63 protein-coding genes and 1 tRNA gene (1 of these 64 running past the window's edge) are annotated in these 55346 nt (G+C 63.6%); 42 read left to right on the top strand and 22 right to left on the bottom strand.

Annotated features, from left to right (window positions below; translation table 11 throughout):
- The 6 genes from Q0O95_RS02365 to Q0O95_RS02390 form a co-directional block, all read left to right on the top strand.
- Positions 1–281 (top strand): dihydroxy-acid dehydratase (locus Q0O95_RS02365; protein WP_293694936.1); only part of this gene is annotated, 281 nt, incomplete at its 5' end.
- Positions 282–302: 21 nt separating this feature from the next.
- Positions 303–2084, top strand: coding sequence for an acetolactate synthase large subunit (locus tag Q0O95_RS02370; protein WP_293694938.1), 1782 nt, complete (start codon positions 303–305; stop codon positions 2082–2084).
- Complete coding sequence (gene ilvN / locus Q0O95_RS02375; RefSeq protein WP_293694940.1) at positions 2084–2590, top strand: acetolactate synthase small subunit; 507 nt, start codon at positions 2084–2086, stop codon at positions 2588–2590. Before Q0O95_RS02370 ends, ilvN begins: the two co-directional genes overlap by 1 nt.
- A gap of 30 nt (positions 2591–2620) precedes the next feature.
- Positions 2621–3646, top strand: coding sequence for a ketol-acid reductoisomerase (ilvC, locus tag Q0O95_RS02380; RefSeq protein WP_293694942.1), 1026 nt, complete (start codon positions 2621–2623; stop codon positions 3644–3646).
- Between the two features lie 274 nt (positions 3647–3920).
- A complete protein-coding gene (locus Q0O95_RS02385; RefSeq protein WP_293694943.1) occupies positions 3921–5159 on the top strand; it encodes a Na/Pi symporter in 1239 nt (412 codons plus the stop codon).
- Positions 5156–5467, top strand: coding sequence for a hypothetical protein (locus tag Q0O95_RS02390; protein WP_293694944.1), 312 nt, complete (start codon positions 5156–5158; stop codon positions 5465–5467). The genes Q0O95_RS02385 and Q0O95_RS02390 overlap by 4 nt, the downstream gene beginning before the upstream one ends.
- A gap of 282 nt (positions 5468–5749) precedes the next feature.
- Here Q0O95_RS02390 and Q0O95_RS02395 read toward each other — a convergent pair.
- Positions 5750–5823, bottom strand: a tRNA-Gly gene (locus Q0O95_RS02395).
- A gap of 149 nt (positions 5824–5972) precedes the next feature.
- On the opposite strand from Q0O95_RS02395, the gene pgi reads away from it, so the two are divergent.
- Entirely contained in the window at positions 5973–7655 is a 1683-nt protein-coding gene (pgi, locus tag Q0O95_RS02400; RefSeq protein ID WP_293695044.1) for a glucose-6-phosphate isomerase, read from the top strand.
- A gap of 209 nt (positions 7656–7864) precedes the next feature.
- On the opposite strand, the gene Q0O95_RS02405 is transcribed toward pgi, so the two are convergent.
- Both Q0O95_RS02405 and Q0O95_RS02410 read right to left on the bottom strand, forming a co-directional pair.
- The gene (locus tag Q0O95_RS02405; RefSeq protein ID WP_293694945.1) at positions 7865–8644 is read right to left on the bottom strand and encodes an ABC transporter permease; all 780 of its coding nucleotides are present in this window, start codon (positions 8642–8644) and stop codon (positions 7865–7867) included.
- Positions 8641–9507, bottom strand: a complete 867-nt coding sequence (locus Q0O95_RS02410) for an ATP-binding cassette domain-containing protein (protein WP_293694946.1) — start codon at positions 9505–9507, stop codon at positions 8641–8643. Before Q0O95_RS02410 ends, Q0O95_RS02405 begins: the two co-directional genes overlap by 4 nt.
- A gap of 124 nt (positions 9508–9631) precedes the next feature.
- Between Q0O95_RS02410 and Q0O95_RS02415 the strand changes: the two genes are divergently transcribed.
- The 4 genes from Q0O95_RS02415 to Q0O95_RS02430 all read left to right on the top strand — a co-directional run bounded on the left by Q0O95_RS02415 (position 9632) and on the right by Q0O95_RS02430 (position 12667).
- Positions 9632–10576 carry a TetR/AcrR family transcriptional regulator gene (locus Q0O95_RS02415; protein ID WP_293694947.1) on the top strand — a complete coding sequence of 315 codons (945 nt, stop codon included), beginning with the start codon at positions 9632–9634 and terminating at the stop codon, positions 10574–10576.
- 310 nt (positions 10577–10886) lie between these two features.
- A complete protein-coding gene (locus Q0O95_RS02420) occupies positions 10887–11879 on the top strand; it encodes a DUF2332 domain-containing protein (RefSeq protein WP_293694949.1) in 993 nt (330 codons plus the stop codon).
- 18 nt (positions 11880–11897) lie between these two features.
- A complete protein-coding gene (locus tag Q0O95_RS02425) occupies positions 11898–12329 on the top strand; it encodes a hypothetical protein (protein WP_293694951.1) in 432 nt (143 codons plus the stop codon).
- The gene (locus tag Q0O95_RS02430) at positions 12326–12667 is read left to right on the top strand and encodes a hypothetical protein (RefSeq protein WP_293694953.1); all 342 of its coding nucleotides are present in this window, start codon (positions 12326–12328) and stop codon (positions 12665–12667) included. Before Q0O95_RS02425 ends, Q0O95_RS02430 begins: the two co-directional genes overlap by 4 nt.
- 2 nt (positions 12668–12669) lie before the next feature.
- Here Q0O95_RS02430 and Q0O95_RS02435 read toward each other — a convergent pair whose 3' ends face one another.
- Positions 12670–14520, bottom strand: a complete 1851-nt coding sequence (locus tag Q0O95_RS02435) for a BCCT family transporter (RefSeq protein ID WP_293694954.1) — start codon at positions 14518–14520, stop codon at positions 12670–12672.
- Positions 14521–14758: 238 nt separating this feature from the next.
- Here Q0O95_RS02435 and Q0O95_RS02440 point away from each other — a divergent pair, with 238 nt between their 5' ends.
- The 3 genes from Q0O95_RS02440 (at position 14759) to Q0O95_RS02450 (ending at position 17588) form a co-directional block, all read left to right on the top strand.
- Complete coding sequence (locus Q0O95_RS02440) at positions 14759–15862, top strand: bifunctional 2-methylcitrate synthase/citrate synthase (RefSeq protein WP_293694955.1); 1104 nt, start codon at positions 14759–14761, stop codon at positions 15860–15862.
- A gap of 10 nt (positions 15863–15872) precedes the next feature.
- The gene (locus tag Q0O95_RS02445; RefSeq protein ID WP_293694956.1) at positions 15873–16700 is read left to right on the top strand and encodes an aldo/keto reductase; all 828 of its coding nucleotides are present in this window, start codon (positions 15873–15875) and stop codon (positions 16698–16700) included.
- Between the two features lie 84 nt (positions 16701–16784).
- Positions 16785–17588, top strand: coding sequence for a siderophore-interacting protein (locus Q0O95_RS02450; RefSeq protein ID WP_293694958.1), 804 nt, complete (start codon positions 16785–16787; stop codon positions 17586–17588).
- Here Q0O95_RS02450 and Q0O95_RS02455 read toward each other — a convergent pair.
- Complete coding sequence (locus tag Q0O95_RS02455; RefSeq protein WP_293694959.1) at positions 17585–18631, bottom strand: zinc-dependent alcohol dehydrogenase family protein; 1047 nt, start codon at positions 18629–18631, stop codon at positions 17585–17587. The genes Q0O95_RS02450 and Q0O95_RS02455 overlap by 4 nt on opposite strands.
- Positions 18632–18709: 78 nt before the next feature.
- Complete coding sequence (locus Q0O95_RS02460) at positions 18710–20272, bottom strand: phospholipid carrier-dependent glycosyltransferase (protein ID WP_293694961.1); 1563 nt, start codon at positions 20270–20272, stop codon at positions 18710–18712.
- Positions 20273–20311: 39 nt separating this feature from the next.
- Between Q0O95_RS02460 and rsmI the strand changes: the two genes are divergently transcribed.
- Both rsmI and metG read left to right on the top strand, forming a co-directional pair.
- Complete coding sequence (gene rsmI, locus Q0O95_RS02465) at positions 20312–21118, top strand: 16S rRNA (cytidine(1402)-2'-O)-methyltransferase (protein ID WP_293694963.1); 807 nt, start codon at positions 20312–20314, stop codon at positions 21116–21118.
- 10 nt (positions 21119–21128) lie between these two features.
- On the top strand, positions 21129–22661 hold the full coding sequence (gene metG, locus Q0O95_RS02470; RefSeq protein ID WP_293694965.1) for a methionine--tRNA ligase: 1533 nt from the start codon (positions 21129–21131) through the stop codon (positions 22659–22661).
- A 159-nt stretch (positions 22662–22820) separates the two neighbouring features.
- On the opposite strand, the gene Q0O95_RS02475 is transcribed toward metG, so the two are convergent.
- Positions 22821–23156, bottom strand: a complete 336-nt coding sequence (locus Q0O95_RS02475; RefSeq protein ID WP_293694967.1) for a helix-turn-helix domain-containing protein — start codon at positions 23154–23156, stop codon at positions 22821–22823.
- A 65-nt stretch (positions 23157–23221) separates the two neighbouring features.
- On the opposite strand from Q0O95_RS02475, the gene Q0O95_RS02480 reads away from it, so the two are divergent.
- On the top strand, positions 23222–24037 hold the full coding sequence (locus tag Q0O95_RS02480) for an NAD(P)H-dependent oxidoreductase (RefSeq protein ID WP_293694969.1): 816 nt from the start codon (positions 23222–23224) through the stop codon (positions 24035–24037).
- A gap of 128 nt (positions 24038–24165) precedes the next feature.
- Positions 24166–24651 carry an aminotransferase class IV gene (locus Q0O95_RS02485; RefSeq protein WP_293694971.1) on the top strand — a complete coding sequence of 162 codons (486 nt, stop codon included), beginning with the start codon at positions 24166–24168 and terminating at the stop codon, positions 24649–24651.
- 66 nt (positions 24652–24717) lie between these two features.
- Here the strand turns inward: Q0O95_RS02485 and Q0O95_RS02490 are convergent, their stop codons facing one another.
- From Q0O95_RS02490 to Q0O95_RS02500, 3 genes are all read right to left on the bottom strand, one after another.
- Entirely contained in the window at positions 24718–25056 is a 339-nt protein-coding gene (locus Q0O95_RS02490) for a type II toxin-antitoxin system PemK/MazF family toxin (protein WP_293694972.1), read from the bottom strand.
- On the bottom strand, positions 25040–25237 hold the full coding sequence (locus tag Q0O95_RS02495) for a hypothetical protein (protein WP_293694973.1): 198 nt from the start codon (positions 25235–25237) through the stop codon (positions 25040–25042). Before Q0O95_RS02495 ends, Q0O95_RS02490 begins: the two co-directional genes overlap by 17 nt.
- A 122-nt stretch (positions 25238–25359) precedes the next feature.
- Positions 25360–25878 (bottom strand): hypothetical protein, encoded by a 519-nt coding sequence (locus Q0O95_RS02500; protein WP_293694974.1) that lies wholly within the window; start codon positions 25876–25878, stop codon positions 25360–25362.
- Between the two features lie 197 nt (positions 25879–26075).
- Here Q0O95_RS02500 and Q0O95_RS02505 point away from each other — a divergent pair, with 197 nt between their 5' ends.
- The 11 genes from Q0O95_RS02505 (at position 26076) to Q0O95_RS02555 (ending at position 33797) form a co-directional block, all read left to right on the top strand.
- Positions 26076–26963, top strand: a complete 888-nt coding sequence (locus Q0O95_RS02505) for a TatD family hydrolase (RefSeq protein ID WP_293695046.1) — start codon at positions 26076–26078, stop codon at positions 26961–26963.
- Positions 26956–27801, top strand: coding sequence for a 16S rRNA (adenine(1518)-N(6)/adenine(1519)-N(6))-dimethyltransferase RsmA (rsmA, locus tag Q0O95_RS02510; protein ID WP_293694975.1), 846 nt, complete (start codon positions 26956–26958; stop codon positions 27799–27801). Before Q0O95_RS02505 ends, rsmA begins: the two co-directional genes overlap by 8 nt.
- Positions 27802–27804: 3 nt before the next feature.
- Positions 27805–28332, top strand: coding sequence for a hypothetical protein (locus Q0O95_RS02515; RefSeq protein WP_293694977.1), 528 nt, complete (start codon positions 27805–27807; stop codon positions 28330–28332).
- 58 nt (positions 28333–28390) lie between these two features.
- Positions 28391–29311 (top strand): 4-(cytidine 5'-diphospho)-2-C-methyl-D-erythritol kinase, encoded by a 921-nt coding sequence (locus tag Q0O95_RS02520; protein ID WP_293694979.1) that lies wholly within the window; start codon positions 28391–28393, stop codon positions 29309–29311.
- Between the two features lie 8 nt (positions 29312–29319).
- Positions 29320–29829, top strand: coding sequence for a hypothetical protein (locus tag Q0O95_RS02525; protein WP_293694981.1), 510 nt, complete (start codon positions 29320–29322; stop codon positions 29827–29829).
- 3 nt (positions 29830–29832) lie between these two features.
- Complete coding sequence (locus tag Q0O95_RS02530; protein WP_293694983.1) at positions 29833–30327, top strand: hypothetical protein; 495 nt, start codon at positions 29833–29835, stop codon at positions 30325–30327.
- Between the two features lie 67 nt (positions 30328–30394).
- Positions 30395–31033, top strand: coding sequence for a hypothetical protein (locus Q0O95_RS02535; protein WP_293694985.1), 639 nt, complete (start codon positions 30395–30397; stop codon positions 31031–31033).
- A gap of 141 nt (positions 31034–31174) precedes the next feature.
- Positions 31175–31747 carry a dihydrofolate reductase family protein gene (locus Q0O95_RS02540; protein WP_293694987.1) on the top strand — a complete coding sequence of 191 codons (573 nt, stop codon included), beginning with the start codon at positions 31175–31177 and terminating at the stop codon, positions 31745–31747.
- 55 nt (positions 31748–31802) lie between these two features.
- A complete protein-coding gene (locus tag Q0O95_RS02545) occupies positions 31803–32573 on the top strand; it encodes a MerR family transcriptional regulator (protein ID WP_293694989.1) in 771 nt (256 codons plus the stop codon).
- A gap of 156 nt (positions 32574–32729) precedes the next feature.
- Complete coding sequence (locus Q0O95_RS02550; protein ID WP_293694991.1) at positions 32730–33506, top strand: class I SAM-dependent methyltransferase; 777 nt, start codon at positions 32730–32732, stop codon at positions 33504–33506.
- Positions 33507–33512: 6 nt separating this feature from the next.
- Positions 33513–33797 carry an antibiotic biosynthesis monooxygenase gene (locus Q0O95_RS02555; protein ID WP_293694993.1) on the top strand — a complete coding sequence of 95 codons (285 nt, stop codon included), beginning with the start codon at positions 33513–33515 and terminating at the stop codon, positions 33795–33797.
- Between the two features lie 99 nt (positions 33798–33896).
- On the opposite strand, the gene Q0O95_RS02560 is transcribed toward Q0O95_RS02555, so the two are convergent.
- Positions 33897–34391 carry a helix-turn-helix domain-containing protein gene (locus Q0O95_RS02560; RefSeq protein ID WP_293694995.1) on the bottom strand — a complete coding sequence of 165 codons (495 nt, stop codon included), beginning with the start codon at positions 34389–34391 and terminating at the stop codon, positions 33897–33899.
- Positions 34392–34506: 115 nt separating this feature from the next.
- Here Q0O95_RS02560 and Q0O95_RS02565 point away from each other — a divergent pair, with 115 nt between their 5' ends.
- Both Q0O95_RS02565 and Q0O95_RS02570 read left to right on the top strand, forming a co-directional pair.
- The gene (locus Q0O95_RS02565) at positions 34507–35061 is read left to right on the top strand and encodes a dihydrofolate reductase family protein (protein ID WP_293694997.1); all 555 of its coding nucleotides are present in this window, start codon (positions 34507–34509) and stop codon (positions 35059–35061) included.
- On the top strand, positions 35058–35390 hold the full coding sequence (locus Q0O95_RS02570) for a YciI family protein (RefSeq protein ID WP_293694999.1): 333 nt from the start codon (positions 35058–35060) through the stop codon (positions 35388–35390). Before Q0O95_RS02565 ends, Q0O95_RS02570 begins: the two co-directional genes overlap by 4 nt.
- A gap of 13 nt (positions 35391–35403) precedes the next feature.
- On the opposite strand, the gene Q0O95_RS02575 is transcribed toward Q0O95_RS02570, so the two are convergent.
- Positions 35404–36414, bottom strand: a complete 1011-nt coding sequence (locus tag Q0O95_RS02575; protein WP_293695001.1) for an alpha/beta hydrolase — start codon at positions 36412–36414, stop codon at positions 35404–35406.
- A 30-nt stretch (positions 36415–36444) separates the two neighbouring features.
- Positions 36445–37419 carry an alpha/beta hydrolase gene (locus Q0O95_RS02580; protein ID WP_293695003.1) on the bottom strand — a complete coding sequence of 325 codons (975 nt, stop codon included), beginning with the start codon at positions 37417–37419 and terminating at the stop codon, positions 36445–36447.
- Positions 37420–37488: 69 nt separating this feature from the next.
- Here Q0O95_RS02580 and Q0O95_RS02585 point away from each other — a divergent pair, with 69 nt between their 5' ends.
- Positions 37489–38079, top strand: a complete 591-nt coding sequence (locus tag Q0O95_RS02585) for a TetR/AcrR family transcriptional regulator (RefSeq protein ID WP_293695005.1) — start codon at positions 37489–37491, stop codon at positions 38077–38079.
- A 39-nt stretch (positions 38080–38118) separates the two neighbouring features.
- A complete protein-coding gene (locus Q0O95_RS02590) occupies positions 38119–39909 on the top strand; it encodes an ABC-F family ATP-binding cassette domain-containing protein (protein WP_293695007.1) in 1791 nt (596 codons plus the stop codon).
- Positions 39910–39941: 32 nt separating this feature from the next.
- Here Q0O95_RS02590 and Q0O95_RS02595 read toward each other — a convergent pair whose 3' ends face one another.
- A complete protein-coding gene (locus Q0O95_RS02595) occupies positions 39942–40352 on the bottom strand; it encodes a hypothetical protein (protein ID WP_293695008.1) in 411 nt (136 codons plus the stop codon).
- A gap of 159 nt (positions 40353–40511) precedes the next feature.
- Here Q0O95_RS02595 and Q0O95_RS02600 point away from each other — a divergent pair, with 159 nt between their 5' ends.
- Positions 40512–40940: a hypothetical protein gene (locus Q0O95_RS02600; protein WP_293695009.1), complete on the top strand. Its 429-nt coding sequence runs from the start codon at positions 40512–40514 to the stop codon at positions 40938–40940.
- Here Q0O95_RS02600 and Q0O95_RS02605 read toward each other — a convergent pair.
- From Q0O95_RS02605 to Q0O95_RS02615, 3 genes are read right to left on the bottom strand one after another with little or no spacing between them, the layout of a single operon-like run.
- On the bottom strand, positions 40937–41668 hold the full coding sequence (locus Q0O95_RS02605) for an HAD-IA family hydrolase (protein WP_293695011.1): 732 nt from the start codon (positions 41666–41668) through the stop codon (positions 40937–40939). The two genes, Q0O95_RS02600 and Q0O95_RS02605, sit on opposite strands and share 4 nt — an antisense overlap.
- Before the next feature lie 23 nt (positions 41669–41691).
- Positions 41692–42741, bottom strand: a complete 1050-nt coding sequence (locus Q0O95_RS02610) for a tartrate dehydrogenase (protein ID WP_293695048.1) — start codon at positions 42739–42741, stop codon at positions 41692–41694.
- A complete protein-coding gene (locus tag Q0O95_RS02615; RefSeq protein WP_293695013.1) occupies positions 42732–43430 on the bottom strand; it encodes a GntR family transcriptional regulator in 699 nt (232 codons plus the stop codon). Before Q0O95_RS02615 ends, Q0O95_RS02610 begins: the two co-directional genes overlap by 10 nt.
- Before the next feature lie 51 nt (positions 43431–43481).
- Here Q0O95_RS02615 and Q0O95_RS02620 point away from each other — a divergent pair, with 51 nt between their 5' ends.
- Together Q0O95_RS02620 and Q0O95_RS02625 are read left to right on the top strand one after the other, a co-directional pair.
- Complete coding sequence (locus Q0O95_RS02620) at positions 43482–44708, top strand: amidohydrolase family protein (RefSeq protein ID WP_293695015.1); 1227 nt, start codon at positions 43482–43484, stop codon at positions 44706–44708.
- A 130-nt stretch (positions 44709–44838) separates the two neighbouring features.
- The gene (locus Q0O95_RS02625) at positions 44839–45507 is read left to right on the top strand and encodes a GPP34 family phosphoprotein (RefSeq protein ID WP_293695017.1); all 669 of its coding nucleotides are present in this window, start codon (positions 44839–44841) and stop codon (positions 45505–45507) included.
- Positions 45508–45528: 21 nt separating this feature from the next.
- On the opposite strand, the gene Q0O95_RS02630 is transcribed toward Q0O95_RS02625, so the two are convergent.
- Genes Q0O95_RS02630 through Q0O95_RS02640 form a run of 3 tightly spaced genes read right to left on the bottom strand, consistent with a single transcriptional unit; the run spans position 45529 to position 47494 of the window.
- Entirely contained in the window at positions 45529–46515 is a 987-nt protein-coding gene (locus Q0O95_RS02630) for a M56 family metallopeptidase (RefSeq protein WP_293695019.1), read from the bottom strand.
- 2 nt (positions 46516–46517) lie between these two features.
- Positions 46518–46910, bottom strand: coding sequence for a BlaI/MecI/CopY family transcriptional regulator (locus Q0O95_RS02635; RefSeq protein ID WP_293695021.1), 393 nt, complete (start codon positions 46908–46910; stop codon positions 46518–46520).
- Positions 46907–47494 carry a hypothetical protein gene (locus Q0O95_RS02640; protein ID WP_293695023.1) on the bottom strand — a complete coding sequence of 196 codons (588 nt, stop codon included), beginning with the start codon at positions 47492–47494 and terminating at the stop codon, positions 46907–46909. Before Q0O95_RS02640 ends, Q0O95_RS02635 begins: the two co-directional genes overlap by 4 nt.
- Positions 47495–47600: 106 nt before the next feature.
- Here Q0O95_RS02640 and trxA point away from each other — a divergent pair, with 106 nt between their 5' ends.
- The 5 genes from trxA (at position 47601) to Q0O95_RS02665 (ending at position 52231) form a co-directional block, all read left to right on the top strand.
- Positions 47601–47978 (top strand): thioredoxin, encoded by a 378-nt coding sequence (gene trxA, locus Q0O95_RS02645; RefSeq protein ID WP_293695050.1) that lies wholly within the window; start codon positions 47601–47603, stop codon positions 47976–47978.
- The gene (locus Q0O95_RS02650; protein WP_293695025.1) at positions 47975–48727 is read left to right on the top strand and encodes a thioredoxin domain-containing protein; all 753 of its coding nucleotides are present in this window, start codon (positions 47975–47977) and stop codon (positions 48725–48727) included. Before trxA ends, Q0O95_RS02650 begins: the two co-directional genes overlap by 4 nt.
- A gap of 4 nt (positions 48728–48731) precedes the next feature.
- Positions 48732–49559, top strand: a complete 828-nt coding sequence (locus tag Q0O95_RS02655; RefSeq protein WP_293695026.1) for a cytochrome c biogenesis CcdA family protein — start codon at positions 48732–48734, stop codon at positions 49557–49559.
- On the top strand, positions 49556–50704 hold the full coding sequence (locus tag Q0O95_RS02660; RefSeq protein ID WP_293695027.1) for a PQQ-binding-like beta-propeller repeat protein: 1149 nt from the start codon (positions 49556–49558) through the stop codon (positions 50702–50704). The genes Q0O95_RS02655 and Q0O95_RS02660 overlap by 4 nt, the downstream gene beginning before the upstream one ends.
- 192 nt (positions 50705–50896) lie before the next feature.
- Positions 50897–52231, top strand: a complete 1335-nt coding sequence (locus tag Q0O95_RS02665) for an MFS transporter (RefSeq protein WP_293695028.1) — start codon at positions 50897–50899, stop codon at positions 52229–52231.
- Between the two features lie 577 nt (positions 52232–52808).
- Here the strand turns inward: Q0O95_RS02665 and Q0O95_RS02670 are convergent.
- Both Q0O95_RS02670 and Q0O95_RS02675 read right to left on the bottom strand, forming a co-directional pair.
- Positions 52809–53570 (bottom strand): SDR family oxidoreductase, encoded by a 762-nt coding sequence (locus Q0O95_RS02670; RefSeq protein WP_293695030.1) that lies wholly within the window; start codon positions 53568–53570, stop codon positions 52809–52811.
- Positions 53567–55207, bottom strand: a complete 1641-nt coding sequence (locus tag Q0O95_RS02675) for an amidohydrolase (RefSeq protein WP_293695031.1) — start codon at positions 55205–55207, stop codon at positions 53567–53569. Before Q0O95_RS02675 ends, Q0O95_RS02670 begins: the two co-directional genes overlap by 4 nt.
- A 116-nt stretch (positions 55208–55323) precedes the next feature.
- On the opposite strand from Q0O95_RS02675, the gene Q0O95_RS02680 reads away from it, so the two are divergent.
- A protein-coding gene (locus tag Q0O95_RS02680) for a helix-turn-helix domain-containing protein (RefSeq protein WP_293695033.1) crosses the window boundary here: on the top strand, positions 55324–55346 show its beginning. It continues 1099 nt past the right edge of the window; 23 of the gene's 1122 nt are visible here — the first part of the coding sequence; it begins with the start codon at positions 55324–55326; its stop codon lies off the right edge, out of view.

Raw genomic sequence — 55346 nt, forward strand, 5'->3', positions numbered from 1 at the left:
TACTGTTGACGGACGGACGATTCTCAGGCGGCACAACCGGCCTGTGCATCGGCCATATTGCACCGGAAGCGGTCGACGCAGGCCCGATCGCATTCCTGCGCGATGGAGACATTATTCGTGTCGACATCGCCGCTCGCACACTCGACCTACTCGTCGACGACGCAGAGCTCGCCTCCCGGCGTGATGGCTGGGAGCCGCTGCCGCCGCGCTACTCGCGCGGAGTCCTCGCCAAGTATTCAAAGCTGGTGAAGAGCGCCGCTCAGGGCGCTATCACCGGATAAACGCGAACGAACGATATCGACATGACTCATCCACGCCCCGCGCCGCCCAAGTCGGCGCCGAAAGTGCTGACCGGTTCCGGCGCGATCCTGAAATCACTCGAACTCCTCGGGGTGAAAGACGTCTTCGGCCTGCCCGGCGGCGCGATCATTCCGTTCTACGACGAACTCATGCAGCAGGATGAGATTCGACACATCCTCGTTCGGCACGAACAGGGCGCCGGCCACGCTGCGGAAGGCTACGCATCATCGACCGGGAAGGTCGGCGTTGCGCTTGCGACGAGCGGCCCCGGCGCGACGAACCTCGTCACCGCAATCGCCGATGCCTTCATGGACTCCGTGCCGATGGTCGCGATCACGGGTCAGGTGTTCAGCCACCTCATGGGGACCGATGCGTTTCAGGAAGCGGACATCTCGGGCATCACGATGCCGATCACGAAGCACTCCTTCCTCGTTACGCGTCCGGAGGACGTACCGCGAGTGCTGCAGGAGGCCTTCCACATCGCCTCCACGGGACGCCCGGGGCCCGTGCTCGTCGACGTCACGAAGGATGCCCAGCAGAACTCGGCGCCGTTCATCTGGCCCGAGCGCATCGAACTCCCCGGCTACCGTCCGGTGACGAAAGCGCACGGCAAGCAGATCGTCGCGGCCGCCGAGCTGCTGATCGCCGCCGAGCGACCGATTCTGTACGTGGGCGGCGGCACGATCCGATCGCGCGCATCCGAAGAGGTACTTCGGCTCGCGGAACTCAGCGGAGCGCCCGTCGTGACGACGCTCATGGCACGCGGAGCCTTCCCCGACTCCCACAAGCAGCATCTCGGCATGCCCGGAATGCACGGCACGGTTCCTGCCGTCCTCGGCTTGCAGGAGAGCGACCTCATCATCTCGCTCGGTGCTCGGTTCGACGACCGCGTGACCGGCAAAGTCAGTGAGTTTGCACCTGCTGCGAAGATCGTGCACATCGACATCGACCCCGCCGAGATCTCGAAGATCCGTACGGCGGATGTGCCCATCGTCGGCGACGTGGGGGCGGTCGTCAACGACCTGATCGAGGCGTACGCGGAGCGGTCGGAGGCCGGAACAGCGAGCCAGGAGGCATGGTGGCAGCGCCTCGACGAGCTGCGCGAACGCTTCCCGCTCGGGTTCACGCCTCCCAGCGACGGGCTGCTCTCGCCTGAACACGTGATCGAACGCATCGGCGCTCTGACGGGACCGGAAGCGATCTACGCGGCCGGCGTCGGTCAGCACCAGATGTGGGCGGCGCAGTTCATCAAGTACGAGCGACCGAACTCGTTCCTGAACTCCGGCGGTGCCGGAACGATGGGATACGCGGTTCCCGCCGCGATGGGTGCGAAAGTCGCCGAGCCCGAGCGCACCGTGTGGGCGATCGACGGCGACGGCTGCTTCCAGATGACGAATCAGGAACTCGCGACCGCGACACTCAACAACATCCCGATCAAGGTCGCGATCATCAACAACTCGTCGCTCGGCATGGTGCGGCAGTGGCAGAACCTGTTCTACGACGGACGCTACTCGTTCACCGACCTCGAGACCGGCCACGGCCAGAAGATGGTCCCGGATTTCGTGAAGCTGGGCGAAGCCTACGGAGCGCTTTCGATTCGCGTCACGAAGGAAGAGGAGGTCGATGACGCGATCGAACTCGCGCTGAAGACGAACGACCGGCCGGTTGTCATCGACTTCATCGTCTCCGCTGATTCGATGGTGTGGCCGATGGTGCCGCAGGGCGTCTCGAACTCCTTCGTGCAGTACGCCAAAGATCACAGCCCCGAGTGGGAGGAGGAGTAATGTCCCACGTTCTCTCGCTTCTCGTCGAAGACAAGCCGGGTCTGCTGACTCGTGTCGCAGGGCTCTTCGCCCGCAGAGGCTTCAACATCGAATCACTTGCGGTCGGAAAGACCGAAGTTCCCGGCCTCAGCCGCATTACCGTTGTCGTCGATGTGGAAGATCTACCGCTCGAACAGGTGACGAAGCAGCTGAACAAGCTCGTCAACGTCGTCAAGATCGTCGAGCTCGACCCGGGCGCATCCGTGCAACGGGAGCACCTGCTCATCAAGGTGCGAGTGGATGCCGGCACCCGTGCGCAGGTGCTGGAGATCATCAACCTGTTCCGTGCGCGTGCCGTTGACGTCACGACGGACGCGCTCGTGATCGAGGTGACCGGCGACACTGCGAAGTGCCAGGCGCTCGTCAAGCTGCTCGAGCCGTTCGGGATCAAGGAAATCGCACAGTCCGGCCTGCTCGCGATCGGTCGGGGGTCCAAGTCGATCTCCGAGCGCGCGCTCAGGCACTAACTACGTACAAATTACGAGAGAGGAATCACCATGACAGACGTCGTGTACGACGCGGATGCAGATCTCAGCATCATCCAGCAGAAGAAGGTAGCGGTCATCGGCTACGGCTCGCAGGGGCACGCGCAGGCGCTGAACCTGCGCGACTCGGGAGTCGACGTTCGCATCGGTCTGCAGCCGAACTCGAAGTCTCGCCAGAAAGCCGAGGAGGCCGGATTCACGGTCGGCACGCCGCGCGAGGTCTCCGACTGGGCGGATGTCATCGTCATCCTGGCGCCGGATCAGCACCAGCGCGGTCTGTACGCAGACGAAGTCGCCCCCGCGCTCAACGAGGGCAAAACCATCCTGTTCAGCCACGGTTTCAACATCCGCTTCGGTTATATCGAGGCACCGGAAGGCGTCGACGTCGTACTTGTCGCCCCGAAGGGCCCCGGCCACACCGTTCGTCGCGAGTACGAAGCCGGCCGCGGTGTTCCCGTCATCGCTGCGGTCGAGGTCGATGCGACCGGTAGGGCCTGGGATCTCGCATGGTCGTACGCCAGCGCGATCGGCGGCCTGCGCTCCGGTGGTATCAAGACAACCTTCACGGAAGAGACCGAGAGCGACCTGTTCGGTGAGCAGGCCGTGCTCTGCGGTGGCGTATCCGCGCTCGTGCAGAACGGTTTCGAGGTACTGACCGAGGCCGGTTACCAGCCCGAGATCGCCTACTTCGAGGTGCTGCACGAGCTCAAGCTCATCGTCGACCTCATGTGGGAGGGCGGCATCGCCAAGCAGCGCTGGTCGGTCTCCGACACGGCAGAATACGGTGACTATGTCTCGGGCCCGCGCGTTGTCGACGAGCGCGTCAAGGAGAACATGCAGGCCGTTCTCGCCGACATCCAGTCGGGCGCCTTCGCGAAGCGCTTCATCGAGGACCAGGATGCAGGTGCACCCGAGTTCAAGGCGCTGCGAGAGAAGGCCGAGGGTCACTCGATCGAGGCGACGGGGCGCAAGCTCCGCGGCATGTTCGCATGGACCCAGCCCGACGAGGACTACACGGACGGAAGCGCTGCTCGCTGACGCTCGGAGCGCATCCGTCGGTGAGAGCTGTGCGTGTTGGTTGCGACGCCGAGCGCGCCGCAACGTGACGGCTCGGCAGCACGCTAGAGCTCTGTAATCGGCGCCGAGGGTGCGAAAAACTTCGAAACGTGACCGTCACGTTTCGAAGTTTTTCGCACCCTCGCGGTAGCTAGCGCGGTGCGGCTCCGGCGCACGGGTCGCGTTACCTCCTGTTAACTTCCAAGAGGCACTATGTGCATATGCATTCCACCCTTGTGCGTCGTTTGCTCCCCGCATGAGCGAAGTCGACACCGTCAAGAGCGCGTCACAGCCAACTGAGACGCCAGCCGTAACAGCTGAGAAGACGCTGCGCAGCCCCCTCGCCGGGTTGCCCGTCAGTGCTCGCACGAGGAGCATCGTCGAATGGTTCGTCGTTGTCGCGGCCGTCTACGTGCTCATCACGGCCGTCTCCGGCATCGGTTCCGGATTCAAGATGGCGGTGGGCGATCAGGCCGGTGAACTGTTCCAGTTCGCGGCCAATCCGTTCGTCGGGCTCGTCATCGGCATCCTGGCAACCGTCCTGACGCAGTCGTCCTCGACGACGACCGCCATAACGGTAGGGATGGTCGCCGGCGGTCTGCCTATCGAGATCGCGATCCCGATCCTGCTGGGCGCAAATATCGGAACCACCGTCACATCGACGCTCGTCAGCTTGGGTATGGCCCGGGACAAAGACGTGTTCCGCAGAGCGTTCGGCGCAGCCAGTGTGCACGATATGTACAACCTGCTGTCGGTGCTGATCTTCCTCCCGCTGGAGTTGATGTTCGGCATTCTCCAGCACGCCTCCGACTGGCTTGCAGCCCAGACGGGCGGGTCCGACGGCGGCCCCGTCGCTGCCGTCTTCGGCGCTATCGGTGCCGGTGTTAAAGCCTTCACCGAACCCGGCGTGAACGTGCTGCAGTGGGCAGTGAGTCCGCTCCCGGGCGTCTGGGCAGGAATCGTGCTGATCCTGCTCGGCGTCGTGCTCATCCTGGCGGTCATCAACCTCATCGGCAAGCTGCTCAAGGTGCTGCTGGTCGGGCGCGCCGAACGGGTATTCCACACGGCGATCGGCCGCGGCCCCATGAGCGGGATCCTCTCCGGCACGCTCATCACGGTCATGGTGCAGTCGTCCTCGACGACGACGAGCCTAGCGGTGCCGCTCGTGGGTTCCGGCAAGTTCTCCGTGAAGCAGATCTTCCCCTTCACCGTCGGCGCAAACATCGGTACGACGCTGACCGCGCTCATCGCTGCATTCGCGTTCACGGGCGTCGAGGGCCAGGCCGCACTGCAGGCGGCATTCGTGCACGTTCTGTACAACCTGTTCTGCGCGGTCGTGATCTTCGGCGTCCCGTTCCTGCGCCCCATCCCGGTTGCAGCGGCGCAGTGGCTCGCGCGTATCGGCGCCGAGAACAAGCTCTACGTCGTTGCCTGGGTGCTCGGCATCTTCCTCGTCATCCCCGGGCTCCTGCTGCTCGCTACGGTGCTGCTGTGACGAACGACGAGGATGCCCTGAACGGCCGGGAAGAGAACACCGAGTCGCTCGAACAGCAGTTGGAACGGCTGCTCGAAGACGCCGAATTCACAGTAGCCTCCCTGCGCCGCGAGCTTGACGGGGCACGGAGCCGCCGCGAGCAGGAGGCCATGCTGCGAGCGCAGCACGCTGAGATCGACCGCTTGCGGGAGCACCTTGCGGAAGCGCAGGTGCACTGGGGCGCAGTGCGCGAGTTCTTCGAGGCAGCGTTACGTGAATTGAGCAGCGACCAGCAGGACGACGATTCCTCCGGCGAGGGACAGGGCTGACAATGCGCGCACACCCTGTCCGGCGTGCGGCCCAGACGTATGGATTTTCGTGCATCGGTGCCGAATGTATGGAAATCGGCCCGACATTCGGGAAAACCCATACATTCGGCACATTTGGTGGCGTGTGGTGGCGCTCGGTACGATTCCCGGAACCGTTGGAGTGGGCAATCACTGGAGCGGGTGACGGGCGTGAGTGTCCGGTGGACGGTCACGAAGGAATGCGCTGGCGGCGCATGTCGCCGCTCGGCACGATTCTCGGAACGAATGCTCTGTCGAAGACTGTGGAGCGGGTGACGGGAATCGAACCCGCGCCGGCTGCTTGGGAAGCAGCAGTTCTACCATTGAACTACACCCGCGAATGTTCGATGCCGGAGCATCGGACAGCATCCAGCATAGTGCAGATACGAGGCGAGCAAGGCGGTTAGCAAGCGGCGTGGTCGCGGCCTAGGCTTGAAGAACAACTTCGAGCGCGGGAGAGCACATGAGCAATGAAGGCACTGTCGGCATGACCGGCCCTGTCGATCCGGCGAGTACGGATGCGTGGGCAGCGCTTACGTCGCACGCGAGCGCCTTCGAGCCCGATCTGCGAGCATGGTTCGAACGTGATCCGGATCGTGCCGACCGTCTCACGAAGTCCGCTGCGGGTCTCCGTGTCGATGTGTCGAAGAATCTCGTGGCCGATGAGACGCTCGGCCTGCTGCAGCAACTTGCGGCTGAGACCGATGTCCTCGGCAAGCGCGACGCGATGCTGAGGGGTGAGCGCATCAATACGACCGAGGACCGTGCGGTGCTGCACACAGCGCTGCGTCGTCCCGAGGGTTCCGATCCGGCGCTGATCGTGGACGGTCAGGATGTGGATGCCGACGTCCGTGAGGTGCTGGGTCGCGTGTATGCGTTTGCCGAGCGGGTGCGATCCGGTGCGTGGACGGGCGCCACGGGCAAGCGCGTCGCGACGGTCGTGAATATCGGCATCGGCGGTTCTGATCTCGGCCCGGTCATGGCCTACGAAGCGCTGCGCCCCTACGTTGCCGAGGGGCTCGAATGCCGTTTCATCTCGAACATCGACCCGACCGATCTCGCCGAGAAGACCCGCGATCTCGACCCTGAGACGACCCTGTTCATCATCGCGTCGAAGACGTTCGGCACGCTCGAGACGTTGACGAACGCGCGCCTAGCGCGTGAGTGGCTCTGGCGGCAGCTGATCGCCCTCGGTGCCATCGAAGACGATGACGAAGGTCGGTCCGAAGCGGTGGCGAAGCACTTCGTCGCCGTGTCGACGGCGCTCGATCGAGTGGCCGAATTCGGCATCGACACCGAGAATGCGTTCGGATTCTGGGATTGGGTCGGTGGCCGCTACTCGCTCGATTCTGCGATCGGCACGTCGCTCGCCATCGCTATCGGACCGGAGAGCTTCGAGGATTTCCTGGCCGGCTTCCACGCGATGGACGAGCATTTCGCGACGGCGCCTCCTGAGGACAACGTCCCGCTCCTGATGGGGCTGCTGAACGTCTGGTACGCGAACTTCCTGGGCGCGCACACGCACGCTGTACTGCCGTATTCGCAGTACCTCCACCGATTCCCGGCGTATCTGCAGCAGCTGACGATGGAGTCGAACGGCAAGTCGGTGCGCAGCGACGGCGTGCCCGTCACCGTCGATACCGGTGAGGTGTTCTGGGGCGAGCCCGGCACGAACGGACAGCACGCGTTCTACCAGCTCATCCACCAGGGCACCCGACTCGTGCCGGCAGACTTCATCGCGTTCGCGAATCCGGCGCATCCGCTCGACGACGGTGGGCAGGACGTGCACGATCTGTTCATGGCGAACTTCTTCGCGCAGACGAAAGCGCTCGCATTCGGCAAGACTGCCGAGGAGGTGCGCGAGGAGGGCACGCAGGAGCACATCGTCAGCGCTCGGGTTTTCTCGGGCAATCGTCCGACCACCTCGATTCTCGCGTCGCGGCTGACCCCGTCGGTGCTCGGGCAGCTGATCGCACTGTACGAGCACATCACGTTCGTACAGGGCGCCATATGGGGTATCGACTCGTTCGACCAGTGGGGCGTTGAGCTCGGCAAGCAGCTCGCGTTGCAGATCGCACCAGCGCTGAACGGCGATCGGGATGCGCTCGCGAAGCAGGACGCATCCACCCGCGCAGCCATCGAGCACTATCTGGCCGAGCGCAGTCGTTAGCGTGCACGGCACGCCGGCAGGTCCGCGGCGCGGCCGTCGACGGTCAGACGCGCTGCGTTCACTATCGCGGCTCGCTCAATGCCGTCGCGATCAAGTTCCGGTGCCGAACTGCTTGGAAATTGGCGGAACGCACTGAGCTGCTTCCTTTTCGGGTGTTCTCACCAAAAAGGAAGCAGTTCAGTGCGCGAAAGGCTCGTTTTCTCGCTGCCCTACCGCACCGGCGTACGGGGGAAGCGCCACGCGGCGAGCACGAGTGCGACCAGGATGATGCCGAGGCACCAGAGGATGGACACGAGCGGCTGTCCTTCTCCTCCGACCAGGGCCGACCTGATCGTCTCGATGATGGGAGTCACCGGTTGGTACTCGGCAACGGGAGCGATCCAGTCGGGCATCGTCTCGATCGGTACGAATGCGCTCGAGAGATAGGGCAGGAACAGGATGATGAATCCGTAACCGTTCGCAGCCTCAGGGCTGCCTGCGATCAGCCCGATAACAGCGAACACGCTGGTGACCGCGAGGATCCAGAGCGTGACGATGCCGAGTGCCGCGATCCAGCCCCCGAGGTCGGCGTCCGGCCGGAAGCCGATCGCGAAGGCGACGCCGATCACGACCGCCGTCGCAACCAGATTGCGCACGACACTTGCGATCACGTGTCCGACGATCGATGTTGATGCGACGAACGGCATGGTTCGATAGCGAAGCATGGCGCCCGCCGTCATGTCGCGACTGACGGAGACTGCGGTCGAGGATGCGCCGAAGCCTGCGCAGGTCAGGATGATGCCGGGCACGACGTAGTCGATGTAGCGGCCGTCGCCCTGAATCGCACCTCCGAACACGACGGTGAACATGAGCATCAGCATCACGGGTAGCGCAATGGCCATGAGCAGGCCCTCGCCGTCCCGAATGCTGTGCAGGAGGCTGCGCCGGATGAATACGCCGCTTGAGCTCAGTGTCGATACACCAGTCGCTGGCGTCGTTGTCGTGGTCATGCCGCTACCTCCTCGATCTGTGTGAGTTTCGCGAATGCGTCTTCAAGGCTGGGGGAGCGCAGCTCTACACGAGCGCCGTTGTCTCTCTGCATGCGTTCGAGGGCCGCTGCGACGGATGCCCGGGTGCCGTCGGTTTCGACGCGCTCCAGCACGCTGCCCGCTGTGTCGACGAGTACGACCGATTGGCCGCCCACGAGCGCGGTGAGTTCGCCGACCGTTCCGTCGGCCACGATTCCACCGCGATGCAGCACCGTGACGCGGTCGGCGAGCGCTTCGGCTTCGTCGAGCGTCTGCGTCGTCAGAAGAACTGTCGTTCCGTCGATCGCGAGCTGCCGGATGTCGTCCCAGACTCGCGCGCGGCTCACAGGGTCCAGGCCGGTCGTCGGTTCGTCGAGAATCAGCACTTTTGCGGGCGCGATCAGGCTCGCTGCAAGGTCGAGGCGGCGGCGCATCCCGCCCGAATATGTTCGAACGGCTTTACGCCCCGCTGCGGCGAGATCCAGTCGTTCGAGCAGTTCGTCCGCTCGGTTCGTCGCGGTGCGCCCGAGCCCGAGGAGCTTGCCGAGCATGGCGAGATTCTCGCGCCCGGTCAGCAGCTCGTCGAGCGAGGTTGCCTGGCCGGTGACTCTGACCAAGGAGCGCACGGTGCTCGCGTCCCGAACCACGTCGTGGCCCAGTACGCGAGCCGTCCCGGCGTCCGGGCGGATGAGCGTCGTCAGGATCGAGACCAGCGTCGTCTTACCGGCACCGTTCGGGCCCAGCAGCGCAACGACTCCGCCGTCGATCGTCATGTTCAGATTGTTCAGTACGCGCTGGTGCCGGAAGGACTTCTGCAGCGCTCGAACTTCGATCACCGGTGTCACGGCGACCACCTCCAAATTCTGTGTATAAAGCAGACAGTGTGTGTAACAGACAGTATGCATGACATACAGTGTGCGTGCAACACAGTATGTTTGATATACCGTTGAGAGTGAGGGAAGGGACGGTATGACGGACGACGTTTCGCGGGTCATCGCACTCGCCTGGGGCGCCGAGGTTGCTCCCCAACGGGGGCCGAAGCGGGAGCTCAGCCTCGAGCGGATCGTGGAGGCGGCAATCGAACTGGCCGACGCCGAAGGCCTGCAGGCCGTGACGATGCAGCGCGTCGCCCAGACGTTCGGCTACACGACGATGGCCATGTATCGATATGTGGCCAACAAGGACGACCTCTATCGGCTGATGGCCGACGCTGCCGTGCGAGGGACGATGGCCATTGACGACGGCGATTGGCGCCTCGGTCTCGAGCAGTGGGCGACGTGGATGCTCGAAATGTACACGGCTCACCCCTGGCTGCTCGACATCCCACTCTCCACGGAGTCGCTGTTCATGCCGGAGCAGACCAGGGTGGTCGACAGTGCACTGCGCGCGATGCGAACATTGCCGGCGGAGAACGACGACAAGCTCTTTCTGCTCATGTTCTTATCCACGTTCGTACGCGGGCACTCTGCGCTGATGCGCGAGATCAGCAGACCGGATGCCGTCGCGTCCGAAGCGACGAAGGCGCTGGTTCGCGACGCCGTGCTGACGGGGAGATACCCGGATCTCGCCCCGCTCGTAGAGTCGGGGACGTACCTCATCGCGCCCGCGGAAGCGCCCGACCCCCGATCCGTCGCCGAGCAAGACCTCACGATGAGCCTGCGTGTCTGGTTCGAAGGAGTCGCAGCCGTCTACGCGGAAGACGCGGAAGAAGAGGAGCCGCGCGAAAGCGATGACGTCGAGCAGACACCGGAGCAGGCATTCGAGACGGCCGAACACGAACTGAATGCCGTGACGGAACTCCGCAAGGCTACGCAGAAGCGCGTGCGAGAGCTGGAGAAACGGGAGGCCGCCGTTAGAAAGACGCGCGACGCCGCGAAGGAAGCGGCCAAGGCGGCCGCGAAGCTTCGTCGCTGAGGGGTGTCGCTCGGCGGCGCTCCTGTCTTGTCGCCGCGCGAGCACAGCGCGGCATCGAACGCTGCCGGTCTTCGCGACGGGACAGGTCGATATCCCGTTCGTCGTGGCCGGGATGGAAGAAATCGTCTCCGAGAACACGACACGGGAGCCGCACTCGCATCCGACGCACGAACTGGTCAACCCGGATGCTTGTTCTCAATGTATGGATTTTCCCCAATGTATGGAAACCCTCTCGACGCTCGGTCGCGCGGCACGATTTCCCCGACACTCGGCACTGCGGCCCGGGTCTTTCGTCACGTAGGGTGCAGGAATGGAACCGATCACGGCGGCAGCGTACGCGGACCTTCGACGACGGTATCGACGGTGGGCCGAGATCGAAGCAGACCCCGTTTCGCCGCTTTACGCGGAGTGGGCAAGGGGCATCGCAGACGATGAGGAACTGCTCTCGCGCGTAGCGGAGTTGGAGGGTGGCAAGCGTCAGCCCAATCTCGTGTTCGCGTCAGCCAGGATGGCCGGTGTCCCGCTCGCCCCGTGGGCGTCCGCGCGGGATGCTTTCGAAGCGAACTGGTTGGCCATTCGTGCAGCCGCGCTCAGCCGCGGGACGCAGACGAACGAACCGTTGAGGATGGCGACACTGCTCCCCGCGCTAGGCGACATCGCCGGGACCGTCGCGCTTGTCGAAGTGGGGGCCAGCGCGGGCCTGTGCCTGTACCCGGATCGCTGGCGGTACCGGTTCGGCCCGGGACGGTATCTGGGTGCGTCCGACCGCCCGCTGCTGGAGACGAAGGCGTCAGCATCGGTTCCGGTTCCCGGTGCGCTGCCTCGAATCACGTGGCGCGGGGGCGTCGACCTGCGGCCACTATCACCGGATGATGCCGAAACGAAAGACTGGCTGGAAGCACTGATCTGGCCGGACGCACACGGACGTGTCGACGGAGAGCGCGTCGACCGCGTGCGAACCGGTATTGCGATTGCCAGGCGCGAGCCCGCCCACCTGGTCGCTGGCGATCTCAGGACCGAGTCTCGGGCCGTCATCGAGGAGGCTGCACGCCACGCAGATCGGGTCGTCGTATGGCACAGCGCTGTGCTCGCCTACCTGGGCGCCTCGGATAGAGCAGCGTTCGTCAACCTGATGGGGGAGCTTGACGTCACATGGGTCTCGAACGAGGGTGGCAGCGTCGTGCCGGGCGAGGACGCCCCGTGGGCATCCCCGAGCGACTTCGTACTTCGTCGCAACGGCATCCCGCTCGCAGCAACGCACCCGCACGGTCGCAGCATCACGTGGCGAGACGACCTCGTGTGAGCGCTACCCTTGAGGGTGATGAACGATAGGGAAGACGAACCCGACCTCGATGAACTCGACGACGAAGCGCTCAGCTGGGATGGCGACGACGATGTGGTTCGCGGTGACGAACCTCAGGAAGAAGAAGTCGAAAAGCAGCCGCAGCGCGGGATCTTCGATGTTGTTCACGAGATGAGCCTTCGTGAGCGAGTGATTACGGCGGGCTTCCTGCTCCTATCACTGGCGTGGGCCGCCGGTTGGGGTGTGGTTGTGGCTCAGAACCCGATCTGGATACCCGACTTGGTCGTCTCGGTGATGTATGAGTTCGGCGAGTTCCTGGCAATCGCCGGGGCTCCGGTGGCGATGATCGTCGCTATTCAACTTACTCGCGGTCGGACAAGGATGATGTGGCTCATCGGTGTTGCCATCATCACGTTCCCGTGGCCCTTGGTCCTGGGGGGAATCTCATGAATGAGGTGACACAGCCTCGCCGGGGAGACGTCTTCATTGTGAGTCTCCTGTTTGCCGTCCTGTTCGGTTACTCGCTGTTTATGGCCTGGGGCAACCTGCTGGGACTGCAGGCGCAGTACGAGTACTTCGGGATCTCGGATTCGCTACCCTGGGCGCTCCTCATCGCGGGAATGATCGTTCCGCCAGTGCTCTTTGCAGGGGCGATGGCGTTAGGAAGAGGGCGACAGCTCGTTGCGCGCGCAGGAATTCTGCTCGCCGCCCTGGCGATAAACGCACAGATCGCCCTGCTGCTGGAAGCCGGACACCGTCAGTGGGAAGCGGCCCTGTTCGGCGGCTGACCCTACTTCTGGTAGTTTCCGTCCGGCCGGTCCTGGTACGTGTCCTTCTCCGCTGCGAGACGTTGCACCACGTTCTCGCGTTCTGATTCGTCAAGGTCGGCGCGGTGCGGATCGATTGTCCCGATCGAGCCGGTGGTTGCTTCTTCGTACCACTCGACGTGTGCAGGGTCCTCGGAATCGAACCAGGCGCCGGCTCCCTGGTCGGGGTCGGCGACCTCCTCGCTCGCGAACGTGAAGTCGTCACCGTGCTCCTCGATACCGCGCTTGACGCCTTCCTCGATCGCGACCTGAGCGTATTTCTGGCGCCAGAGAACAGGATCGTTGTTGAGATCCTTTGCCCACGCGTACATCAGGAATAGCACCAGTATGGAGAACGGCAGACCGGCGATCGTCACGAAGGCCTCTACCGTGCTGAGCAGAGTCTCACCGCCGGCGAGCAGCATGACGAGCGAAAACAGGGACACGGCGAGGCCGAAGGTGATCGTCACCCATTTCGTGGGCGCGGTTCTGCCTCCCTGAGCGATGCTACCCATCACCAGTGTTGAAGAATCGGCGGATGTCACGAAGAAGATCACGATCGAGATCATGGCGACAACGCTCGTGATCGTGCCGAGTGGAAGGGTGTCCAGCATGTTGAAGAGGATGTCCTGCACCTCTTCCGACCCGTAAAGATCATGCCCCTGAGACTGCTGATACATCGAGGTGCCGCCCATGATTGCGAACCACAGGAACGAGACGATCGTCGGGCCGCCGACAACGCCGATGAAGAATTCGCGGAGGGTGCGGCCCCGGGAGATCTTCGCTATGAACATTCCTACGTAGGGGATGATGGCGATCCACCAGGCCCAGTAGAAGACCGTCCACGTCTGCATGAATTCGGCATGCGCCTCACCCTGGATGGACGAACGCATGAGCATGGTCGGCAATTCCTGGAAGAACGCCATGACGGAACTCGGCATGAAATTCAGCAGAAAGAAGGTCGGTCCCGCGATGAGCACGAAGAGCGCGAGAGATCCGGCGATCAGCATGTTGAGGTTCGACAGGAAACGGATACCGCGCTTGACACCCGAAACGGCCGAAGTCAGGAAGATCGCGGTCAGCACTGCCACGATGCCGATCAGGAGGGCGTTGCCCATGGGTGGGAGCCCTGACACGAGCTGCACTCCTCGCATGATCTGCAGCGCTCCGACTCCGAGCGATGTCGCCGTGCCGAAGATGGTCACGATAATGGAGAATATGTCGACGACCGGTCCCAGGATGCCCTTCGTGCGCTGGTTGAAGATCGGATCGAAGATCGCGGAGATGAGGCCGGGACGACCGCGACGATACGTGGAGTATGCCATCGCACCGCCGATCAGACCGTAGATCGCCCACGGGATCGCGCCCCAGTGGAACGTGATCTGCGCCATGGACGACAGCGCGGCATCCGTGGTGTTCGGCTCGGCGTCGAAGCCCGGAGGCACGTTCATGAAGTACTCGAGCGGTTCGTAAGCCCCGTAGAAGATGAGCGTGGCGCCCATCCCTGCGCCGAATAGCATCGCTATCCAGCTGACGGTTGAGAATTCCGGCTTTTCGCCATCCTGGCCGAGACGGATCCTGCCGCGCTTCGAGAAGGCGACCCATGCCATGAACAGGAAGACGATGACGGCCACCGTCGACAGCAGCCATCCGAGGTTCTGCGTGATCCAGCCGCGCATCCCCGAGCCCGTCGAGGCGAAGTGCTCCGGAGCCGAGAAGCCCCAGGCCAGGAATCCGATGATGAAGACGAGGCAGAAGGCGAAGATCCACCAGTTCGTGCGGAATCTGTAGCCGGTGTTGTCGACACCGATTCCCGGGATAAGGGCTGGGTGCATCCCGGGATGGGGGTCGGAGATTTCTTTCAGCACCCTGCGGGTGCCGGAGCGTTCACTTTGGGATGAGACGTTGGATTCTGGTTTCGACGGCTCAGTATTCATCTTTTCGGTTCCGTTGACGAGCAATGGCTGACGCGAGTCTATACAGGTTCATCGAAGAACCCCAGTTGAGGCAGACGAGTCAGCTCGCAAGTGCCCTAAGCTGGAAGCTGGACGCTTACGAAGGAGAGATGGGTTCATGACCGAAGAGATCGCCAAGGGCCTCGTGGGCATCGTGGTCGACAAGACCGCGATCTCCAAAGTGAATCCAGAGTCGAATTCCCTGCTGTACCGCGGATATCCGGTTCAGGAACTCGCAGCAGAATGTTCGTTCGAACAAGTCGCCTTACTCCTCTGGACCGGCGATCTGCCGTCTGCCGAAGAGCTTGAGCGATTCCAGGAATTCGAACGATCCCACCGCGCGCTTGCACCCGAGCTGCGGCGGATTTCGGAGGCGCTGCCGCTGAACGCGCATCCCATGGACGTCGTTCGCACGGCCGTCAGCTTCATAGGAGCAGCAGCGCTCGCGGACAACCCCGACGAGAGCGAACTCGACCAATCGAAGCGACTCTTCGCAGCCATCCCTGCGGTCGTCGCACTGTCGCAGCGTCGGCATCACGGGCTCGAACTCGTCGAGCCCCGCGAGGACCTCGACTACTGCGAGAACTTCCTCTGGATGACGTTCGGTGAAGAAGCCGACCCCGCGGTTGTCGATGCCTTCCGCGTATCGATGATTCTGTACGCCGAGCACAGCTTCAACGCCTCGACCTTCACCGGCAGGGTCGTCACGTCGACGCTCGCGGATCTGTATTCAGGAGTCGTCGGCGCGATCGGCGCGCTCAAGGGGCACCTGCACGGCGGTGCCAACGAAGCCGTGATGGAGATATTCCGCGAACTTGAGAACGGCGTCGATGCCGGCGAATGGCTGGATGCTGCATTCGCTGAGAAGCGCAAGATCATGGGCTTCGGACATCGCGTCTACAAGAACGGCGACTCGCGAGTGCCGACGATGCAAGAAGCGCTCGTGCGTCTCACCGAGCATTACGAGCGGCCGGACGTGCTGGAGCGCTACAACGCGCTCGAGACGGCGATGGCCGACCGGAAGCCTATAAAGCCGAACCTCGACTACCCGTCGGGCCCCGCCTATGACCTCATGGGGTTCGACACGGAGGTCTTTACTCCGTTGTTCGTCGCCTCGCGTGTCGTAGGTTGGACGGCGCACATTCTTGAACAGCGTGAAGACAACGCTCTGATTCGACCACTCGCGGGTTACAACGGATCCGACGAGCGCCACCTCAGCTAAGGAGCCCAAATTGGCAGTACAGAACCTGGACCTCAATGATGGCAACACCATCCCGCAGCTGGGCTTCGGTGTCTTCAAGGTAAACCCGGCTGAGACTGAGCGCATTGTGACGGACGCCCTCCAGGCCGGCTACCGTCACATCGACACGGCAGCGATCTACGGTAACGAGGAGGGTGTCGGCCGGGCCATCGCGGCAAGCGGCATCGACAGGAGCGAACTCTTCATCACGACGAAGCTCTGGAACGACCGTCGCGGACGTACGGAAACGCGCAGGGCGATCGATGAGAGCCTGCAGAAGCTCGGTCTCGACTACGTCGATCTGTACCTGATCCACTGGCCCGCGCCGTCCGGCGACCCGATTCGCGAGACCTGGGAGACCTTCGCGGATCTGCGCAACGAAGGGCTGACCCGTTCGATCGGCGTCTCGAACTTCGATGAGCGCTTCCTTCCCTCGATTCTCGAGACCGGTGTCATCCCGGTTGTGAACCAGATCGAACTGCACCCGCAGTTCCAGCAGCGCGCGACACAGGAACTGTGCGCCGAGCACAACATCAAGATCGAAGCCTGGGGTCCGCTCGGTCAGGGGAAGGTCGACTTCACCTCCGGCCCGGTCGGTGCCGTCGCAGAGCGCCACGGCGTTACCTGGGCGCAGGCCATCATCGCGTGGCACCTCGCGCAGGGTCGCATCGTGTTCCCGAAGTCGAACTCCGCCGAGCGCATGGCAGAGAACTTCGCGGCGCACGAGGTGACGTTGACCGCCGAAGATGTGGCAGACATCGATTCACTCGACAAGGGAGCAGAGGGTCGCGTTTCGGCCGACCCCGCGACTGTCGACTGATCACCCGACCGCGCGGCCGCACCCCGTGACGGAACCGACGGCTCCTGATAGGTTAGGTAGACCTAACTTGTTGATTGGAGCTTCATGTCGCAGCCTCGTCCACCGCGCCCGACAACCGCCCTCGAGGTGAAAGGCAGCGAGTGGTTGACTCCGCACATGGTGCGCATCATCGCCGGGGGAGACGGCTTCCAGGGCTTCGTCTCGAACGGCTTCGCTGACGCGTACGTGAAGATATTGTTCGCTGCGGACGGGACGGCGTTCTCAGAACCCATCGACGTTGCTGCGATGCGCGAGACCCTCCCGAGCGACCAGTGGCCGAAGACGAGAACCTACTCGATTCGCAGTATCGACGAAGATGCGCGCGAGCTCGCAATCGACTTCGTGATTCACGGCGACGAAGGCATCGCTGCACCGTGGGCTGCGAACGCGAAGCCGGGTGACCTCCTCCAGTTCGTCGGGCCGGGAGGCGCATGGTCGCCTCCGGAGGCCGACTACCACCTGTTCGTGGGAGACGAGTCCTCACTTCCCGCCATTGCGGCTGGGCTGGAGCGGTTGCCTGCGGGCGCGCAAGGCACGGCCATCATCGAGGTGCACGAGCATCCTCTCGACGTCGCGCATCCAGAAGGCGTCGAACTGCACTGGGTCGTGCGGGGTTCGAACGTCTACGACCCTGGCGTTCTCGCCAGCAGGGTACGCGCATTGGAACTCCGCGAAGAGGGCCTGTCGGTATTCGCGCACGGTGAGCGAGAATCGATGAAGCAGTTGCGTCCCATCTTCAAGGAGCTGGGGCTGCCCCGCGAACGACTGTCGATTTCCGGCTATTGGGCCTATGGTCGCATCGAGGATGCGTTCCAGGCCGAGAAGCGCACAGAACTCGGTAAGGTCTAAGCACTCTCAGCGCCGGGGTCTATCACCGTTATCCCTGCAACGAGAGTTCGGTCGAATTCGGGAAGAAGCTCGGCCGCGGCATCAAGGCCTATCGTTCGCTGGATGAGCCGCTGCGGATGTAGCGCGCCGGCGCCGATGAGTTCGAGCAGCGTCGGATAATCGACTGCGGGCATGCCGTGGCTTCCGAAAAGATCCAGCTCCCAAGCGATGACGCGATCCATCGGCACTCGGGGATGCCCCTCGACAGGCGGCAGAAGGCCGATCTGCACGTGCCGACCGCGTCTCCTCAGGCTCAAGATCGCGTCGGTTGCCGTCTGCTCGGAGCCGACTGCGTCGATCGAGACGTGGCTCCCGCCGGAGGTGAGTTCGGCGACTACAGCAGGAATGTCGATGCCGTTCGATAAGAGCGTGCGCTCGGCTCCCGCCTCCACCGCTGCCGCAAGAGATTCGGGGTTTCTGTCCACCGCGATGACACGAGCGCCGAGAGCCGCACCGATCATGATGGCGCTGAGACCGGCGCCGCCGGATCCGATTACGACCATCCACTCGCCATCTTCGACGCGTGCCCGGTCGGCGACGGCCCGATAAGCGGTCGCGAAGCGGCACCCGAGCGCTGCGGCAGTAGCGAAATCAACACTGTCGGGCAGCGCTACCAGATTCGAGTCGGCCGCGTGCAGCGCCACGAACTCGGCGAACGACCCCCAGTGGGTGAAGCCGGGCTGCTCTTGGTCAGGGCACACCTGCGCGTTGCCGGAGCGGCACCAATCGCACGTGCCGCAGCCGCAGATGAACGGCGCGGTCACACGGTCACCGACGCTCCAATCGCGTACATTGCGCCCGACAGCGATGATCTCGCCCGCCAGCTCGTGCCCTGGCACGTGCGGGAAGCGGATGTCCTCGTGTCCGGCCCAGGCGTGCCAGTCGCTCCGGCACATGCCGGTCGCTTTCACACGCAGGACTACACCACCCTCCGGTGCTTCCGGGGCAGAAACCTCCCGGACTTCGGGGCGGCTCCGTGCCCCATCGATGACGATCGCGCGCATCCATGCAGCCTAGCTGCGAATCTCGTCAGAAACTGCGCACCGATGAGGCTGGGTCAATGCGCGAAGCGGGCTCACCCGCTAGCGCCAGCCGGGCAGCCAATAGCGCAGCCGCATCCACTGCTGATCTATCGGATAGCCGTAGGTCACCGGGCTCCAGAAGGCGTAGGCGATCGTCACGAGCAAGAGATAGCCGCCAACGAAAATGCTTCCTGCGAGTCTTCGATCCGGGCTTGCAGGGCTGCCCGGCAGCCCGCACACCAGCCACCGCAGCAGTATGACGATCAGAATGATCAGGAACGGCGTATAGACGATCGTGTAGAACGAGAAGATCGTCCGGTCCGGATACAGCAGCCACGGCACGTAGCCCGCTGCAATTGCCAACAGCGTTGCGCCGAGCGCCGTGTTCATCGTCCTTCCGAACATGAAGAGGCCGACGAAGATCGCAACTGTTCCCGCCCACCAGATGAACGGGTTAGGCATTGCCGAAACGTACTGTACAACGGCCCCGTCATCGTGCGATTCGGAGGCAAACCCTGTTGGCCGGAGCATGAGCAGCCACTCGATGGCCGGCGACTGGAACGCGTGGTCCTTCGTCAGCTCGACGTGGAACTCGTAGGTCGAGATCTGGTAGTGCACGAAGGAATGCACATCGAGCGGCAGCCAGTCCGGCAGCCACGAGATGCGGTTCGCAGCGTCCTCTTCCGCCCAGTTGCGGTAGTAACCGCCGCGGAGGAACCAGCCCGCGTACGACACCACATACGTCGCAGCCGCAGGCACGACCACGAGCAGGAAGCTCGCTGGGCCCTGCGTGAGGAACCCGAGCCACGAGATGCCGCGCTTCGTCGCCTTCCACTGGTCGAGCACATCCATGAGCACAGACCAGAGCCCGAAGGCTGCCAAGAAATACAGGCCTGACCACTTCGTGGCCGCCGCCGCCCCGAAGGCAACCCCTGCCACGATCAACCAGGGGCGCAACAGGAACGCCGGTCGCCATCGACCGTGTTCCTGCATCCAGCGGACGACTCGCGCGGGCGCATGACGCCGATCGAGGAAGAGCGCGCCGATACCCAGGGCGACGAAGAGTGCGAGCACGGTATCCAGCAGGACGGTGCGACTCATCACGATCGCCTGCGAATCGATCGCGAGCAGATAGCCCGCAACGCCGCCCCAGAACGTCGAGCGAGTGATGCCCTTCGCGATGAAGTAGGTAACCAGCACGAGAGCCGCGCCGACGAGGACAGCGGGCAGACGCCAGGCCCACGGGCTCTCGAACCCGAACAACGCCATACCGATGCCCAGAATCCACTTGCCGAGCGGCGGATGCACGACGAACGACGGCTCGTCACTCATGGCGCTGTCATCGCCCGCCTCGAACGCCGGGTTCGGTTCGTCGCCCCAACGGGTTTCGTATCCGTGCAGGTACAGTGTGTAGGCGTCTTTCACGTAGTAGGTCTCGTCGAAGACCAGAATCGGAAACTGATCGAGATTGACGAGCCTGACGGCGAGCGCGAGCGCCAGGAGCGCAATCGGCGTAACGATCGCCGCCACGCGCCGCGACTTTACCGTATTGAACCGCTGCAGACGCTGCGCAAACGAGGGAGCCGGGGCGGGAGGCGCTGGCTGCGGAGAGTCGACGGTCACAAAGACGATTCTTGCACCGGAACCTGCGAAGATGTCGATGTGATCATCCTCGGAGCCACGCCCATCGGCAACCTCGGCGACGCGAGCGAGCGGCTCCGCGAAGCTCTGTCGAGTACACCGGTTGTAGCGGCGGAGGACACCCGTGTGACGGTGAAGCTCATGCGCGCGCTCGGCGTCGATGCGCATCCCGAGCTCGTCGCGCTGCACGACCACAACGAACGCGAGCTGGCAGCTTCGCTCGTTGCGCGGGCTGCGGATGAGGACATCCTCGTGCTGACGGATGCGGGGATGCCGACGGTCTCCGACCCCGGCTTCGTCGTTGTCAGGGAGGCGATCGACGCGGGCGTCGACGTTACGTGCCTGCCGGGCCCGAGTGCCGTGCTGACGGCTCTCGCACTCAGCGGGCTGCCCACCGACAGGTTCGCGTTCGACGGTTTTGTTCCCAGGAAGCCGGGCAGCCGTACGAGCTACTTCGAATCGTTGCGCACCGAGCAGCGTACGGTTGTGCTGTTCGAGTCGCCCCATCGCATCGCGCAAACCCTGCGATCCATCGCCGACTCGCTGCCGGAGCGACGCATCGCGGTCTGCCGTGAACTCACGAAGCGATTCGAGGAGGTCCGGCGCGGGACCGCCATCGAACTCACGGCGTGGGCGGAGGCCGGCGTGAAGGGGGAGATCGTCGTCGTGATCGCTCCCGGTGACGTGCAGAACGTAACGTTCGAAGCCGCGTGCGAGATGGTGAGGGCCATGCAGCAGCAAGGAACCCGCCTGAAGGACGCTGCCGCGGAAGTCTCCGACGTAACAGGGCACAGCAAGCGCGACCTGTACACGGCTGCGCTCTCGTAGGATTGCATCTATGGGTTTTTACGTCACCACGCCGATCTTCTACGTCAACGACGTTCCGCACATCGGCCACGCATACAACATCGTCGCCGCCGACACCCTGGCACGGTGGCACCGAATGCGCGGAGACGACACCTGGATGCTCACCGGCACCGATGAACACGGTCAGAAGATCCTGCGCACCGCGATGGCCAACAGCGTTTCCCCGACGGAGTGGACCGACAAGCTGGTCGAGAACGCGTGGAAACCGAACCTCGAAGTGCTGAATGTCGCCAACGACGATTTCATCCGAACGACGGAGGACCGTCACCGCGTCGGCGTGCAGAAGTTCCTGCAGCGCCTGTATGACGCCGGCTTCATCTATCACGGCGAATTCGAAGCCGAGTACTGCGTCGGCTGTGAGGAGTACAAGACCCCCGGCGACCTCGTCGACGGCGTCGGCGAATACGAGGGCCAGAGTGTCTGCGCCATCCACTCGCGCCCTACCGAAACCGTCAAGGAAGCCAACTACTTCTTCAAGCTCAGCGAGTTCCAGGATCGCCTGCTGGAGCTATACGACACACGGCCCGACTACGTCCAGCCTGCCAGTGTGCGCAACGAGCTGCGGTCGTTCGTCGCGCAGGGCCTCAACGACCTGTCGATCTCCCGGTCGACGTTCGACTGGGGCATCAAAGTGCCGTGGGACGACTCGCACGTCGTCTACGTGTGGTTCGAAGCGCTCATGAACTACATCACCGCGATCGGGTACGGCGTCGATGACGAGCAGTTCGAGCGTCGCTGGCCCGGTAACCACATCGTCGGGAAGGACATCGCCAGATTCCACGCGGTCATCTGGCCGGCGATGCAGATGGCGGCCGGCATCGAGATCTCGGAGCGCGTCTACGGGCACGGATGGCTGCTCGTCGGCGGTGAGAAGATGTCGAAGTCGAAGGCCACCGGGATTGAGCCGAAGCAGATCACCGAGGTGTTCGGCATCGATGCCTTCCGCTACTACTTCATGTCGGCGATTCACTTCGGATCGGACGGATCGTTCTCGTGGGAGGACCTCGACTCGCGATACCACGCGGAACTCGCCAACGGACTCGGCAACCTCGCCAGCCGCGTCATCGCGATGGTCAACAAGTACTTCGGTGGCGAAATCCCGCAGGTGCCCTCCGAGGATGCGCTCGCGGAGCTGTTCCGCAGTGAAACGGACCGCGCGAACTCGTCGATCGACGAGTTCCAGATCCACGACGCCGTTGACGCTGCGTTCTCGATCGTCGACCGCCTCAACGGATACATCACCGAGACGACACCCTGGCAACTCGCGAAGGACGAGTCGAAGCGCGACAGGCTCGCGGAAGTGCTCGCGACCAACGTTCGCGGTCTCGGAACGGCCGCGATCCTTCTGGCTCCCGTCATGCCGGAGAGCGCGCAGAAGCTGTGGCGGGGTATCGGCGGCGCTGACGAGGTCACCGACCAGCGCATCCAGAACGCGCACGAGTGGGAAGTCCCGGCTCGCGTCGACGAACTCTCGCCGCTCTTCCCGCGCATCGAGCAGAACTGATGGGCTGACACGGTGCCTTGCTCCGTGTAGTACCTGGTCAACGGGGTCGAGAGCGACCGGTCGCCATCCGCAACACCGAGCAGCTGAGTGCGAGCCCCACAGCGAACCCGCGCTCACACTGACGGTGGGGTCCCCTTTTTCGGGTAGCCGAGTTCTAGCTCACGCGCGTTGCTGACTGATGAACTCCGCACCCCACACATCCATTGCACTCACCAGCGCTTCGAGGGATCGGCCCCGTGCGGTGAGGTCGTACTCGACCCGCGGCGGCACTTCCGAATAGACCGTGCGTCGTACGATGCCGTCCTCCTCGAGCTCGCGCAACTGCCGCGTCAACGTCTTCGTGTTCGCCAAGGGGACGAGTCGGCCGAGTTCGTTGAAGCGCCGTGTGCCACCGAGGAGATGCTTGATCAGCGTGAGCTTCCACGTCCCGCCCAGCACCGACACCGCCACCTCGACAGGGCAGACTTCCATTGCTCGCGACACGGGCAGACGCATAACCCCTCCTAGGGACAAAAATGTCCGTACTAGCAAAATCTACCCTAAGTCGAGACCATCGAAGCATGCACAACATCGACACCCCCGCTTCGACGGTCCTCTGGATCAGTGCCCACCCCGAACCATCGTCCCTGAACGGCAGTCTGCGTCGCGACGCCATCGAACACCTCTGCCAGGCAGGGCACACCGTTATCGAATCGGACCTTTACGCGATGGGTTGGGATCCTGTGGTTCGGGCTCAAGACGGCGGACACCATGCCGACACCAGCCCGAACGTGTTCCGTGTCGGCGCCGACACCCGAGACAGCTACGTCTCTGGCACCCAACCAGCTGAGATTGCCAATGAGCAGGCGAAGCTCCGCCGTGCAGACGCGGTCGTCGTACAGTTTCCGCTGTGGTGGTATGGGATGCCGGCCATCCTCAAGGGATGGTTCGATCGCGTGCTCGTCAACGGCTTTGCGTTCGGCACCGACCCCGACACCGGTCGGCGACTTCGCTTCGAGCAAGGCCCGTTCGCCGGCAAACGGGCGCTCGTGGTCACCACGCTCGGCGACCGGCCGCACTCCATCGGTCCCCGAGGAAAATCCGGTGAATTGCACGAACTGCTCTTCGGCCTTCTCCATGGCACTTTCGCCTACACCGGGATGAGCGTGCTCCCACCCTGGGCGCTGCCCAGCGCCGACCGCATCACCGACTACTCGCAAGCACGAGATGACCTCCGTTGGCGCCTTGATGGACTCTTCACCGACGAACCGATTCCGTACCGACCGCAATTTACCGGCGACTACACCTCAGAGTGGGAGCTCGAACCGCATGTCCGCCCCGGCGAGCATGGTGTGCGCGTGCACATACAGAACCCGGCATCTCCCATATCTTGCTGAGCGTCGGAGACAAACGCTAGACGGTCTGACGCAGGTTCGGGGCCGAAGAATCGATCGGGCCCTGGAGCGTATCCCGCGTGCTGACCAAGTCAGCGATCTGGGAGTCATAGTCGTGCAAGTGCTCCACTGTGCTCATCAAGATCACCGAACCCGCAGCGGGCCCGCTCGCCCTCGATGTCGTGCGGCACGAGCGGCACCTGCCGCGGGTGAAGCATGTCGGCGAAGTCAGCAAGACGCTTCTCCTGCGTCAGGCCGTAGAGCGGGGATTCGACGACGCAGCCTTCGAGGACTCATCTGGCAGGTTGACTGAGGCCACGATCTGGAATCTAGCGTTCTGGGACGGCGAATCCGTGATCTGGCCAGAAGCCGAATATCTGCCCGGCGTGACCAGGCAGATCCTCGTCCGTCGTCTGCGGGATAGGGGAGTACCGCAGACGACCCGAGCTGTCCGCCCTGCCGACATGAGTGATCGTCTGTCGGCCGTGGTGATGAACTCCTGGACACCCGCAATTCCCGTCTCAGAGATTGGAGGACAGCCGACGGTCATAGACTCGACGTTCGCGAAGCTCCTGTGCGAAGCGTATGCGGAGGAGAGCCGAGCGCGACTGACTTGATTATGCGGGCGCAAGTACGACTACTTGTGCGCACCCGTGGCGCTCTTAACTCGGTGTAGTGCGGTCTCAGGCGTCGATGATGATCGTGACCGTGGCCCGGATCTGTCGAAGCACGGCGGGGCCGACGTTGCCGATTCTTGCGCTCACCCGCGTAGTAGCGACGGACCGAATGTGCTGACACTGCGCAGTCGAAACACCGCTGAGCCCGTTGTGACCATCGGGCTCGACAAGGATCTCGGAGCCGCTGTCGCGAATCGTGCGCGAGAGGGGAACCACCTGGACGACGTTCGGGCCACCAAGGAGGATCCGCTCAGCGGTGATGACGACAGCAGGCCTACGCAGACCCGCCTCTGCACCCGCGGGTGCGCCGAGGTCGAGGGCGACGACGTCACCCGGCGTCAGCATCGAGCCAGGCAAGCTCGTCGTCCCGCAGGGGTGCGGAAAGGTCGTGCCCGATGGTTTCCTGCTCCAGCAGCCGTGCACCGCGGGATACGGTGTCGGTCAAGGATTCACCACGCCGGGTCGCCAGATCATTGAGGATGTCGCGCGTGGCGCGGCTGACCCGGATTGTAGTTGTATCACTCATGTTTCCAGGCTAGCGGATGTAGACTATCTAGTCTACACGGCTGTCTCACCGTCACAGACGTGGGCTGAGAACTGTAGCGGCAAGCCGATCAGGACCGCACTGCTTTACGGGCGAACGCGGAACTACTCGACGGGCTCGGCGGGTAGTTCGGTCTCGTACTGCTCGCCGTCTTCCTCGACATTGGTGAGGAAGAGCTGCAGCGCTCCTTCGACCTCGAGCGGCTCATCCCAGGTCACGGTCCAGACGTGCGGGCGCAGGTCCATCGTGCACGTGGCTTCTTCATCCGCCGCTTCGAACTCGATCTCAACCTGCTCGCCATCGGTCCAGGCGTCGATCGCGGTAGGCACGCAATCCGTTGACCCAGAGCCCACGACGACGATCTGCAACGTCTCGCCGACTTCGAGCCAGCGGACGTCCGCGGGTTCTTCCGTCTCGAGCGCGTCTTCGCCGACGAGATCGTCTGCTTCAACGGGGGTAGCCCACTGACCTTCTGGCTCGGTCGGTTCCTCAGTAGCGGTGGGTTCGGGGCTAACCGTTTCCGTCTCCGTTTCGGTTGGAGCGTCTTCCCCTCCGCCGTTAGCGCCGCAACCGGCCAGGACGATTGCGGCGATGGCTGCAATCGGAATCGCTGCTCTACGCATGGTGTGCTCCTTTCGTCGGTGCTGCCCAGTCGAACATTTCGCGAGCGGTGGGTCAACGCCCTTGACGCGTCTTTGATGGGATGCACAGGCCATGCTTCGCCGATGCCATGGTTCACGCCGCACGCGGTCAGCGACGTACACTTGAGTCCATGCTCGATCGTCCCTTGCCGCTCCCCATCGGCCCCGAATCGACCCAAATGCCGGGAGGGGAATACGTGCGTGAGCGAGAAGACGAGGGCGCTCGAAACCGGAAGCGACCGGAGATCCCCGAGCCTCTCGGCGTCCCCATCTACGACAACCACGCGCACATGGAGATTCAGGACGGCGAGCCCTTCGGCTACGATGTCGCGCTCGAATGGGCAGCGCGCGCCGGTGTTGTAGGTGTTGTGCAGGTCGGGGGCGACGTTGAATCCAGCCGCTGGTCAGCGCAACTCGCGGAACAGGAACCCGCCGTGCTCGCAGCAGTTGCGATCCACCCCAACGAAGCACCCGGATACTCCGCCGCCGGAACGCTTGACGACGCGGTCGCCGTCATCGACGAGTTGGCAGAACAGGAGCGCGTACGTGCCGTAGGGGAAACCGGTCTCGACTTCTTCCGCACGGAGGGCGAGCCCGGTATCCGGGCCCAGTACGAGTCGTTCGAGGCGCACATCGACATTGCGAAACGACACGGCATCGCCATGCAGATCCACGACCGGGACGCCCACGATGCCGTCGTGGAGACGCTCTTGCGCGTCGGAGCCCCCGAGCGCACCGTCTTCCACTGCTTTTCCGGCGATGAGGAGCTCGCAGCGCTGGCGAACGAGCACGGCTGGTACCTCTCGTTCGCGGGCACGGTTACGTTCAAGAATGCGAAGAACGTGCAGAGGGCGCTGCAGATTGTCGACGACCGTCTGATACTCGTGGAGACGGATGCGCCGTTTCTGACTCCCGTGCCGTACCGTGGTCGCCCCAACAGTCCGTATCTGACGCCCTACACGGTCAGGAACATGGCGGAGCAGCTGGGTCGTGCGGCGGACGAACTCGCACAGCTCACCGCGCAGAACACGTTGCGGGTCTACGGCGACTGGAACAGCAATGGCTGATTCGCTCCTGGGGCCTGCCGAGATCCGACGGCTCGCGGACGAACTCGAGGTGAGCCCGACGAAGAAGTGGGGTCAGAACTTCCTGCTCGATGCCAACACGGTACGTCGTATCGTCCGAGTCGCCGATGTCGCGGGACAGCGAGTCGTAGAAGTGGGGCCGGGACTGGGCTCTTTGACACTGGGGCTGACCGAAGCGGGATGCGATGTCGTAGCAGTGGAGATCGATCCGCGACTCGCCGCGCGCCTCCAGCAGACCGTCGCCGAACGCCAGCAAGATGCACGACTCGAGGTGCTGCACGCCGACGCCATGACGGTGCGCGAGCTGCCGTTCGAGCCGCAGGCGCTCGTAGCGAACCTGCCGTACAACGTCTCCGTCCCCGTGCTGATCCATCTGTTCGAGACATTCCCCACGATCACGAGGGCACTCGTCATGGTCCAGGCGGAGGTTGGGCACCGTATAGCCGCGAAGCCGGGCAGCAAAATCTACGGGTCCCCGAGTGTGAAAGCCGCGTGGTGGGGCACGTGGGCGGTCGAAGCAGAGGTTTCGCGGCAGGTGTTCTGGCCTGTGCCCAACGTCGACAGCGTGCTCGTGGGATTCAGGCCGGGAGAACTCCCGGGCGACGATGCACTGAGGCGGCAGACGTTCGCGGTCGTCGACGCAGCGTTCGGGCAGCGCAGGAAGATGCTGCGCGGTGCCCTGAGCGGGATCTTCGGGTCGAGCGAGGCAGCATCCGCCGCCATCGCAGCAGCAGAAGTCGACCCCACAATGCGAGGCGAATCGCTTACGCTGGAACCGTTCATTCGAATCGCAGAGCAGATCGGCGAGCAGAAGGAGTAGATCGTGGCGAAGTCGGCACGAGAGCAAGTCGGCGGCGATGCCGTCAAAGCCGCCACCGGAAAGACCCATGACGAGTGGAACAGCGTCCTGATCGACGCCGGGGCCAAAGCATGGAAACATAAGCAGATCGCAGACCACCTCATAGAAGAGCACGGTGTCGACGGCTGGTGGGCCCAGGGCATCACGGTGGATTTCGAGCAGAACGTGCAGGGCCGGCTACCGGGCCAGCGCCCCGACGGGACGTTCGAATGCTCGGTTCGTCGCACACTGCCGGGTGACCAACGAGCAGCACTCGAGCGCGCGGCATCGGCGGTCGCAGAGCGCTACGGGGAGCCGCGCGCGAAGAGCATGACGCTCAAGACGCCGAACGTACGGTTCGTGAGCGAGGACGGCATCCGTGTCGTCGTCGACGCGCAACCGTCGCGACCAACTGGAACTCCAGTCGGCATAACCGTTATGAAACTGCCCGATCAAGGAGCCTACGCGGCAGCGAAGGAGTGGGCAGCAGCCACGCTCGACGCACTCAAGTGAGTCCGTCGTTCTCAGCGCGCGTTCATCCGAGCCCTCAACGCCCACTAAGTTGGAGTGTGTGACTAGGCGCAGCGTTCGGGCCAAAGCACCAGGCAAAATCAACGTGTACCTGGGCGTCGGTGCGCTGCGCTCTGACGGCTTCCACGACCTGGCCACGGCGTTCTTCTCTGTCAACCTGTTCGAGTTCGTCGAGGTCATGCCGACCGACGATTTCTCCGTCTCGTTTCACGGGCCGGTTTCCACAGACGACCTCACGACCGACGACGACAACTTGGCGATTCGAGCCGCCAAAGCGCTCGCGAAAGCCGGCGGAATTGAAACCGGTGTCAGCATCCGAGTTGAGAAGCACCTCCCCGTTGCCGGAGGCATGGCCGGTGGCAGCGCCGACGCGGCGGCAACGCTCGTCGCCTGCAACGAACTGTGGGGGCTCGACCTCGGGCGCGAGGGCCTCCTGGAGCTCGGAGCAGAGCTGGGCGCCGATGTGCCGTTCTCGCTCATGGGCGGTATCGCGATCGGCACCGGTCGTGGCGACGTGCTCTCACCCGCACTGAACCGCGGCTCTTTCGAGTGGGTACTGGTCACGCCGGGAGGGGAGCTCTCGACCCCGGTTGTGTTCAATGAGCTCGACGCGCACAGGTGGCGAACCTCGCGCGATACCGGCATCACGGTCATCGAACCGATCGTGCCGGCGCAGGTACTGCAGGCGCTGCGTCTCGGTGACGCGCAAATGCTCGCAGAAGCCATGCACAACGACTTGCAGGCACCGGCCCTGAAACTGCACCCACGGTTGGTCGGCGTTCTCGAGCTAGGTGAACGACTAGGGGCACTATCGGGCCTTGTCTCTGGGTCCGGCCCCACGTGCGCGCTCCTCTGCGAAGACGCGGATGCGGCGAAACAGCTCGTGAAAGCCCTCGCCTCGCACGGCATCCAGGGCCAGCGTGTAACGGGGCCCGTATCGGGCGCGAAAGTGGTGGAGTAATTGTGGTGATGGGACGACCCGATAAGAATTACGCGACGGATGCCGTGACGCGACAGTTGCAGACTGCCGTGGTGTTGCTGACGGCCGTGACGACGGCGATCCTGGTCTGGCAGGCGCTCACGCGTGATGAGCCCGTGCCGATCACGTATCTGCTCGGCGACGAGATCGACTACGAGCTGCAGACGGGCGCGCTGCTGCCACTGATCTTCATCGCCCTGGCATTCACTGGTGGCACGATGCTGATGTCGTTCGCGCCGGCCTTCGGCAGATTCCCCGTCACGGTGACGAAGGAGAACGTCGATCGCCTGTACAAAGCGTCGGAGCGCCTCCACGCATGGATCGGTCTCGGCGTGCAGCTGACGGTCTCCGTCGGGCTCATCATGTTGCTGCTGCAGGACCGAGTCGTGCTGATCGTCATGCTGATTCCGGCGCTGCTCACCGCAGTCGTCTGGTTCAGAGGATACGCCGCGATGGCGCGCGAAGAGTTCACGCGTCGGGAGATCCGCGGAGACGGATAGCGCGTGTTCACGGCAGGTAAGCGCCCAGAGCCGAACTTCCAGACGAACGCTACGACGCGCAGGCTGCGCCTCGTGACATGGATGCTCGTGCCGTTGCATATCGCGATAATGCTGCCTGGCGTTCTGACCGCGACGGAGGATGTTCCCGTGCACTGGGACATCGACGGAACCGTCACGAGATACGGGGCACCGTGGGAGCTGTTGATCGTCTCCGGTGTATTCGGGGCGCTCGTTGTGGGGCTCCTGCTCGTGTCGCACAGGCCCCAGTGGTTCAACTACATCACGGTCGTCACAAAGACGAATGCCCAGGAGATCTATCGGGAAGGTGAACGCTTGATGGTCTGGATGGCGCTCGTGGTCGCGGGAATGCAGGGCGTCGTGGCTTGGGTGTTCGCACTGGGGCTGCACGAGGGAATCGCATTTACCGTGACGATGACCTTGGTGCTCACTCTGCTGGTTGTTGTGGGCATCGGGATCGTGCGTCAGGTACGGTTGTGACTCTCCTTTGCCGGTGCAGGATGCCCTCGGCAGGGCTTTGCTTTCGGGGCAATGGGAACATGGACGGGTGCCTGAAGCGATGAGCGCTGGGCCCTCCGACGACAACCCTCAGCGCTCGCGGTCGCTTCCGTGGGCAGTTCTCGCACTCGTGGTCGTCGCGTGGTTCGGTCTCTGGTATCTCACGCCCAATATGCTCAGCGACGGATTCGGCGCGATGTTCTCCGACGATCGCGACACTGCTGTGACGATCGAGTCGGTGACGGCCTTCGTTCTGGTCTTGGCCCTCGCGATGCTCCACCGGCGGTACAGCGGAGAGCTCTTCGCACTGTCATGGACCGTCTGCCTGTATGCGATCCCGATCGTCGCAGGGGCCATCCTGCCGTTCCACTACAGCCGTGACTACTCCGTCGCGCTCTATCTGTTCGCAATGGCAGCGTCGGTGCTCTGGCAGAACTTTCTGACCTTCGGTCTGCTGCAGAAGTACCTCGCTGAGCGGCTGCCGACCTGGGCTGTCCTGGTCACGACCGCCATCGTCTTCTGGGCTGGGCACGCTCTCTACCTGCCGGCGAGTTTCGCCCCGGACAATCTCGCGCCCAGCATCGCGATCTTGGCTCTCGGTTTCGTGCTGGGAGGATTCCGGCTCTGGCTGCGGACGCTCCACCTGCCACTCGCACTGCACCTGGGGTTCTACTACATCGTCGGATAGCCGTCCGCAGCATCCGGCAGCACGCACGAACGGGCCGAGCTTGGTGTCACACGTTGGGACGATACTGGTACGCACGGCGTGAGACTGCTTGGTCGGTTTTGTGAGCAGTGACCGCATCGGGAATCGAGAGGACGAGAGAACATGCTGACCTACCACACTGCCACTACACTCGACGGCTTCATCGCCGACCCCGACGACTCGCTCGAGTGGCTGCTACGGCAGCCGATCGATGAGTCGGGGCCGTTCTCGTTCGGGCACTTCTTCGAAGGCATCGGCGCGATCGTGATGGGCTCGACCACCTACCGTTGGGTTCGCGAGCATCTCGTGGGTTCCGGTGAACCGTGGCCGTACACCGTGCCCTGCTGGGTGATGACGAGCGGCGAGCAGGAGCCCATCGAAGGAGCCGACATTCGTTTCGCGAGCGGGGATGTTCGGCCCGTATACGAGCAGATGGTGCAAGCCGCCGGTGACAAAGGGCTATGGGTCGTCGGCGGTGGTGATCTCGCTGGCCAGTTCGCCGACGCGGGTCTGCTCGAAGAGATCGTCGTTTCTATCGCTCCCGTGACGTTGGGCGCTGGGCGTCCGGTATTCCCGCGGCGGCTGGACCTCGAATTGCTTGAACTCGCGCAGAACCAGGCGTTCGCATGCGCCAGGTATCGAGTCGTCGGGCCACTCGTCGAGAGCACGGAAGCTTCGGAGAAAGGACCCGCTTGACCTTGCCGTAACGTCAACTTCTAGCGTTGAATCATCGACGCGAAAGGAGGACGTCATGGAGAGATCGATTCAAGAGGTTGCACGCCTGGCAGGAACAACGAGCCGCACGTTGCGTCACTACGACGACATCGGGCTGCTGCCGCCATCGCGCATCGCTGCCAACGGCTACCGGCACTACGACGAGCAGGCGCTTGTGAGGCTGCAGCGCATCCTGTTGCTCCGTGATCTGGGGCTCGGACTGCCGCAGGTCAAAGAGGTGATCGATCGTGAGTCCTCCGAATCGTCTGCTCTGCAGACGCACCTGGCGTGGCTTCGCCAGGAGGAAGATCGTCTCGCACGTCAGATCGCGTCGGTGGAATCAACGATCAAGGCACTGGAAGAAGGGAAGACTCTCATGGCAGAGACAATGTTCGACGGATTCGATCATGCGCAATACCGCGAGGAGGTCGAGGAGCGCTGGGGTGAGGCCGCATACGCGGAAGGCGACCGCTGGTGGCGCGGCATGTCTGACAGCGAGCGAGCCGATTGGCAGCGTAGGGTTGCCGATCTCTCCGGGGACTGGGCGGCTGCGGCAGAACGCGGCGTCGATCCGGCCTCCGAGGAGGGGCAGCGGCTCGCCCATCGGCACGTGGAGTGGCTGCGCAGCGTTCCAGGGACGCCGGCGAACACCCAGGGTTGCGACCTGAAGGGCTACGTTACGGGGCTCGGCGAGATGTATGTCGCCGACCCTCGCTTCGGCGCCAACTACGCGACGAGCGAAGGCGGCACGGCAGGAGCGGAGTTCGTTCGCGACGCGCTGCGCATCTACGCCGACACGCACCTGTAGACGCTTAGTGAGGGTAGCTGCCCGCGTGATTACGACCGCCGGACTGTGCGCTCACACAGACGAAAACTCTTGTGCGCGCACAGTTCGCGGCACATCGCTCAGCGCGCGCGGATCGTCGACGCCGCCACGAATGACTTCGTCGCCTAGATTGGCAGGGTGACGATTCGAAATATCGACGGTTCAGCAGGTGACGCGGACTACGGGCGCATCGGTAGCGGCTACAAGACCTATCGGCAGCCCGAGCCGGAGTTTGCGAAGGCGATTTCGGCAGCGCTGGGTGATGCTCGCAGCGTCATCAACGTCGGCGCGGGAGCGGGTTCGTATGAGCCGCACGACCGCGACGTCACAGCCGTAGAACCCTCAGAATCGATGCGAGCACAAAGGCCGGCGCACTTGAGCACCGCGATCGATGCCGTGGCGGAGTCGTTGCCGTTCACCGACGACAGCTTCGATGCCGCTCTGACGACGTTCTCGGTGCATCAGTGGCAGAACCTCGGCGCCGGGCTGCGTGAGATCCGCAGGGTGACGCGAGGGCCGGTCGTGATCATGAGCTGTGATCCGACGAGGCTCGACGGGTTCTGGCTGAACGACTACGCACCCGAGGTGATCGCGACCGAGGCGAGGCGGTATCCCACCATCGAACAACTGGCCGACGGGCTGGGCGGCAATGTCACTGTTCAGTACCTGCGCATCCCGCTGCTCTGCGCCGACGGATTCTCGGAGGCCTACTACGGTCGTCCGGAGATGTTCCTCGACCCCGGCGCCCGCACGGCGAATTCGGCGTGGAGTTTCGTTGCCGAAGAAGCCGCCGAACGCGCCGTCGCTGCTTTAGAAGCGGACCTGGCAAGCGGTGCCTGGGACGCCCGCCACAGCGTGCTGCGGACGACACCCCATTTCGAGGGATCCCTGGCGCTCATTACGGCAGAGAGCTGAAGATCCGTGACGCGATTACGTTTGACCGGAACGCTGGTCTGTGCAAGCGAAGAGGAAGCTGCGATTGTGCGACGGCTCCTGCCAGAACACGTTCGACTCACTCGGGCGGAGGCGGGGTGCAGGGCGTTCGATGTGCGTGAAACACGAAACCCCTTTGTCTGGGACGTGAGTGAGGAATTCACCGACGAGTCGGCGTTCGAAGCGCACCAGCAGCGCGTGTCTAACAGCCCGTGGGGTCGGGCGACGGCCGGAATCGTGCGCCGGTACAGTGTCGAGCATTTGCCTGATTGACTTGGTCGACCTTCGAGCGTCGGAGCACGGCTACCCGGTCGTAGAAGTCAAGAAGGACGATCAGGATTCAGTCAGGGTCCTTCGAGTTCTCGATCTGCACTAGCACTCGGAAATCATGCTGCGGTAGGCCAGTTCGAGCCGATCGAACACGGACGGCGTGCCGGGCGGTCGGACGATGCCCAGGTGCTGTTCGCGGAGCTCGTCCATGAACGCCTCCCAGAGCTCCGGCCCACCCTCGGCAAGTATTTTGGCGCGGATGCTGAGCTCCGGCGTGACGGGGAGATGCTCGGAGCCCCACGCGCCCATGGTCGCGAGTACGGGAACGAGCTGGATTGCGCGTTCGGTGAGGCTGAAGATGCGGCGCTGCTTGTGGTGCTTGTCGGGGGCTCTTGTAAGCAATCCGTTCGCGACAAGTCGGCGAAGCCGCGCTGTCAAGATGTTCGACGCGATACCTTCTTCGGACTTCCCGAGCAGTTCGTTGAAGTGGCGGCGATTGCCGAACATGACATCCCGGATGACCAGGAGTGACCAGGAATCGCCGAGGATCTCGAGCGTGAGGTTGATCGGGCAACCGGATCGATGCTGGCTTGCCATGCGGGTACCTCCTCACGTTCGCAGAAAACCACTTGCAGTCTACCCGTGGATTGGTTAGCGTGATGGATACCAGTTGTAAAGTGCAACTGGTATCCACAAGGAAGTAGGTGGCAACGTGGCTCAGCACAAAGGTCGCGGATCGGTTATCTGGCAGGCCACGATGTCGCTCGACGGATACATCGCCGCCGCAGGGGACGACATGAGCTGGGTGTTCCAGCACATCGATCCGGCCGACCCCGGTGCCGCTGCGGTCCCCGAGCGTCTCGGTGCTGTGATCGCCGGGCGACGAAGCTTCGAGGTCGGTCGTCGTGACGGCATGGAGGTGTTCGACGGTGCGTGGGAAGGCAGCCAGTTTCTGCTGACGAATCGCCCGGCCGACGGGCTGCCGGGTGCTCTCGGTGTTCGGGCCGGCAACATCGAGCTGATCATTCAAGAGGCGATCACCGCAGCACGGGGCCGTGATGTCGGCATTATCGGAGCGAATGTTGCACAACAGTGCCTCGAGGCCGGTTTGATCGATGAGATCGTTGTTCACGTAGCTCCCGTGCTGCTCGGTAACGGTGTGCGCTTCCGCGGCGCGGAAGGCATGCGCGAGTTGCGACTGGAGAGCGCGCAAACGCACGAAAACGTCGTCACGTTGCACTACACGCTCGAAAAGGAGACATCATGACCGCTACACATCTGCTGATCCACCGATACGTCCCCGGAGCCGGCCCGCAGCCAGGCACGCCCGAACACGACGACGAGATGCGTCGCTGGGGTGAGTTGGATGCGCGACTGCGCAACGAGGGTGTCATCGCCGGATCGTTCGCGCTGCAGAGCCGGGGCGAAGTGATCACGGAGAGCGCCGCATCCCCTTGGCGGGAGGATGGCGAGGTCGTGTTCGCAGCCCATGCCATCACAGCAGCCGACGATGCGGCAGCGACAGCCATCGCGCGTGACATGCCGACCGCAGAGTACGGAACCGTGGAGGTCCGCCCGCTCATGGACGTCGGCTAAGCTCTCGACGGCGCTACGCGATCAGGTCGGCGATATCGCTCGCGATTCGCTCCGGCTCCTCACCGTTCACCGCGTGCGAAGCGCCGTCATAGACGAGCACAGTGGCTCGCGGCAGTGCGCTCTCAGCCGTGGTTCTCGCAGTCTCGGCGTCCAGCATCACGGACTCACCCGCCAGAATCACCAACACGGGCACGTCGATGGCGGTGAGGTCCTCCTCGAGGATCCTCGTCGTTTGCGGAAGCTTCAGCGAGTAGTGCTGCATGCCCGCCTCGATCATGCGCGCAACGGGAACATCCTCGACCGGCGCACCTCCCGCCGTGTACGAACTGAAGTTGTCACGCCAGGATTTCGGCAGCCACGGCACGGCCGCGGGCACCGAACGCAGCACGGTCTCGAACGGGAGGTCGTCGAAGGTGAGCGCCGGATCGATCAGTGTGAGCGTGGCGATGCTGTTCTGATCGTGTAGTGCCAGATTGGTTGCAGTCCAACCGCCGATGGAGAGACCGACGACATGAAAGGCATCCGACGGCAGTTCGTGAAGCGTCTGGCTGAGCCACTCCGCTTGATCTTCATCGGAAGTGATGGGTCGCTCCTGCACACTCATGCCGGGCTCTCCCAATAGATCGACCGTGTAGACATCGCCGAGCATGAGAAGCGAAGGCATATTGTCAGCCCACACCGGTGTCGCGGATGATCTGCCGGGGAGCAGGAGGATCGGGTGCTCGGCATCCCCCGTGCCCGAGAACCGGTACACCCTGACGAAACCGAATTCCGTTCGTACGTCGAATGTCTCGGCGGGATCCGGGAGTTCGTCGAACGCGGCTGCGTAGGCGCTCGCGAAACGATCCTGCCCCTCCTGGCTATCCCAGTGCCCGACGCTGGCAGGACTACGAATCGCCAGCGCTGTCGCCATGACTAGCACGAGAGCGGATCCAAGTATCGCGAACAGCATTTTCCTGCGGCGCCGGGGCCCTTTGGTCCTTGTATCGAGATGTTCTCGCTCGACCTTTGTCTCGTTCTCCATCGGTTCTCTGCTCCTTCGATTTTTCAGCCGTTACGCGCGTCGGGCGGTTGCGTCGATCAACTCGGTGATGTCGTGCGCGATCCGCTCGGGCTCCTCACCATTGACGGCGTGCGATGCGCCTACGTAGACGTTGACCGTGCCGTTGGGGAAGGACCGAGCAAGCTCTGCTGCGGCGCTCGGCTTGTGTATTGGAGAGTTCCCGCCGATGATGATCAACGCGGGCAGATCGATTGTGGCCAACTGCTCCTCGGTGAAGCGACTCGGTTGCGGAAGCCTGATCTTGAAGTGATGCATGCCGGCCTCGATCATCCTCGCGACCGGAACGTCTTCGGCCGGAAAACCGCCCGCAAGATACGAATTGAAGCTGTCTCGCCAGCGTTTCGGCAACCACGGAACGGTTGCCGGGATGGAGCGGAGGTAGAACTCCAGGGGGAAGCGCGAGGTCAGGCTCGAGTCGAGCAGCGTGATGCTCGCGATTCCGGCAGGGTTGTGCAAGACGAGGTTGACGGCATTCCAGCCGCCGAACGACAATCCGACGAGGTGAAACGCATCCGGTGGCAGCTGCTGCACGGTCTGATGCAGCCAGGCTGCTTGCTCTTCATCGGTGGTGATCGGACGCTGCTGCACGCTCAGCCCGGGCTCCCCGAGAAGGTCGAGAACGTACACGTCGCCGAGTTCAAGCAGATACGGCACGTTGTCTGCCCAGACCGGCGACCCCGAGGCTTTGCCCGGCAGGAGGAGGAGCGGATGCCCCTCCCGATCCTCGCCCTCGAAGCGGTATACGCGTACGTTGCCGAAGTCCGTGCCGACGCTGAAGGTGTCCGCGGGTTCGGGAAATTCCGCAAACGCAGCGTCGTACTCGGCGCGATAGCGGGCGTAGCCCTGTTCGCTATCCCAGTGGCCGACGCGCCGCTTGGCGCTTCGCCGCCGGTCGCGCTCGGGATGTCCGCGGCCGGTCCCCGTCGACAGGGGATGGTCCCTGTTGTCACTCGTGTTCGATGCCATAGTCCTGACCTAGTGGTTAGTAATTCTACCAAACGGTTAACACTTCTACCGTAGGGTAGAATTGTGGTTGTGGCAAGAAAGCGAGATGACGAGGGGCGCGAGCCGACCATTACCGAGCGGGCTCGACGATCTCAGATCATCGATGTGACGCGCGGCATCGTGGCTGATCACGGATACTCCGGCGCCTCTCTCGCCGGCATTGCCCGTGCGGCGGGGGTTACGAAGGCTGCGGTTCTCTATTACTTTCCTTCGAAGGCGGCGATCGTCGAGGCCGCCTACGCGGATACACTGCATGCTCTCGTCTCCGCCGTTGCTGCGGCGCTCGACAGCGCGGACCCGAAGGAGCGACCCGCCGCCTACATCCGGGCCATGGTCGGCCACCTGCGCGAGCATCCCGGCAGCGTACGCATGATCACGGAGGCGATGCGGAGCGGGGATGCGGATCATGCGCGGGAGGAACGGTGGGGTCCGCTCGCCGCAGTCATCGAAGAGGCAGCGGCAGCGCAAGGAGTAGGGACTGCTCACGCTCGTGATCTCGCCGTGATCGTGGGAGGTGGCATCGACGGGATCGTCATCGAACAGCTCGAGGACCCGGATTACGACTCGGCCGCGGCCGCGGAACGACTCGTCGCCATGCTGGAGTCGATGATCGCTCACTGAACCTGCGTTGCTCCATCCTTCCGTTAGCCTTGGATCGACATGGCTCATCTGCTCGGCGCCGAAAAGGTGCACCTCGAATATCCCAATCGCGTCGTTTTCGAAGCGATCTCGCTCGGCCTGGAGGACGGCGATCGCATCGGTATCGTCGGTCGCAATGGCGACGGCAAATCGACACTGCTGCGACTGCTATCCGGCAGCCTCGACCCGATGGGAGGACGAGTCACACGTCGCGGCGGTGTGACAGTCGGCGTCCTCGATCAGCAGGATCTGCTCGACCATGACAGCACGGTAGGGCACGCGATCGTCGGGGACCGCCCTGCGCACGAGTGGGCATCCGATCCGCGGGTGCGCGACATCATCGCGGGGCTCACCGGTGACCTCGACTGGGATGCTCGGATCGGCTCGCTCTCCGGCGGTCAGCGTCGCCGCGTGCAGTTGGCTGCACTGCTGGTCGGCGACTGGGATGTGCTCATGCTCGACGAGCCGACGAACCACCTCGACGTGCAAGGCATCGCGTGGCTCGCCGAGCACCTGAACCGGCGGTACGCGGGCGGTAGAGGTGCGCTCGTGACGGTGACGCACGACCGATGGTTCCTCGATGCCGTCTGCACTGGCACGTGGGAGGTGCACAGTGGCGCGGTCGAGCCGTTCGAAGGCGGATACGCGGCGTACGTTCTGCAGCGTGTCGAGCGTGACCGGCAGGCGGCGGCGATCGAGGCGAAGCGTCAGAACCTCATGCGCAAGGAACTGGCGTGGCTGCGTCGAGGGGCTCCCGCACGAACCTCGAAGCCCAAGTTCCGAGTTGAGGCGGCCACGCAGCTCATCGAGAACGAGCCACCGCCGCGCGACAACATCGCGCTCGCGCAGATCGCCGCCACCCGGCTCGGCAAAGACGTCGTCGATCTGCTCGACGCGGGAGTCTCGTTCGGCGATACCCGTGTGCTGCACGACGTGACGTGGCGCATCGCCCCCGGGGAACGCACGGGAATCCTCGGGCGAAACGGGGCGGGGAAGTCGACGCTGCTCGGGCTCATCGCCGGCACCGTGAAACCCACGGACGGTCGAGTGAAGCGCGGCTCCACGGTGCGCGTCGCCAGTCTGAGTCAGGAACTCGACGAGCTGCGCGAGCACGAGCACGAGCCGGTGCGAACCGTGATAGGGCGGTTGCGAACGAGCTACAAGGCCGACGGCAAGGAGTTCACGCCGGGGCAACTGCTCGAACGCCTCGGGTTCCGCACCGGCGAGCTTTCGACGCCTATTCGCGATCTCTCCGGAGGGCAGCGGCGACGGCTGCAGCTGCTCCTGATCCTGCTCGACGAACCCAATCTGTTGATTCTCGATGAGCCGACGAACGACCTCGATACCGACATGCTTGCCGCGATGGAGGATGTGCTCGACTCGTGGGGCGGCTGTCTCATCGTCGTCTCGCACGACCGCTATCTGGTTGAGCGCGTCACCGACCAACAGTACGCGGTGATCGACGGATCGCTGCGGCACCTGCCCGGCGGGATCGACGAGTATCTGCGGCTGGTCGGCGATGCGTCGACGGGGGACAAGCGTTCACAGGAGCAGGGAGCCGTGACCGCGCCGGATGCGGCACCTTCGCTGTCGGGACGCGAGCGCCGCGACGCGGAGAAGGAGCTCGTATCCCTCGAACGCCGTGTCGAACGGCTGCGGTCGCAGGCTGTTCAGGCACGCGATGGGCTCGCCGATCTCGACCAGTCCGACTACGAGGGCATCGCGCAGGAGATGACGCGGATCACCGGCCTCGAGGCGGAGGCCGAGCAGCTCGAAGAACGCTGGTTGGAGCTCTCGGAGCGTCTCGGCTGAGCGTCACCGACCACTCTTCGGTCGCTTCCCTCTCAGCGAGGCAGAACCAGACGCTGTACCAGCGGCCCCTCCAGGCGGGCAACCGCCACCTTTACTTCGCCGAGTTCGTGCTCGACCCGATCGAGTCGCTCTCCGAGACTCTCTTCGACGGCATCGATCTTCTCGCTGAGTCGTAGGTCTACGCTGTCGATTTTGCCGCTGAGTCGTTGGTCTACGCTGTCGATTTTCCCGTTGAGTCGTTGGTCGACGCTCTCGATTTTGTCGCTGAGCCTGACTTCGACGCTCTCGATTTTGTCGCTGAGCCTGACTTCGACGCTTTCGAGCTTGTCGCTGAGTCTGTTGCCCATCCGATCCATTCGGTGGATCATCCAGCCGAAGCCGCTGGCGAGCGCGAAAAGCAGGCCCGCCGCGCTTGCGACAATCGCGATCGTCTCGGCCGACATGTACATGCTCCCATCTTGCCCGGTTTTCCCGTCGAGCGCTATCGACTCTATGCTCAAGGGCGTTCGGGGTGTGCGCCCCAACAGCTGGGCTGTGGAGAATACTGCCGATCCGCTGACTGGTAGGCGCGGCTCAGTCTTTGGCTGCATATCCCGGCTGGAGTGCGATCCGCAGACTCGATCGAGACTGTCGTATTCCAGGACGGGCGCCTCTACCTGGACCCGGAGGGCCCCGTCCGCGCAGGGATCGTCCTGGATAACCTCGTGGCCGGAAACCTGATACCTCCAACGGTGGGAATATTCGTCGACCCGGGTGGCAATCCGTTCCCCGAGCTGATCTCCCGTCACCCCGCTAACGACGTGCGGGTGTTCATGCAAACCGCGCAGAGGGATCTGAACTGGGGTCAGCCGGCCGACAACTGGTTCGCGGAGAACCTGCGCGTAGCGGCGGCGCTGGACGAAGCGGGCCACGACCTGCGTCTTGTCGTCGGCAGCGGCGGGCACAGCCCGAACCACGGAGGCGTGCTGTTGCCCGATGCCCTGCGGTGGATGCTGAGCAGCGGAGCTCACGATGCGGGCAGTGTCGACTAAGCGCGCCCCGAGAACGCCTTCTCGACATCCCGTGCGAACGCGATCAGCGTCGGATACTCGGCATCGACTTCGACAGAAGCGCGAGGGTCGGGGGTTGCGCCCCACCCCGGACGGTCGTGTCGACGGTTGATCCACGCCCCCGGCAGCCCGAACTGTTGTGCAGGGACATGATCGTGGAAGAGCGACTGCGCCACGTGGAGCAGCCGCCCTGTCAATCCAAGCTCTGCGACTCGCGCATTGAGCGCTTCGAAGTTCGCGGGGTTCGGCTTGTAGGAACCCACATCCTGTGCCGTGATGACCTCATCGAACTCGACTTCCAGGTGCCTGTTCGACGCCGCGAATCCGTCACGGTTGACATTCGAAAGAATGATGAGCTTGTAGTGCCGCTGCAGAATATTGAGAGCTTCGACGGAGTCGTCGAAGGCAGGCCAGTCGGGCACGGACGTTCCGAGTGCGTCGGCTTCCGCATCCGTGACGGGGAACCCGAGCGTCACTCCCGTGCGACGGAACGCTGCGCGCAGGGCGTCGGGGTAGAGGATGCCCGGGTCTTCCCGAAGCACGGTTGCCTCGTTTTCGGAATAGGCAACGAGAACGTCCTCGTCAGTCAGCGATGCGTCGTGGCGCCTCGCCCACGGGCCGATGACCGCTGCGATCCCGGCCTCCCAATCGATCAGCGTGCCGTAGCAGTCGAAACTCAGCGCGTCGTATGCGGTCAGATCCAAAGTCATTGCGGTGCCTTTCGGAATCCGGTCTAGAGTCGTTCGATGACGGCGGCCGTGAACTCGTCGGTGGATGCGCTGCCGCCGAGGTCGCCCGTCGCGATGCCGTTCGCGAGGCAGTCGCGGAATGCGGCTTCGAGCTGCGCAGCCGCATCGGGTTGGCCGAGGTGGTCGAGCATCATGGCGGCGGCCCATATAGCGGCGACAGGATTCGCGATGCCCCGCCCGGCTATATCCGGAGCAGAACCGTGCACCGGCTCGAACAGCGAGGGGAATTCGCGTTCGGGGTTCAAGTTCGCGCTGGGCGCGACGCCGATGGAGCCTGCCACGGCGGCAGCGAGATCGGAAAGGATGTCGCCGAAGAGATTCGAGGCGACGCACACGTCTATCGAGTCGGGCGCGAGGACGAAGCGCGCCGCAAGAGCGTCGATGAGGACTTTATCGACCTCGATGCCCTCCTCGGCCGCAACTTCCGCGACGACTTCATCCCAGAACGGCATCGTGTGGATGATGCCGTTCGACTTCGTGGCCGACACCAGTTTTCGACCGCGATCCGCGGCGAGTGCGCAGGCGTAGCGAGTGATCCGCTCGATGCCGTGGCGCGTGAAGACGGCCTCCTGCACGGCAGCTTCGGCGGGTGTTCCTCGGCCGAAGCGTCCGCCGATCTCGGAGTATTCGCCCTCCGTGTTCTCCCGCACGATGAGCATGTCGAAGTCGGTGGCGGTGGCATGCGCTGCCAAACCGGGTAGCGTACGCGCCGGGCGGAGATTCACGTATTGCTGGAACTCGCGTCTGATCGGGATCAGCAGACCCCACAGGGTCTCCGTGTCGTCGATGTCGGGATGTCCGACCGCGCCAAGGTAGATCGCATCCCCCGTGGCGAGTTGCTCGAGTCCGTCCGAGGGCATCATCGTGCCGTGCTCGAGGAAGTGGTCGGAACCCCAGTATCGGTGCCGCCATTCGACGGTGAAACCGTGCCGATGGGCCAGCGCGTCGACGCAACGGATCGCTGCGGGCGTGACCTCCTTGCCGATGCCGTCGCCTGCAATGACGTCGATCGTGTACTGCTGGGTCACGCGGATGCCCCTTCCGATCCTGATTCGATGGCGTCCATAAGGAATGCGCGGGCATCTTCGATGTGCTCGCTCCAGACTTCGAGTGCGAATTTGAGATCGCCGGACTCGAGCGCTCCGAGCAGCGACGTGTGCTCCTCCAGCAGCTCCGACAGTGACGTGTAGCGGCCGCGCAGCAGTGCGACCATGAGTCGCATCTCAGCCGCAATCGCGGCGAACATACGAGAGAGCCGCGGCGAACCGGCAGCGTCGACGACCGCCCTGTGGAAGGCGACGTCGGCGTCAGGGCCGGCCTCCCACGTCTCGCCGGCCTCCCTGAAGTGCTGCAGCGCCTCCTGGACGGCACCGATTTCGCGCCCGTCGGTCATGATGCGGCGCACGGCCTCCGACTCGATGAAGCCTCGAATACTGTGCAGATCCTCGATGTCCTCCGCGGTGACCGTGCGCACGCGGGCGCTGTGTCCGGGTTCGCGCACCAGCAGCCCTTCCGATACGAGACGTTGCACTGCCGTTCGCGCTGTCGGGCGCGCGATGCCGAGTTCAGCCGCGATGACGGTATCGCGGAGTTCTTGGCCGGCAACGAGTTTGCCGGAGAACAGGAGCGCGCGGATGTGCCGCTCCGCTGCGTCGGCAATGCTGACGGGCGCCATTGCTCCGCCACTGAATGCCGACGGTGGTTGATCGGTGTTTGTGGTCACCGTGACCTCCATTTGTATAACTGTATAACAGTTAATCAGCGTGGAGGCGATGTGTCAACGAACGTGATGCGCCTCGCATCCCGTAGCGTGATCACTATGCGAACCATACTGACAAACGTACGCCCCTGGGGCGGAGAATCCGTTGACATTTCTCTCGAGAACGGTCTCATTGCCGAGATTTCGCCCGTCGGCGCTTCCTCAGCAGGCGACATTGTGGATGGTAAAGGTTTTCTCGCGCTGCCCGGATTCATCAACGCTCACTCGCACGTCGACAAGAGCTGGTGGGGGCAGACCTGGGTCTCCTATGGAGGGGAGCCGACGACGCAGGGGCGAATCGCACACGAACGGGCTGAACGGAGCAAGTACGGCATTCCCGGTGCGGACGCGACAGAACGTGTTCTGCGGGAGTTCCTGCGCCACGGCACAACCGCGACACGGTCGCACGTCGACGTGGATCTCGGTGTCGGGCTCGAGGGCATCGCAGCGGTGCGGGAGGCGGCATCCCGACTCGGCAATGCTGTCAGTGTCGAAATCGTCGCTTTCCCGCAAGACGGTGTCGTCAGGCGAGAGGGAGTGCTCTCGCTGCTTGATCGAGCGGCCCGTGAAGGTGCCGACAGCATCGGCGGTCTCGACCCCAGCGAAATCGATCGTGACCCCGTCGCGCAGCTCGACGGGCTCTTCGCGATCGCGGAGCAGCACGGGTGCGGTATCGATCTCCACTTGCACAGTGGCGGTGATCTCGGGGCATTCGAATACGAACTGATCATCGAGCGTACGGAACGCTCGGGGCTGCACGGCAAGGTGAACATCGCGCACGGCTTCGGCCTCGGCGATCTGCCAATCTCCCGGCAGGAGTCACTGCTCGATCGGCTGGCCGAACTCGATATCTCCTGGAGCACCGTCGCTCCCGTCGGCAAGCGGCCGCTGCCGTGGAAGGGGATGCTGGAGCGCGGAATGCGCTTGGGTCTCGGCACGGACGGCATTCGTGACCTCTGGTCACCCTACGGAGACGGTGATCTGCTACGTGTCGCGCTGGACTTCGCGAAGCAGCACCGTGTGCGTTACGACGAGGAATTCGTTGCCGTTGCTCACCTTGCGACCTCTGCAGCGAAATCGTTCGTGCACAGGAACCTGCACGACATCCAAGTGGAGGCACCCGCCGACATCGTGCTACTCGACGCCGAGAGCGTGCCCGACGCGATCGTGAGGGCGCCCCGACGAGAGCTCGTCGTGGCGGGTGGTTCCGTGGTGGCCCGCGCCGGGGAAGTGCTGATCTGATCTCTCCCTCCGCTCTCCCCTCCACAGCGCAAAGGGGGCAAAGAAGTGTGTCCGGCAAGCGTCTTGCTCCTTACGGGGCGGGAAGAGTCGCGTTTCGCATACTTCGTGAGAAAATAGAGGAGGAGGTGCGATGATGCTCACCAGTGAAGCGCTGTTCCTGTTACTGACCACGGATGCGGGGAAGCACGAGCCCTGGATCTCTTATCGCAAGGAAGCCCTGCGCGGTGGCCTCCTCGCCGATCTCGTCGTGGCGAACCTCGTCGAATTCGCGCACGAGAAAGACCCGCACGTGACTCTCCTCACGGGCGCCACGGAAGCCGAGCATCCCGTGCTCCGCTACGGCGTGCAGGCCCTGGGTGAGAACGAGCCGGATCGCGCGTCCAATCTCGTGCAGTCGGGCTGGTTCGACCCCGAGGAGACGATAGCGATGGTGCTCGCGGATCAGGGCATCATTACCGTCGAAACGAAGAAGTTCCTGTTCTTCAGTTCTGAACAGTACCCGATGTGCGATCCGGAGCCCGAACGGCGGTTGCGCTCCACGCTCGCGGAAGTGCTCGCCGACACGAGATCGCCTACCGCGCAGGACGTCATCATTCTCGCCATCCTGCAGGAGATGTCTGCGGTCAGGACGATTCTCAAGCGGGAGACCGAAGGGTTCGGTCCGTTCAAGCTGAATAAACGGCTCGATGAGATTCGGCAGCGGGAACTCGACGACGACACCGTGACCGACGCGGTTCGGGAGGCGATTCAGACGATGGCCGCCATCATGACCTCGGTCGTCATCACCCCTATGCACTGACCCTCAGGGGCGTGTCCGAGTTCACGATATGCATCCAGCCAGCAACGCCGCGAGATACGGCCAGTGGATGCCGGCAATCGCGGCGGCGAGGCTCAGCGCGTAAGCGGCGACGCCGGTCGCGAGGAGCGTGCTGTTCCTCGGCGGTGGACGCCCGACGAGCTGGCGAACACGTTCGGAACCGGATCCCGCGACCGACGCGTGAAGCACGGCGGAGTTCGAGCGCAGAGTGGGGGATGGGCTGCCCAGCTTGAGCAGCGCTCCGGCGAGTGCCGGAGATCCCGCGTCGCGTTTCGCCTCCTGATCGGCGGCGATCTCGAGGTAGAGCGGGATGGCATCGCGGATCGCGGCGATCAGCGGAACCCAGGTGAAGAATCGGGTTGCGCCGAACAGCAGCGTGAGAACAAGGTGGTGATGCTGTTGCACGTGCGCCCGCTCATGCCCCAGTACCGCTCGTAGCTCGTCACGACTCAGGCGATCGCACGCGCCGCTGGATACGACAACGCCTCCTCGGCGGCGTGGGAGCGCGTACGCGTAAGGGATTTCGTCGGGCACGACCCGTACGGAATGACCGAACAGGATCTTCTGTTCTGCCTGCTCCCCTAGCCCTGCAGCGGAACTGAGTCGAGATGTTCGCACTAGTGCGAACTCCATTGCCATACCCACGAGCACGGCCGCCGCACCCAGCGCTGGGAAAGCGAGTGGAAGAATGGCCGGGATCCCGAGCGACACTGCGCTGTCGCCGAACGGTGTCGCCGCACTCAAACATTGGCCGCAGACATCCGCAGCCGGTTGCGGAAGCCACGATGGGCCGGTACTGATCCACGCGATGACGGGCCCGAGGGTGAAGAGTGTTGTCATCCACGCAAGAGCGCCGGCTGCCAGGGCGAAGACGGCGGTTCTGGGAATCGTCGCTAGTGCCGGCGCGGCGCGCCGCAGCAGTCCTGGCCCCCAGGTCGCGGCGACGAAGAGGATGCTCGCGAGCAGCAGTGTCAGCCCGGCCGCAGACATCGTTACTTGCCTTCGTCGAGCAGGAAGCCTCGCAGCAACTGCTGATCGGCCTCGGACATGCCTTCCACGAAGTGCAGCATTGAGGTCTTTCGGTTGCCGCTGGCATCGAGTGCTTGTCTCATCGCACGTGCGGCGTGCTCCTCGCGGCTCACACAAGCGCCGTACAGGGTGGAGTGGCCGTCTTTTCCTGTGCACACGAGTTCCTTCTTGCGCAGATTGCCCAGGACAGTAGCGATGGTCGTGTAGGCCGGTTCTCCGGGGAGGCGGTTGATGATTTCCCGCACCGTCATGGGTTCACCGCTCCAGAGGAGATCCATGACCTGCAACTCGAGAGCGCCGAGGCGAACTGGTTTGCTCTCCGTTTCGTCATGCGAGTGCCTCACTACGGCTGTCATGATGTGGACTCTATCGCTGAAGCTCGCGCTTTACGACTCTGAGCGGGGACGGAACAGGCCACCTGCCCTTTGAGGCGCCACGCGAGTGCGACGTAGGTCAGGAGCAGAGCTGCTGCAGCCAGCCAGGGTTGCACGGGAGCGAACCAGGTGATCGCTCCCGAGTATCCCAGCGCGAGCAGGGCGATTTTGTTGCAGACGGGGCAGCCGACCGCGAACCAGGTGAGAAGACCTCCCGCGATTCCCATGCGCGCACTGCGTCGGGCAACGGGGCTCTCCGCATCCGCGGCTGCTCGACCTTCTTCGCTCTTCGCTGGACCACTGTCACGGGGGCGTACGTAGGTTGCTGTTAATAGCCCGGCGCCGACGGAAGTGAGAACCCACACGGGATAGTTCCACCAGACCGTCTCGATGTCTCGTGCGAACAGCGGATTCGGGATCAGTACGGTAGCGATACCGACGAGCAGGGCGAATCCCAGGGCTACGGCGGCGGTGATCCCGAATTGCCGCGGCCCCCACGCGCGAAGTGCACGCGCTGAAAGCAGCAGGTTCGAGCCGGTTCGTCGAAGGATGCGTCGCGGGTTCATCGGCCTCTCCATTGTGTACTATGTTGCATAGTTAACTATCCAGCATAGTCAATCGAAGCGCAAGGCCAGCCGAGAGGGGGAGCGCGTCCCACCGCGCGTGACCAGAATGCAGACGATCGAAGTCACCAACGAGAATCTCGAAACGACAATCAACGCAGGAGGCATCGTCCTGCTCGACTTCTGGGCGGCGTGGTGCGGACCGTGCCGCGCTTTCGCTCCCGTGTTCGAGCGAGCTGCCGAATCGCACACGGATATTGTGTTCGGCAAGATCGACACGGAAGCCCAGCAAGAACTCGCTGCCGGCTTCGGGATCACTTCGATCCCTACCCTCATGGCTTTCCGCGACGGTATCGGCGTCTTCTCTCAGCCGGGGGCGCTCCCTGAGACCGGGCTCGAACAGCTCATCGACGCGGTCCGGCAGCTCGACATGAACGAGGTCCGGAAGCAGATGGAATCGCAGAGTGCGGAGAGTTCAGGAGTATGACGAGACAGAATGCCAGGGCCTCCCGTACGCGGAGGAGCACGCGTCTTCCCGGCTGGTTGCTGCCTTCCGTAATAGGTGTGCTCGCGGCAACGCTGATCGTGGCTTCGTTCGTGCTGAGCGGGGACGGAACAGACAGTGCGCAGCCGGAGGAACATGCCCCCGATCAGCCGGGTCCGACCGAGGTGCAGCAACCCGAATCCGATTTGACGGTCTTCGAGACGCGTTCAGAAGCCGACATATTCGCAGTGGGCCCCGTGGACGCGGACGTTGCTATGGTCGTCTTCTCCGACTTCCAATGCCCGTATTGCGCACGGTGGCATCAGGACACACTGCCGACGATGATGCAGTACGTCGACGAAGGGAAGCTGCGTATAGAATTCCGTGACCTCGCCATATTCGGTGACGAATCGGAGTATGCGGTGCAGGCGATATTCGCGGCCGCGCAGCAAGACGCACTAATGGAGTACCAGCACGCACTGTTTCCGAACGGAGAAACGCGACAAGAGTCAGATCTGAGCTTTGAGGCACTTATCGCGCTTGCCGGTGAACTCGGCCTTGACGAGCAGCAATTCGCGAGCGATCTGGAATCGGAAACGGCACGGGACGTTGTAGACGAACACGGGGCCTTCGCCGCGAGCCTCGGCGTGTATTCAACCCCCGCATTCATCATCGGCGGCGAGCCGGTGCTCGGCGCGCAGCCCACCGATGTGTTCGTCGACGCGGTGGAGCAGGCCCTCCAGGCTGCTTAGCTCAATGGAAATCGGTCTGTTCAGTGCATTCATCGGAGGCGCGCTCGCGCTGCTGAGTCCTTGTGCGGCGCTGCTCCTGCCCGCGTTCTTTGCGGCGTCGATAGGCAAGGGGTCCCGGCTTATCCTGCACGGAGGCGTGTTCTTCGTCGGTACGTTGTTGATACTCGTGCCGCTGGGTCTCGGCGTCGGGGCCGTAGGAGCCTTGTTCACGCAGTTCAGAGGCTGGCTCATCGTCGGCACCGCAGTCATTCTCGTCGGGCTCGGAACACTTCAGCTGTTCGGGCTCGGGTTCGATCCGTCGAAGGCGCTCCCGGGAGGCGCCTCGATGCAGGAGCGCGCATCCGCGAGCAAGGGTTTGGTGAAAACGCTGCTGCTCGGAGCCTCGGGCGGCGTGGCCGGGTTCTGCGTCGGGCCCATCCTCGGTGCCGTGCTCACGTTTGCCGCGACGAGCGGCAACGCTTTTACGGGCGCATTGGTCATGACCGTCTACGGAGCGGGAATGGTTGTCCCGCTCGTGGCGATCGCAATCGGATGGAACCGCTTGGGCGCCAGGGGCCGCCGTATGCTTCGGGGCCGAACTTTTCGTGCTCTCGGCCGAGAGTGGCACACGACTTCGGTTATCACCGGCCTCCTCCTGATCGTCGTCGGCGTAGTGTTCTGGCTCACGAACGGTTTCATCGCTGTGCCTCAGCTTGTTCCGTCGGATGTGCAGGTGTGGCTGCAGAACGGCGCTTCCATGCTGGCTAATCCTGTTGTAGATGCCGTTGTGATATTGGCACTCGCCTCGCTTGCTGTCGCTGCCTGGTATGTCGTGAGGCGGCGGCGCCAGTGAGACGAGCCATTGCTGGTGCCGCACTGTGTCTTATGCTCGTGGGATGCACGAGCGACGACGTCTCGACTGCGGAGCCCGTCTCGGTTGCTTCGCCTCTGTCGCAGACGGATACGAGCGCGCTACTCCTGCCAACACCCTATGAGGATCGAGAATTCGTAACACCCGGGTGGAGTCTCGAGCCCCTCCACGCCGATGGCGTGTACTTGGCCGCAACTCCGGGTGAAGCGGCGCTGGAATTCACCGCCGTCGACGAGTTCGGTGAGGTGCTCTGGACGGCCGAGCGTCCGCTCAGCTGTTCTGGATTTACTCTCACCGTCGATGCCGAGGGGCGGAGTCTCGCCATTCTCACGGATCTCACGTCCTCTTCCACTGCCGTGGCGCAGACCACGGCAAGTGCCTACGACCTGCATACGGGTGAGCGCGTTTGGGGGCCAGTGGACGTGCCCGGTCCGTACCGCGGCCCAGGAGCGGTGTTCGCGTACGCGCCGAAGAGCGTGATGGGAGAGAGCGGCCCGAGGCTCGCGTTGGATCCCACAACCGGAGAAACGGCGTACGACGAGGAAACCGGGCGGGCAACCGTGGTAGGCGAATACAGCGGCACGTTGCTTGTCGCCGAAGACCGCGAGTTGATTGCGACCGATGCGAATGGGGAGGAGTTGTGGCGTAGCGAAGGCGCAGAACGCTGGGTTCCGAGTGTGCCCGGTACGTACGAGCACGCGCGACTGGATGGCCGGTACGCCCTCGTGGCCACAGCATCCGGAGGTGCGTCGCTCATTGAGCTCGCAACGGGCGAGATCAAGGGCGAGGGCCTGCGGGATGCAGCGTTCGACATTGCGTCCGGCACTTTGGTGATGCACGGAGGCTCCGGTCTCACCGCGGTAGATGCCGATGGCAATGAACTCTGGCAGATGACAGTGGGAGAAGACGTCGAAATTGCAGGCCTTGGCGACGTCTTCCTGTACCTGCTCGAAGGTGGCTCGCTTCGAGTGCACAACGTGATTACGGGAGCGCATGCGCAAGCCTACCCGGAAGGTGATGGTCGCATCGTGTACCCCGTCGCTGTCACCGACAGCGGTGCCGCGCTACTGCTTGACGGGGGAGCGTACCTTCTGGCTACGGCGCCGCGTGGCATCGGCTCGCCTTGAGGTGCATATCGATCACGTCACGAACTGTGCAAGTGCACAGATTTCGGTGGAGAAGCGTCGCCACTTTGCGAGGTTCAGTAGCGCCGGGCTGAATATGCCGTGAAGATGGAGCCGATCCTCACACTTCACGGACGAAGCTGCCGGATGCGGCTCAGTGAGCGAAACGCTTGCTAGTCGACGGTGGTGCAGCACGTGAACCATGCACCTGATTGGAGCACCATGGTCGACGTCGCCCAAACCGAGAACGCCAAGAAGAAACCGCAAATGGTGCGCACCGCCGTCGTTGTCGGCACCGCACTCGAGCATTACGACTTCTTCATCTACGGCACCGCTGCTGCGCTCGTGTTCAACCAGCAGTACTTCGCAAGCGAAGATCCGCTCGTGTCGTCTCTTGCGGCCTTCGCGACTTTCGCGGTCGGGTTTATCGCCCGTCCGCTCGGCGCCGTGTTCTTCGGGCATCTGGGCGACACGATCGGTCGTCGCAACACGCTGATCATCACGCTGGTCGTGATCGGCATCTCCACCGGTCTCATCGGTATCGTGCCGACGTTCGCTGCGATCGGCATATGGGCGCCCATCGCGCTCGTCGTACTGCGGTTCCTGCAGGGGCTCTCGTTCGGTGGTGAGTGGGCAGGTGCCGTCACGCTGGCAACCGAGCACGCGCCACCCGGTAAGAAGGGGCTGTACGCCAGCCTCCCGCAACTCGGGTCGCCGATCGGCAACATCACGAGTTCCGGTGCCTTCCTCCTCCTCGCGTTCATGCCCGCCGAAACGTTCGATGCGTGGGGATGGCGCATCCCGTTCCTGCTTGCGTTCCCGCTTCTCGGTGTAGCGCTGTGGGTGCGCACGCTCGTCGACGAGTCGCCCGAGTTCAAGAAGGTCGCGGCGAAGGACCAGGTGAAGAAGGTTCCTGCCCTGGAGGTGCTCAAGCATTCTCCTGGCCGCATGATGACTGCAGCGGCTCTCGCCCTGGTCACGATCGGCGGTTTCTTCCTCGTCACGACCTTCGCCATCTCGTACGGCACGAACACGGTCGGGCTGCCCTCGAACGTGATGCTCACCGCGACCATGTCAGCAGCGATTCTGCAGATAGTGACGGTACTCGTTACGGGATACTTCTCCGACTCGGTCAACCCGGTGAAACTTGCCGTGTGGGGATGCATAATCTCACTGGTCGTGTCGTTCCCCGGCTTCTACATGCTCTCAACGGGCATCGAGTGGCTTGCGGTCTTCGCGGTCATTCTCATGGTGCAGCCGATGGCCGTTACCTATGCGGTGACCGGCGTGATCCTGCCCCGACTGTTCACCGCCGACATCCGATACTCGGGCGTTGCCCTCGGTTTCAACATCGCGGGCATGATCGGTGGCTTCGTGCCCATGATCGCAACCTCGCTGCTCATCGCTTTCGATTCCAGCTGGCTGCCCATCGGTGGCTTCCTCTTCCTCATCAGCGCGATCTCACTCGCGGGAGCACTGATCTCCGGTGTACTGGTGAAGACGACGAAGAAGCTCGACGAGATCGTCTAGCGACCGTGATTCGAGCGGCGGTCGGGCGAGAGTTCGACCGTCGCTCTTGTCGTCGAATCCACGTTCAACACTGACCGTTTGTCCACGACCTCCCTGGCTCTTCTGCGAGGCGATTGCCGATTTCGCGCACACCGCCAACGTGAAAACGCTTCTCGATGACATTCGCGGGCTCGGTGGTGCTGCGACACGAACTGCTCTGCGCGACATGGGACACAGCAAAAGATTGTTGAAGCGCGCGGTGGATGACGGGTCGTTTGTCGCCGTCACCCGCACCCGGATGGCGTTCACCCCCGCATGCCGAAATCAACTTCTCGGTCGCTGGGCGACGACACGCCGTGAGGCAGCCTTCCCATCGCCAGGCGACCGAGAAGTTGACGCGCCGCACGTGGATGGGCAAGCGCCGGGGCGCATGAACTTCTTCGAGGCGGCGCGCCCAACTGCTGGGAAATCGTGTCTTGGGCCCGAAACGCTGGCAAACGACCAGAGTTTCGGAACAAGCCAGCGATTCGGGACACGAAGCCGCAACGGGGCGGGGATTGTCCGAAGCTGGATGGCCGGTTCGGCGGGATGCGGGGGCTCAGGCGGCCGTGTAGCCGCCGTCCACGGGCAGGATCGTTCCCGTGAGGTACGCCGCGGCGGGAGAGACGAGAAACGCGACCGCGGCACCGACATCCTCGGGGGAGCAGAGCTTGCCGAGCGGTACCTTGCCGGCCTGATCGGCCTCCGCAGCGGCGGGATCCGGTTGTTCAGCGAGCCACGCTTCGATCAATGGCGTTTTCGTCATGCCGGGGGCGACCGCGTTGACGCGGATACGTTTCGGCGCCAACTCGATCGACGACGCGACAGTGAAACCGTTGAGCGCGGCCTTCGAAGCAGCGTACCCGCTGACACCGGGCATCCCGGCAACCGCCAGCCGCGACGAAACGTTCACGATCGAGCCTCCTGCCGGCATCGCAGGAACCACGGCCTGGGTCATCAGAATCGCGGAGGTCACGTTCAACGCGAGCGTCTCCGCGAGTCGCTCGGCGGTGTGCTCCCCGATGACGTCATTGTGCCGCCTGCCGACATTGTTGACGAGGCCGTGGAGCTCACCGAAGCGCTCGCCCAACCCAGCCACCGCATCCATGACGGCACCCGGTGTCTCGCCCAGGGAGTGGTCGGCAGCCACGAATGCTGCGTATTCGCCGAGTTGCTCGACGACCGCGGCGCCCTGCTCGGTACTGCGGCCGGTCAGAACAACCGCGTTGCCTGCCGCGAGCAGCGCTGCCGCGATGGCCGTGCCGATGCCGCCCGTGCCGCCCGTGACGATGACGACGGGTCGAGTTGTCTGTGCGCTCATGCCGAGACGATACCGTTCGGGTCGTGCTTCGCCTCACCGCCGATGACGGTGGCCTCGACCGGGATGCTCGAGATTTCCGCAGCGGGTACTTCCGTCGGGTCCGCGCCCAGGATCGTGAGGTCGGCCAATGCACCGGGCTGCAGCACGCCCTTGACGCCTTCCCAGCCCGTGAGTCGAGCGGGGCCGGTCGTGTAGGCGGCCAATGCCTCCTGCGGGGTGAGTCGCTCGTGGCCACCGTAGACGTGGCCGGACGCGGTCAGACGCTCGACGGCGGATTGCATGACGCGCAGGGGTGCTCCCTGAGCAACGGGTCGGTCGGAAGAAATTGCGAGGGTGAGCCCTGCATCCAGCAGTGACTTCGCCGGGAACGAGCTATCCGCGCGCTCGTCGCCGATGAAGCGCCGCATCCCGTCGCCGTAGACCGAGACGAAGTAGGGCTGGCCGACGATCGTCAGGTCGACCTCGGCGAGGCGTGCCATTTGCTCCTGGCGTACGACGCCGCCGTGCTCGATCCTGTGACGGATGGGCGGCTCGATGCCCTCTTTCCTCAGTGTTCCCGCGATCTCGATCGCGAGGTCGACCGCCTCGTCGCCGACAGCGTGCATGGCGAGCGTCCAACCCGACCTTCCTGCCGCGAGCGCCCGGTCACGGATTTCCCCACGATCACCCTGGTAGTAGCCGTGGCTGCCCGGGCAGTGGTGATACTCCTGGCTCATGCGAGCGGTCGCTCCGAGAATCGAGCCGTCCAGGAAGAACTTCGCGGGGCCGAGCTGCAGTCGGTCGTCGCCGAGCCCTGAACGGATGCCTGCGCTGAAACCGCTGTAATGCCCTTCTGCTCCCGGCTCACCGTATTCGGTGATCGTCGATGATTCGGGCATGACCTGCTGTCGCGTGTGCAGGCGGCCGTTGCGCAGTGCGTTCTGGTAGGCGGCGAACTCTTGCGGGCTGTGCGCGATCCACCCGCCCGCGATGCCGGCGTCGGTGACGCTCGTGAGCCCCTCCGTGAGGTAGTGGCGCGTTGCTGCTTCGAGTGCCTGTTCGATGCGGTCGAGCGGATACGGGAGCATGATGTCCTGCACGAGACGCATCGCCTGCTCCTCGAGCAGCCCTGTCGGCTCGCCGTGTTCGTCGACGACGATGCGGCCACCGTCGATGCCCTGCTCCAGATGATCGTGCACGCGAGTGATCTCGATTGCGCGGCGGTCGATAACGCAGGCGTGACCGGAGGTGTGTTTGATCCATACCGGACGGCCGCCGGCAGCTTCGTTGAGTCGCGCGGGGTCGGGGTACTCGTTCCCCGTGTACATCTGGTTGAAACCGGCGCCGACCACCCACTCGTCCTCGGCGGTCTCGGCCGCTCGCTCTGCCACGAGATCGTAGAGTTCGTCGATGGATCGCGCGGGAGCGACATCGAGTTCGACGAGAGTCAACCCGAACCACACCGAGTGCGCGTGCGCGTCGATGAACCCCGGCGTCACGGTACGGCCCTCGAGGTTGCGATCTACGCGAGCGGTGAGTGACTCCGCGTCGCGTCCCAGGGCGAGGATCCGGCCCTGGTGCACCGCTATCGCATCGGTGACGCCCGCTGAGCCCATTGTCAGGATTCGACCTCCGCGCAAGATCAGATCAACGTCCACGATGCTCCTTCAAAGTCGGCGGACACCTTCGTAGCTTCCATTCTCCGTTATGGAAATGCACGGAAACAATGACGCCAGCGCACGGGATCCGGGACGAAATGCGGCAAAATGCTGAAATGGCACAAAATGAGACCGCTTC

The organism is uncultured Agrococcus sp., from assembly GCF_945915485.1.
Lineage (GTDB): Bacteria > Actinomycetota > Actinomycetes > Actinomycetales > Microbacteriaceae > Agrococcus.

What these genes read in the sequence shown, in the direction of transcription:
- Q0O95_RS02590 (WP_293695007.1), top strand. Translation starts at nt 38,119, where the DNA reads ATGGCTCATCTGCTCGGCGCCGAAAAGGTGCACCTCGAATATCCCAAT.
- trxA (WP_293695050.1), top strand. Translation starts at nt 47,601, where the DNA reads ATGCAGACGATCGAAGTCACCAACGAGAATCTCGAAACGACAATCAAC.
- Q0O95_RS02605 (WP_293695011.1), bottom strand. Translation starts at nt 41,668, where the DNA reads ATGACTTTGGATCTGACCGCATACGACGCGCTGAGTTTCGACTGCTAC.
- Q0O95_RS02640 (WP_293695023.1), bottom strand. Translation starts at nt 47,494, where the DNA reads ATGAACCCGCGACGCATCCTTCGACGAACCGGCTCGAACCTGCTGCTT.
- Q0O95_RS02505 (WP_293695046.1), top strand. Translation starts at nt 26,076, where the DNA reads ATGCCGGGAGGGGAATACGTGCGTGAGCGAGAAGACGAGGGCGCTCGA.
- Q0O95_RS02420 (WP_293694949.1), top strand. Translation starts at nt 10,887, where the DNA reads ATGGAACCGATCACGGCGGCAGCGTACGCGGACCTTCGACGACGGTAT.
- Q0O95_RS02480 (WP_293694969.1), top strand. Translation starts at nt 23,222, where the DNA reads ATGCACAACATCGACACCCCCGCTTCGACGGTCCTCTGGATCAGTGCC.
- Q0O95_RS02500 (WP_293694974.1), bottom strand. Translation starts at nt 25,878, where the DNA reads ATGCGTAGAGCAGCGATTCCGATTGCAGCCATCGCCGCAATCGTCCTG.
- Q0O95_RS02450 (WP_293694958.1), top strand. Translation starts at nt 16,785, where the DNA reads ATGTCGCAGCCTCGTCCACCGCGCCCGACAACCGCCCTCGAGGTGAAA.
- Q0O95_RS02570 (WP_293694999.1), top strand. Translation starts at nt 35,058, where the DNA reads ATGACCGCTACACATCTGCTGATCCACCGATACGTCCCCGGAGCCGGC.
- Q0O95_RS02635 (WP_293695021.1), bottom strand. Translation starts at nt 46,910, where the DNA reads ATGACAGCCGTAGTGAGGCACTCGCATGACGAAACGGAGAGCAAACCA.
- ilvN (WP_293694940.1), top strand. Translation starts at nt 2,084, where the DNA reads ATGTCCCACGTTCTCTCGCTTCTCGTCGAAGACAAGCCGGGTCTGCTG.
- metG (WP_293694965.1), top strand. Translation starts at nt 21,129, where the DNA reads ATGGGTTTTTACGTCACCACGCCGATCTTCTACGTCAACGACGTTCCG.
- Q0O95_RS02650 (WP_293695025.1), top strand. Translation starts at nt 47,975, where the DNA reads ATGACGAGACAGAATGCCAGGGCCTCCCGTACGCGGAGGAGCACGCGT.
- Q0O95_RS02625 (WP_293695017.1), top strand. Translation starts at nt 44,839, where the DNA reads ATGATGCTCACCAGTGAAGCGCTGTTCCTGTTACTGACCACGGATGCG.
- Q0O95_RS02440 (WP_293694955.1), top strand. Translation starts at nt 14,759, where the DNA reads ATGACCGAAGAGATCGCCAAGGGCCTCGTGGGCATCGTGGTCGACAAG.
- Q0O95_RS02430 (WP_293694953.1), top strand. Translation starts at nt 12,326, where the DNA reads ATGAATGAGGTGACACAGCCTCGCCGGGGAGACGTCTTCATTGTGAGT.
- Q0O95_RS02425 (WP_293694951.1), top strand. Translation starts at nt 11,898, where the DNA reads ATGAACGATAGGGAAGACGAACCCGACCTCGATGAACTCGACGACGAA.
- Q0O95_RS02490 (WP_293694972.1), bottom strand. Translation starts at nt 25,056, where the DNA reads ATGCTGACGCCGGGTGACGTCGTCGCCCTCGACCTCGGCGCACCCGCG.
- Q0O95_RS02630 (WP_293695019.1), bottom strand. Translation starts at nt 46,515, where the DNA reads ATGTCTGCGGCCGGGCTGACACTGCTGCTCGCGAGCATCCTCTTCGTC.
- Q0O95_RS02560 (WP_293694995.1), bottom strand. Translation starts at nt 34,391, where the DNA reads ATGGCAAGCCAGCATCGATCCGGTTGCCCGATCAACCTCACGCTCGAG.
- Q0O95_RS02495 (WP_293694973.1), bottom strand. Translation starts at nt 25,237, where the DNA reads ATGAGTGATACAACTACAATCCGGGTCAGCCGCGCCACGCGCGACATC.
- Q0O95_RS02475 (WP_293694967.1), bottom strand. Translation starts at nt 23,156, where the DNA reads ATGCGTCTGCCCGTGTCGCGAGCAATGGAAGTCTGCCCTGTCGAGGTG.
- Q0O95_RS02540 (WP_293694987.1), top strand. Translation starts at nt 31,175, where the DNA reads ATGCTGACCTACCACACTGCCACTACACTCGACGGCTTCATCGCCGAC.
- Q0O95_RS02405 (WP_293694945.1), bottom strand. Translation starts at nt 8,644, where the DNA reads ATGACCACGACAACGACGCCAGCGACTGGTGTATCGACACTGAGCTCA.
- Q0O95_RS02455 (WP_293694959.1), bottom strand. Translation starts at nt 18,631, where the DNA reads ATGCGCGCGATCGTCATCGATGGGGCACGGAGCCGCCCCGAAGTCCGG.
- Q0O95_RS02655 (WP_293695026.1), top strand. Translation starts at nt 48,732, where the DNA reads ATGGAAATCGGTCTGTTCAGTGCATTCATCGGAGGCGCGCTCGCGCTG.
- Q0O95_RS02525 (WP_293694981.1), top strand. Translation starts at nt 29,320, where the DNA reads ATGGGACGACCCGATAAGAATTACGCGACGGATGCCGTGACGCGACAG.
- Q0O95_RS02415 (WP_293694947.1), top strand. Translation starts at nt 9,632, where the DNA reads ATGACGGACGACGTTTCGCGGGTCATCGCACTCGCCTGGGGCGCCGAG.
- ilvC (WP_293694942.1), top strand. Translation starts at nt 2,621, where the DNA reads ATGACAGACGTCGTGTACGACGCGGATGCAGATCTCAGCATCATCCAG.
- Q0O95_RS02580 (WP_293695003.1), bottom strand. Translation starts at nt 37,419, where the DNA reads ATGGCATCGAACACGAGTGACAACAGGGACCATCCCCTGTCGACGGGG.
- Q0O95_RS02670 (WP_293695030.1), bottom strand. Translation starts at nt 53,570, where the DNA reads ATGAGCGCACAGACAACTCGACCCGTCGTCATCGTCACGGGCGGCACG.
- Q0O95_RS02370 (WP_293694938.1), top strand. Translation starts at nt 303, where the DNA reads ATGACTCATCCACGCCCCGCGCCGCCCAAGTCGGCGCCGAAAGTGCTG.
- Q0O95_RS02595 (WP_293695008.1), bottom strand. Translation starts at nt 40,352, where the DNA reads ATGTCGGCCGAGACGATCGCGATTGTCGCAAGCGCGGCGGGCCTGCTT.
- Q0O95_RS02385 (WP_293694943.1), top strand. Translation starts at nt 3,921, where the DNA reads ATGAGCGAAGTCGACACCGTCAAGAGCGCGTCACAGCCAACTGAGACG.
- Q0O95_RS02545 (WP_293694989.1), top strand. Translation starts at nt 31,803, where the DNA reads ATGGAGAGATCGATTCAAGAGGTTGCACGCCTGGCAGGAACAACGAGC.
- Q0O95_RS02575 (WP_293695001.1), bottom strand. Translation starts at nt 36,414, where the DNA reads ATGGAGAACGAGACAAAGGTCGAGCGAGAACATCTCGATACAAGGACC.
- pgi (WP_293695044.1), top strand. Translation starts at nt 5,973, where the DNA reads ATGACCGGCCCTGTCGATCCGGCGAGTACGGATGCGTGGGCAGCGCTT.
- Q0O95_RS02435 (WP_293694954.1), bottom strand. Translation starts at nt 14,520, where the DNA reads ATGCACCCAGCCCTTATCCCGGGAATCGGTGTCGACAACACCGGCTAC.
- rsmA (WP_293694975.1), top strand. Translation starts at nt 26,956, where the DNA reads ATGGCTGATTCGCTCCTGGGGCCTGCCGAGATCCGACGGCTCGCGGAC.